A 56,665-nucleotide genomic window follows, 5' to 3' on the forward strand; every position below is an offset into this window, starting at 1 on the left:
GATCGAGCCATGGCCGCTGGTGCGGTTGCCGCCGGCGCGGACGACGTCACGGCCGCCGCCGACGAAGGCACCGCCACGGCATCCGGCGGTGGCGTTGCCGAAGACGGCGATCGAGTTGCCGCACAGGTTGATCGGCGCGGTGATCGGCGCGACGACCTGGTTGCCGCCTCCGATGCTGTGCACCCCGCTGGTGCGGTTGCCGCCCGCGCTCGCGTGCCGTCCCGAGCTCTTGACGGCCGCGCCGCCGCGGCAGCTCGCGTCCGACCGGCCGATGACCGACACCGCGTTGCCGCAGGCGTTGACCGGGACGTTGATCGGCGCTTCGACCTGGTTGCCGCCGAGTATGCTGCCCGCTCCGGAGGTTTTGTTCTGCCCGGCGCCCACGCCCTCGCCCTGCACGGCCGCGCCGCCCTGGGAGGAGGCCCGGGACTCGCCGACGACCGCCACCGCGTTGCCGCTGATGTCGATCGGCAGGGTCACCGGGATGTCGACCTGGTTGCCGCCGAGCACGGAATGGCTGCCGTCGGTGTCGGCGAAAGCCGTACCGCTGCCAAGGGCCATGACGCCGGCGGCCAGAAACGCCGCGGGGGCCGAGCCCTTCGCCCACGTTCGCATGATGAATGCTCCTAGTGGTTCTTCTAGGGGGTTACCTGACAGCTCGCGACGCATGTCCAGGCCGCATGAGCACAGCGGAGCCGTGGACGTCACGAGGATGGGAAATTCCGCGTCACCCGCGGGAGCCTGCCGCCCGGGCACCACGAGCGAGGGCAGGCGGTGGCACCGGTCGCCGTACGACGGGGACCGGCACGAAGGCGGGATCAGTCAGGAGAGAAAGACGGGTCGTCCGCCGCTGTGCGGACCACCGGGGGAACAACCGCCGCCAGTGGGGCGGGCAGCTTGGTGAAGCGCGGTTCGAACACGTCCCGCGCGACATCCCCGAACAGGATGTTTCCACCGCTCGACTGCGGGACCAGGCCCTGATCTTCGGGCGCGTGGTCCGCGGTGGAGGGTGGGGGGAGCAGAGGCTTCGACTGGCTGGTCAGCCCGTCGACCGTGCGCCCCGCCATCGCCTCGGCGTTCACCGAGACGTCGTCCGCCGCCGTGGGGAAACCGTCGGTGCTCTTCCCGTGGGACTCGACCGCGCCCGGCGAGGGCGGCAGACCGAGGTCCGAACCTGAGAAATGATCGGGAAGAACCGACCCGGCGACGTCATGTGAGGGTGTGGTCCCGGGCACGGACGTCACCGTGCCGAAGACACCGAAGAACACACCGAGCAGCCATCCGGCGGCGATCAGCCCGCCGACGACCAGCAGGCGGCCCAGACGGGAACCGGCCGCGAACCGCGCCATCCGGCCCCGCTCCGCAGAGCCGGGAGACGTGACGCGCACGCCGGGAACCGCGGCGGGCGAACTCGCCCTCCGCCGTTCCTGCGACGTGCGCGTCACGCGACCTCCCCAAACCGCTGAGTCAACAGTCCGCTGGGTCAACCCGGTGCGGATCCAACCCCCAACGGAGAGTTACTGTAGCGGCACGGCACGTGATCGCAAGAGCTTTCTCAGCAGTATTCGAGGAAACGGTCAAGGACCCGGACGCCAAACCGGAGTGAATCAACCGGAACGCGCTCGTCGACGCCATGGAACATCCCGGAGAAGTCCAAGTCTTCGGGAAGCCGCAGCGGCGCGAAGCCGTAGCCGCTGATGCCGAGACGGCTGAACGCCTTGAGGTCGGTGCCGCCGCTCAGCGTGTACGGCACGGCCCGCGAGCCCGGGTCCTCCTCCTGCAGCGCGTCGGCCATCGCCTTGACCAGCGGGCCCTTGAAGGGGGTCTCGACCGCCACGTCGTGATAGACGAACTCCCTGGTCACGTTCGGCCCGAGCAGCTCGTCCAGGGTCTGGAAGAACTCGTCCTCGTAGCCCGGCAGGAACCTGCCGTCCACGTGCGCGGTGGCGATCTGGGGGATGACGTTCGCCTTGTATCCGGACTGGAGCATGGTCGGGTTGGTCGTGTTGCGGAGAGTGGCGCCGATCATCCTGGCGAGCGGCCCGAGGGTGGCCACCGCCGCCTCCGCGTCCTCCGCCTTGACCTCCCTGCCGAAGACCTCCTCGAAGAACGCCTGCACGGTGGGCGTGAGCCTGACCGGCCACTTGTGGCGGCCGATCCTGCCGACCGCCTCGGCGAGCTCGGTCACGGCGTTGTCGTCGTTGAGCATCGAGCCGTGCCCGGCCCTGCCCCTGGCGGTCAGGCGCATCCAGGCGATGCCCTTCTCCGCCGCCTCGATCAGGTACAGCCGGCCCTTCTCGGTGGTCACGCTGAAGCCGCCGACCTCGCCGATGGCCTCGGTGCAGCCCTCGAAGACCTCCGGATGCCGCTCGGCCAGCCACTGGGCGCCGTAGTGGCCCCCGGCCTCCTCGTCCGCGGTGAAGACGAGGACGACGTCCCTGGGCGGCCTGCGCCCCTCGCTCAGCCGCCGCCGTACGACGGCGAGGATCATCGCGTCCATGTCCTTCATGTCGACCGCGCCGCGGCCCCAGACGCAGCCGTCGGCGATCTCGCCGCTCAGCGGGTGGTGGGTCCAGTCGGCCGCGTCGAACGGCACGACGTCCAGATGGCCGTGGAGAACAAGGGCGTCCCTGCTCGGGTCGGTGCCCTCGACACGGGCGACCACGTTCGCCCGCCCGGGGTCGGACTCGAGGATCCGCGGCTCCAGGCCGACCTCCGACAGCTTGCCGGCCACGTACTCCGCGGCCTCGCGTTCCCCGGGCCCCGCGTTGTCCCCCGCGTTGACCGAGTCGATGCGGATCAGGTCGCGGCACAGCTCCGCGACCTCGTCCTCCCCGTAGCGTGGGGTCATTGCGCCTCCTCCTGCCGGGCAGGCCCCAATCGGGGGCGGCCCGCCTTTCCCGTCGTACGGCTCGCGCCTCCATCCTGCCGCCGTACAGGCGTGACGTTCACCCCCGGTCTCCCGGAAGCCGCGCCGGAGCCGATTCCCGGTATGAAGCAGGGCGCAGAGAGTGCTAACCTGTATCAGCCGACGCGGGATGACGATCCCGCGTGAGGCACCACGTCCGGGTGGCGGAATAGGCAGACGCGCTAGCTTGAGGTGCTAGTGCCCAGTGATGGGCATGGGGGTTCAAGTCCCCCCTCGGACACGCACTCTGGTACATGTTGGGCCTGGCCTCAACTGCGACCACTCTCTCCAGAGGGTCGTAGACGAGGTGCAGGCCCATCTGCGTGTAGAGGTCGTTCCGGTCGGCGGGGTCCGCCTTCTTGATGATCTCGGCGATCTCGGCCAACCGTGGAATCATCTCCGCGATCTCCTTTTGACTGATCTCCCTATTCCCGGTGATGGCCCGTAGCCGGCCCTCTGCCTTTAGCCGCCCGGCTCGGGTCTCGGCCATCCACTTGCCGATCTCCTGGGGGTCTCCACCCGCGTCCAGAGTCGTCCGGTAGCGGGCCATCCGGCGGTCGCAGTCGTCGATGGTCCGCTTGGCCGTCTCGACGGCGACGCGATCGGCCTCGCTGTTCTGGGCATCGAGCAGGGTGTCAACGACGCTCGAATTCTGACCCTCCAGCGACGCATGCCAGGGCGAGGACAGGCACTCGGACACTGGCCCGAGATCACGTTTCCGGCATCAGCCGAACTCCAACCACCGTGGCCCACTCACAACATGCGCCTTTCGTCTCGCACTGCCGCCCTGCGGGATGCGGCCAGGGGGTCATGGCCTGGTCAGCGGAATGAGCACCTCATCGACGGTGGAGGCGATCTCGCCGGAGTCCACGCGACCGCCCTCCCAAGCCTGGAGGAGGATCAGGCGTGGCCCGACTGAGACAACGCGCGGGGTGAGGCTGCCGGGTGCGGCTTCGCCGCGTTCGACCGCCTGGCGCAGGACGGACAGCAGTACTTCCTGGTGCGGGCGGATCACCAGCCGGTGGACCTGCTCGAACAGTTCGGGATGGCGGTGGCGGTGGGCGATGAGCGGGAGCAGCGCGCGGCCGCGCGGCTCTTCGAGCGCCCGTACGAAGTGCTCGAGCAGGGCGATCAGGTCATCGCGCAGTGCGCCCGTGCCGGGCGGCGCCGGCGGGTCGCCGAAGCCGGTCGCGGGGTCGCTCAGCGCGGCGAGGACGAGTTCGGCCGGGGTGGACCAGCGCCGGTACAAGGCCGCTTTCCCGGTCCCGGCCGCGGAGGCGATCTTGTCGAACGTCAGCTCCTCGAAGCTGCTCCCGGCCAGTTCGCTCAGGACGGCCTGGAAGATCGCGGTGGTGAGGGCGTCTCCGCGGCGGCGGGTGGGACTCATGAGGACCGATATATCACGCACTTTGCCGTGCTAGCCTCCATTAGTGAACAAAGTTGTTCCCTATCTGGAGTGGGTGGCCTATGTCCACTGACGGCAGGACAGCCTTGCGCAATGTGCGGGTCTTCGATGGCAAACGGCTCGGCGAGCCCCGTACCGTCGTCATCGACGATGCGCTGATCGGCGACGATCCCGCAGGGGCGGAGGAGATCGACGCGGCGGGGGCGGCGCTGCTGCCCGGGCTGATCGACGCGCATGTCCACCTGCACGACCCCGGGAACCTGGCCGCCCTGGCCGCCTGGGGAGTGACGACCGGACTCGACATGGCCTGCTGGCCGGCTGAGCGGGTGGCCTCGCTGCGCGAGACCGAGGGAGCGGCCGACTTCCGTACTGCCGGACTGCCCGCGATCGGGCCGGGCGGCCACCACGCCCGCATGCCGGGAATGCCGCCGGAAGCCGTCATCCTTACGGCAGCCGATGCCCGGCGGCACGTCGAGGCGCGGGCGGCGGAGGGTGTCGACTACATCAAGGGCGTCGCCGAGGCCCCCGGCGAGGGCGGGCCGCCCGCGGACGCGCTGCGTGCGCTGGTGGAGGCGGCGCGCGAGTACGGGCTCAAGACGATCGTGCACGCCGCCACCCCGGGCGCCTACACGATGGCCGTGGAGTCGGGAGCGGAGTTCGTCACGCACACGCCGATCGTCGGCGGGGTCCGGGCGCACGACGTGGCCGCGATGAGGAGCGCCGGCCAGAGGTCCATCCCGACGATCACCATGATGGAGGCGTTGCTCACCGCCTTCATGACCTCCGGCCCGCCGCCTCGGCGGGCCGACCACCTGGGGGAGGTACTGGGCGACGTCGGCCGTCTGCACCGGGCCGGTGTTGAGATCCTCGCCGGGACGGACGCGAACGCCGGGCCGTCCGCGCCGCTGCCCGTGCCCCACGGCGAGAGCCTGCATCACGAGTTCGAGCTGATGGCGCGGGCCGGAATGACGCCGGTGGAGATCCTGCGCTCGGCGACCGTGCTGCCCGCCCGCGCCTTCGGCCTGGCCGACCGGGGCGCCGTCCGGCCGGGCATGCGGGCCGACCTGTTGCTGGTCAACGGCGACCCCACCCGGGACATCACGGCCACCCGCGACATCCGCGCTGTCTGGTGCGCCGGTCACCCCGTCACTCCGGCCACCGCTCGCGAACCCTGAAACCTGAGCGGCTGCGCGAGCGGAGGGTTCCCGTAACCACGGCGGCGTCGCCAGGGCCGCGAAGATGTGGGATCAGCCGGCCGCCGGACGTGGTGATGTCGGAGTTCTCGTCTCCCGTCAGGATCTGGGGCGGGTGTGAAGTTGCATGAGGACGGCTTGGGTCGCGGGGGTGGGTCGAGGTCGAGGCTGGCGAGGTGGGCGTTGAGGTGCTGGGCGCGTAGGCGTGCCTCGTCTCAGCGGCCAAGTCCGATGAGCAGGCGGATGACGGCCGCCGCGGCGGCCTCGTTGACGGGGTCGAGCGTCAGCGCCTGTTCCATGACTTCCAGAGCCCGCTTCGGTCTTCCGGCCTTCTCATGGATGCCTCCGAGTTGGAGGAACGCTCGTACGGAGGCGAGGGCGAGCGGGTCTCTATGGTCGAGGTCGATTCAGGGATACGGCGTGCCATCTGCGAGGTGACCTCGGCAGACCTCGGCGGCTCTGTCCAGAGCGGCGGCCTTGGCCTCTGGGACTGTGGCTTTCCGTGCTTCGGCGAGCGCGCGGTGGAACTCCCAGAGGTCGATCCAGACGTGCTGACGGTTGATCCGGCACGTTCCGCTTTCCGCCGGTCCCCGGCATCGGCTGATCGACGATCAGTGCCCGTGGTTCTTCAGGTGGTAGCTCTTGGGCAGCTCGAAGCCGCGGTCGGCCATGACCTCGCGCAGGCGGTCCGGGTAGTCGGTGATGATGCCGTCCACGCCGGCGTCGATCATCGCGTTCATCGTCGACTTCTCCTCGACGGTCCACGGGATGACCTTGATGCCCAGCTGGTGCGCCTCGTCGACCAGGGCCTTGGTCACGTAGGGCTTGTAGTCGGCGTCGCCCACCTCGGCACCCTCGGGGGTGCCGGGCAGCGGCGAGAACGCCGACGCGCCGAACGACTTGATCGCCTTCAGCGGGTCGCCGCCGAAGTCCGCGAGATCGATGCCGCCGAGCCAGATCTCGAGGCCGGGGATGCCGTCGTAGACGGGGTTGGTCAGCGCCACCAGGGGCAGCCGCGGCTCGACCTGGTGCATCCGCATAAGCGCGCCCCAGTCGAAGCTCTGGATGGTGACCTGCTTGAGCATCCCGGCCTCGCGGATCTCCTTCGCGGCCTCCTGGACGAACACCTCACGAGGCTGCGTCTCGGTCGTCCCGACCTCGTACTTGGTCTCGATGTTCATCATGACGTCCTTGGCTTTGTAGGCCTTGACCAGGTCGAAGACCTCGGTCAGCAGCGCCATGCGGGCCCCGGTGGCCGGCTTCTGGCCGGGCCAGTCCGCCAGCGTCTGGCCGCAGTCCATGGTCTTGATCTGCCTGACGGTCAGGTCCTTGATGAACTTGCCGGCGTACGGGTACTCCGGGTCGCCCTTGAAAGCCGGAGCGGTGTCCTTGCACTTGCGGCCGTCGATCTGCCGGTCGTGCGAGACGACCGCCTTGCCGTCCTCGGTGATCGCGATGTCGAGTTCCAGGGTGCTCACGCCGAGTTCAAGTGCGTTGGCGAAGGCCGGAATCGTGTTCTCCGACATCAGTGCGGCGCCGCCCCGGTGCGCCTGGAGGTCGAGCACGCGCTTCCCGTGACCGGGGCCGTTGCCAGGACCAGGGCCGGGATCGTTACCCGGGCCATTGACGGGGCCGTTGCCAGGCCCGTTGGCCGGCTTGCCGTGGGCGGCGTCGGCCGAGGCGATCCCCGGCAATGCGACCATCACGCCGCCGAGCACCGCGACGACCGCGGCCTTACGCAATGCACCCATGTGTCATCCCTCTGCGAGTAGTGCTGCTGCGGGTACGGCCGGGCAAGACGGGCCCGACCATGCACAAAGATCACGGAGCAGCGCAACAAAAGGGGATACAGCAGTTGTAATCGGGACGAAAGTTGTATGAGCGTCCTAAGTGGCCGTATCACCCCCGAGGAGGCGTACATCGTCCGACTGTGGCGATCTCGCCGGTGGCCGTGGTCATGCGACGGAGTGGGTGACGACGCCGGTGTAGGTGCCGGCGGTCACACCGGAGAAAGGGATCGACAGCACCAGGGTGGGGTTCCAGCTGGCGTTGTTGATCCCCGCCACGGCGGTGTGGGAGAACGCCGTCCGCGGGGCGGCGAGGGTCACCCTGCTCGCGGCGGTCGGCTGGCCGGGGACGAAGGTCCCGCCACCCTGGGTTGCGCTCGCCGGGCCGGACCAGTAGCTCATGTTGGCCCGGCCGATGGTGACCACCGGCGCGGCGGTGCGGGTGTAGTTGGTCGAGGAGACCGTGGCCGTCCATGCGCCCGAGTTGGGACTACGGCCATCGGTCACCGTCACCGTGCCCATCTGCGCGCTGCGCTGGCTTCCGGGCGGCCCGCTGCCCAGCGACACCGCGACGGGAGCGGTGATGGTCAGCTCTCCCGCCCTTGCCAGGACGTAGGTGGCCGGTGCGACAGTCGCGGACGCCGAGGGGGCGGGCAGGGCGGCGGCCAGGACGGTCGCGGTGGCGAGGGGGTTGATGCGTCTGCGCATTTATGCCCTTCGGGGTTCGGGATGGGGTCTGGCCCTGCGGCGGCGCCAGGTCAGGACACCGGCGGCCACGAGACCCAGTGCGGCGACGGTCGAGGGGAGGATCAGCCGCGACGCGCCGGACGGGGTGACGGGCCGGCCGATACCGACCTTGGGGAAGACGACGGTCGCGGAGACCTCGCGTTTGATCAGGCCGCTCTGCACGACCATGTCCACCTTCCAGGGGCCCTCGGGCAGCCGTGCGTCCATGACGACGGCCAGCCGCCCGGTCTCGCCCGGGCGCAGTGCGACGCCCAGCTGCGCCGGGTAGGGTCCGGCGCGCAGCCCGCCCGGCCCGTCGGACAGCGACAGCGAGCCGGACAGGTCCAGGGCCCGGCCGCCGGTGTTGTGCACCTGAGCGGCCAGGACCGGGCGACCGGTGGCGTCCCGCTCCGGGGTGAGCTGATCGATGCTCATGTCGGACGGCGGCTCGCCGCCCGGGCCGACGTCGAGGTACATCCGGATGCCGACGCGGCTGGCCAGACCGATGTTGTGCGCCTGGTCCGGCTCCGCGGTGGTCTGCGCCCAGAGCACCCCGTACCGCTCGCCCTTCCACGCGTCGGACGGCACGCGGGTGGTGAACCAGGCCCGGCGGGCCTGCCCGGGGGCCAGGTCGATCTCCGCCGGCGCGATGGTGGTCCAGCTCGTCAGTTCGTTCGGGGTGCGGTCGGGGGCGAAGACGAACGCGTGGCCGCGGATGTCGGCCGCCGCCGGATACAGGGAGACGCGCATCCGGTGACCGCTGGTGTTGGACACCTCGATCCGCCGCTTGATGGTGGTGCCGGGATCGAGGTGATCGACCACGCCCTTGAGCGCGCGGGGGTCGGCGCGGCGGGCGACGGGTGCGTCGACCAGCCGGATGCCCAGCCCCTGCCCGGGGTCCCCCCGATCGGTGGTCGCCGCCGCGGCGGCCACGGAGGCTGGGCCGGGGCCTGGGACGCGGACGGCCGCGAGCGCCGCGCCTGCCGTGCCCGTACCCGGCACGGCAAGCAGGACGCCCGCGGCCCAGCCGATGAGTCGATCAGGCAACAGAGTGCGTCACCGTGCCCGAGTAGGTGCCGAGACCCACCGACAGCGGGATGGTCACCGAGATGGTCGGATTCCAGGTCGCCTGGCTGTTGCCCGTGCCGCCGGTGTAGGTCATCGCGACCCGCTGCACGTCCAGGGTCCCGCCAGGGCCGGGCGTCAGCGTCCCGTTGCCGACGATCAGCGTGCCAGGACCCGGCGTGTAGGTCGCCGCGGAGGCCGGGACCGTGTCACTCGGGCCCGAGAAGGCCGAGGACGACACCCGCGCCGTCCAGTCCGAGGTGGGCACACCGCCTCGGGCGTCGGTCACCGTGACCGTTCCGATCGGCCCGCTGACCGTGCCGCCCGCTTGGGCGCTGCCCAGACTCACCGGACCGGCGGGCGCCGTGATCGTCAACGCACCCGACGTGACCGTGAAGGTCACCGTCGTGTCCGCGGCCGTGGCGGCCGGACCGGTCAGCACCGCCAACCCGAGCGCGATACCCGACACCAACGCGAGCGGCCTGAGTCGCATGCTCGTCCCCCGAATATGTCAACGCCCAGAGCATGGGCGGCAGCACCAGAGATCACTTCAGGGCACACGATAGAAAGCGGAGGGCGTCTCCGCCGGGCAGGACGCACCCGTGGATACGGGTCACCGACCCCATCGCGACCGAAGCTTGAACGCGCCCGGACGGCGTCGACGTCATCCGGCGAAACGGTGCCGGTGATCGGCGGCTCGAAGGTCAGGCGCCGGTCCGCCGAGCTCGATGTTCTGACACACTGCCTGGCCAGGACCCGATAACTCCCTTCGTGAATGGAAATCCGACCTGATGACGCAGCATGCGAACTTCCTGTGGGGCACGGCGACCTCGTCGTACCAGATCGAGGGCGCCGTGGCCGAGGACGGGCGCACCCCGTCCATCTGGGACACCTTCTGCGCGACTCCTGGCACGGTGACGGACGGCGACACCGGAGCCGTCGCGTGCGATCACTACCACCGCATGCCCGAGGACGTGGCGATCATGGCCGAACTCGGGATGGACGTGTATCGCTTCTCCCTCGCCTGGCCGCGCGTGCAGCCGGACGGAACCGGCGGAGGCAACCCCGCGGGGATCGCCTTCTACGACCGTCTCGTCGACGAGTTGCTGGCCAAGGGCATCCGCCCGTGGGTGACGCTCTATCACTGGGATCTTCCCCAGGCGCTGGAGGACGCGGGGGGCTGGCCGAACCGCGACACCGCGTACCGTTTCGCCGACTACGCGGCCATCGCCTACGACGCGCTGGGCGACCGGGTGGACCAGTGGACGACCCTGAACGAGCCGTGGTGCTCGGCCTTCCTCGGCTATGTGACCGGCCAGCACGCCCCGGGGCGCCAGGACGCCCGCGCGGGGATGGCCGCCCTCCACCACCTGCTGCTGGGACACGGGCTGGCGACCCGGGCGATCCGCGACAGGGCGGAGACGAGCGGCCGCTCCGACCGGCTGGAGGTGGGCATCACGCTCAACCTCGCCCCCAAGATCCCCGCGAGCGACTCCCCGGCCGACGTCGCCGCCGCCCGCTGGGCGGACGGGTTCGACAACCGGCTGTACCTCGACCCGCTGCTGCGGGGTGAGTATCCGGCCGACATCGCGGACAAGCTCGACGAGCTGGGATGCCCGCTCCCGGTCGGGGACGGCGACCTCGCGCTGATCGCGCAGCCGCTGGACGTGCTCGGCGTCAACTACTACTCCTCGCAGGCCGTCCAGGCCGGGCGGGTGGGTCAGAACGGCTGGCCGTCGCCGGTGGCTCTGCGCCGCGACGTCCCGCGCACCGCGATGGACTGGGAGGTCACCCCCGCCGCGCTGACGGATCTGCTGCTCCGCCTCGAACGGGAGTATCCCGGTCCGGCCTGGTACATCACCGAGAACGGCGCCGCGTACGCCGACGTGCCCGACGAGAACGGTTACGTGGACGACGTCGAGCGGGCGGAGTATCTGCGGTCGCACATCGACGCGACGCTGGAGGCCCGCGCACGCGGCGCCAACGTCCGCGGCTACTTCGCCTGGTCGCTGCTCGACAACTTCGAGTGGGCATTCGGCTACGACCGCAGGTTCGGCATCGTCCGGGTCGACTACGACACGCTCCGCAGGACCCCGAAGCGCTCCGCGCGCTACTACGCCGAGCGCGTCGCCGCGGAGAAGGATAAGGCCGGGAGGGAGCGGGCGTGATCACCGTTCTCACCCGCCACCTCGGCCACGGCAGCGGGAGCACGAAGACCGGATCCGCTCCGGAGCGGGGAAAACGGCGATGCTAACGTAAGTCAGTCGCTTGATTTAGGCGCGCACCACCCCGATCGCGCAACGGAGAATCCCGCGCATGTCCCCTGCCTCCGTCGCCCACGCGGCGCGCCGGTTCAGAAGCGCCGCCGCGGTCGGCGTGGCCGGGGTGGCGCTGTTCGCCCTCAGGGACAGCATTCCCGACCCGGACGCGGTCTGGGCTTCGGTCCGCAAGGTGAACCTCGGCTGGCTGGCCGTCGCCGTGGTCGCCGAGGGCCTCTCGATGCGGCTGTTCGCGGGGCTGCTGCGCCGCCTGCTCAGGAGCGGCGGCGTCAGGCTCACCGGGCCGCGCTCGGTGGCCGTCACCTACGCGCGCAACGCCGTGTCCGGCTCCCTGCCCGCCGGACCGGTGCTCTCGGTCGCCTTCACCATCCGCGAGCTCGGCCGGCTCGGCGCGTCAAAACCGCTGTCGGTCGCGACGCTCGTGCTCAGCGCCGTGTATTCGACCACCACCTTCGCCGTGCTGGGACTGGTCGCGCTGCTGGGCGGCGACGCGACCCGGATCCCCGCCTTGATCGCGCTGGCCGCCGTCGCGGCGGCCGTCATCGCGCTGGTGCGGCTGCGCCGGCGGCCCGGCGTACGCCGTTCCGGCGCCTCCCGGATCCTCGCGGCCAGGGACGCGATCAGGCCGACCGGCAGGGACCGGCTGGTCCTCGTCGTCCTGGCGCTGGCCAACTGGCTTCTCGACGTGGCCTGCCTTGCCGCCGTGTGCGCGGCGGCAGGGGTCGGGCTTGGACCGCACACCGTGCTGCTCGGCTACGTCGCGGGCAAGATCGCGGCGACGGTGGCGGTGATCCCCGGCGGGCTCGGCGTCACCGAGCTCGGCATGGCCGCCACGTTCGTCGGAGCGGGCGTCACCGGCAGCATGGCGGCGGCCGTCGTCGCGCTCTACCGGCTGATCTCCTACTGGGCCGTGCTCGCCGTCGGCTGGGTCGCCTGGCTGCTGCTCCGCGACGGGGTCAGGGACCGGCTGGCCACGGCCGGGCGGTGGCTGCTCGGCGTCGTCTGCCGCGGTCACAACGGGGCGGGCGTGCGCCCGGCGGGGTGAGGCTCACGACTCCCCGGAAACGGGCGCCAGCCACAGCCCGACGAGCGCGTCGATCAGCCCGGTCGCCGTGCCGTGCCAGCTCGACCTGGGCGTGGGGGCGCCTTCGGCGAGGGCGCGCTCGCGTTCGGCGCACACGTGCGTGATCAGCTGCCGCGCCATGTCGCTGCGCTCCGCCCGGACTTCGGCGGGCAGCTCGGGCAGGCAGCGGACGAACCCGTCCATCGCCCGCCGCAGCGAGGCGTGCGTCTCCTCGGTGATGATCGCGCACAGCGAGGGATCGGTCACCACTTGGGCGATGAAGCGGGCATACCAGGTCGGATTGCCCTGGGCGGCCAGATGCTCGGTGACCGGGCGGACCAGGCAGGCCGCCCAGTCGCGTACGTCGGCGGAGTCGCCGAGGCCGGCCAGCATCCGCTCGCGTATCCGATCGACCGGCTCGGCGTGTCTGCGGACGATCGCGCGCACGAGATCCGCCTTGGTGCCGAAGTGGTAGCCGACCGCGGCGTTGTTGCCCTGCCCCGCGGCCTCGCTGACCTGGCGGTTGGACACGGCGGACACGCCGTGTTCCGCGAACAGCCGCTCCGCGGCCGACAGGATCCGCTCACGGGTCACACCGGCCCGCTCGGCTCGCGACTTCCCGGTCATCCTCACCACCGCACCGGAACCGCTCCGCGGTTCACCGACCGACAAGGCCCCCTCGGCCCGGTGCAAGTCCATCGATCCCGGTGAGGTAAGTCAAGCGATTGATTTACGTCGTCTCCCGGCGCTCGCGGGCGCGGGTCGCCAGGGTCACGGGTACGGCATGGCCCAGCACTCCGACGCCCCAGCCCAGGACGGGCCAGATCGGCCACGGATACCAGGAGCCCGTCGCCCGGCCGACGGCGAGCCAGACGACCACCATGAGGAGCGACATGCCGGCATAGACACCGGCGTGGATACGCACCCCGAGCCTCGCCGCCCTGGCCTTCCGGGCCCGGCGCAGCGCCCGGTCCCTCGACGTGCGCAGCTTGACCGGCAGGTCGGCGAGGAGAGCGTCGAGCTCGGCGCGGTGCCGAGCGCGCGTGGCGATGTCCAGGCGCTCGTCGAACTCCTCCTTGGTCAGGTAGCCGGCGCCGTACGCGTCGGCGAGCAGCTCGACGGCGCGGTCGCGCTCGGCGGCGCCGGCCCGGGGAGCGGTGGCCGGAGCGGTGGCCGGGGCGGCGGGTCTGGAGCGCAGCGCTGTGCCGGAGTCGGTGGTCAAGGGAGCCTCCAGGAGCCGGGCGGGCGATTCCCCGCGAACGTTGGTAACCTCAGCGTCGCATAAACGCACTAGCTACTGCAAGATGCTAGAGTTAACATGTGTAAACACAAGAAGGGAGACAGGCCGATGAAGGGGTCCTCGACGACCGGTCCTTCACGACGCCAGAGGGTGCGTGACGCCACACTGCGTGAGCTGGTCTCGGTGAGCCGCGAGATCCTGACGACCCAGGGCGTCGAAGCGCTGACGATCCGGGCGGTCGCCCGGGAGATGGGGATGACCCCGCCCGGGGTCTACCGCTACTTCGACAGCCACCGCGCCCTCCTCGACGCGGTCATCGTGGCGATCCTGGACGAGCTCACCGAGTTCGTCGTCACCAGGGTCGGCGAGGTGGACGAGGCGGACGCGGCGGGCCGGCTCGTGGTCGCCAGCAGGGCGTTGCGGCGGTGGGGGGTCGAGCACCCCCGGGAGTTCCACCTCTCCCTGGTCGTGTCCCCGCCGGAGGAGGAGGACCAGGCGGTCGGCCGCGCGCGACGCCAGGTGGGCAAGCTGTTCGGGGAGATCTTCGCCGGAGCCTGGCGGGACTACGGCAGCGCCTCCCCCGCTCCCTGGCCTCGCGAGCCCCGGATCGAGCCGCTGGCCGAGCGGCTCGTCCGGATCCTGGAGGTCACGATGCCCTCCACGGCCGCCGCGGCCGCCTTCACCCGCTGCTGGATGCGGCTCTACGGGATGGTCTGCCTGGAGTCGCTCGGCCTTCCGCGAGTCGTCGGCGACGAGGAGGGCGATCTGTTCGAGGCGGAGCTGGCCGAGCTCGCGCGGACACTCGGCCTTCCCGAGGCCGCCCTGGACACCGGCCGCTGACGTTCCCCCACCGCCGTCCCCGTACGGCCCCACCATGTTCGGACAGGAGATCCCATGACCCCCCTGCAGCTCAGCCAGCCGACCCAGGTGATCGCCGCCGTCGTCCTGCTGACCATCGTGACCATCGAGTTCGGCGGGTGGTTTCTCACCCGGATCGTCCGCGGCGCGGTGCCGATGACACCCTTCCAGCAGGCGTTCGCGCGCGCCGGCCACGCGCACGCGGGGGTGCTGGTCACCCTGGGGCTGGTGTGCCTCCTCTTCGTCGACGCCACCGGCCTCGACGGAGCCGCCCTGTGGACCGCCCGGCTCGGCGTGCCAGCCGCCGCCGTGCTGATGTCCGCGGGGTTCTTCCTGTCGTCCATCGGACGGGACGTGACCCGGCCGAACCGTCTGATCATCCTGCTCTGGCTCGGCGCGCTCTGCCTGGCGGCGGGCGTGCTGACCCTCGGCATCGGCCTGCTGACGAGCTGACGGGGCCACCGGGACGACCGGTGGAAAAGAGCCGCGCATGACACCCGATTCCCGGGGTAAGCGAGAGCGGGAGAGTGCGCTACGGGGCCCGCGCGGGACGGCGGCGGACAGACCGCCCGTCACGTCCCGCGCGGGCCCCGCTCACGTGTCGTGGCGGGTGATCCGGCTCGCCGTGAGGAGAACGCCGGGGCCATGCGCCGTCCGCCCTGTGCCCATCCGCCCTGTGCCCGTCCGCCCTGTGCCCGTCCGCCCTTGGGTTTGCCTACTCTGACGTCAGAGTAGGGTGAGGCTGGTCACGTGGTTCTCCCGGCCGACGCGCTGCCGTCCCGCGACGTCCAGTCCCCGCGCCCCGCGTCGTCACCGCCGGAAGACCAGGCGTCCGGGCGGCCCCGCCGCCCACCGGGGCCCGCCCGCGCGGGAGCCTCCTCCGCGGCGGGTCCGGCCACACGAGAGACCGCACGTGGAGAGGAGGACGATGTCCGTCTACCGCGTCAGGATGTACAGCGGGTTCCAGCGCACCCTCACCGCCGACCGCGTCGTCGTCAACGGCGACAACATCTGTTTCGAGCGGAGCAGGAACGGGTCCTGGGTGGCGGCGCTCCAACTGCCGACGCAACTGGTCACCCGGGTCCGCCGGCGATGCATTCAGTCGGACGGCACGGTCACGTGGAACGTCGAGGAGCCGGAGCCCAGCACCTACTGATCGCGGCGCTCGCTCTCGACGGTTATTGCTCTATAACCTTCCGTGAGAGTAGAGTCTGCCCCGCTTGCGGTGGGACTCCGCTTCGCCGCGTGCTCACCCATCGCAGGCGTCAACGCCACCGCACGGCCCGCCTGGCCCTTCCCCCTCGCCGGGCGCGCCGTCGCGGTGGGAGCAGGCACTGCCGCAGGGCCCCACCAGGGCGGCCCCGGCCTTATGCTTGTCCTCCCCGCCAGCCGGACTCCCGGGCGAGAGGTATCGTCACCGACGGGTTCCAGGGAGCTGTTCCGCGAAACCCTACCCATACGTGAGGGTAGGCCGTGATTGGCGACGGTACCCGCGCGGGAGCGGTGACCACGGGGGTAGGAAAGGTGAGCGGAGCGATGCCTGAAGGTCTGGTGCAGATCGGCGAGGTCGCCGAGCGGCTCGGGCTGTCCCTGCGCACGATCCGCCACTACGAAGAGGTCGGCCTGGTCGTGCCCGCCCGCACCCAGGGGGGTTTCCGGCTCTACAGCGAGGAGGACGTGCAGCGCCTGGCGCTGATCAGGCGGATGAAGCCGCTGGGGTTCACGCTGGAGGAGATGCGCGGCCTGCTGGAGATCACCGACCGGCTCGCCCACGGCGACGACGACCCCGGCCTGATCACCCGGCTGCAGCTGTTCGAGCGGGCCGTCGCGGAACGCGCCGACAAGCTGCGCGAGCAGCTCGCGATGGCCAGGGAGTTCGCCGAGCAGCTCCGGCGTCAGCGGTTGAACGCCCCGAAGACCACGTCCGCCTGCTGATCTTCTGCGCCCCGCGGGCGCCCAAGTCCGTCCCAAGTGCCGTCTAAGCCCTGCCGCCTACGTTCACCGGCGTAAGGAATTCCGCGGACCGCCTGCGGAGTTCTCCGGCTTTCCGCAGCGAGGGAGCATGGGATGTCCCTGTCGCCCGCACGGCACGGCCGGGCGCACGAACTGGCCCGCCGAGATCCTGCCGGTGCTCGAACACACACTGACGTGCGAGTACGCCTCGCTCACCCGCACCGGCGCGCCGATCACCTGGCCGGTGGCGCCCTACGTCGCCGAGGACGGTCGCACGGTCGACGTCTCGACGGGCCTGACCTATCCGTCCAAGGCCGAGCGGGCCAGACGCGACCCCCGGGTCGCGCTGCTGTTCTCCGACCCCACGGGATCGCCCGTCTCCGGCCCTCCCACCGTGCTCGTTCAGGGCCTGGCGACCGTACGCGACGCGGATCTGCAGGCCAACACCGATCTCTATCTGCGGCGGACGCTGGCGAAATATCCGCAGTCCCTCGCCCGGCAGCCGTGGTTCCTCGTACGGCGGCAGGTTTGGTATTGGGCCCGGATATGGATCGAGGTCACTCCGCTGCGCGTGCTGTGGTGGCCGGACGGGCGGCTCGACGCGCCTCCCCTGCGATGGGAGGCGGCGCCGGAGGTGACCGCGCCGCCGTCGGACCCCGTTCCCGCGGGAGCCGGCGCTCCGAAATGGCTGGAGCCGCCCGCCGACTGGCGCCCGCGCGCCGACCACGCCGCAGGCCTCGGCGACCCCGTGCTGACCGTGGTCGGCGAGGACGGCTGGCCCCTGCCGCTGCGTTCGTCCGGCGCGACCCGCGTGGACGACGGCTTCCTCGTACGGATCGGCCCGCCCGGCGTCCCGGCGCGTGGACGGGCCTGCCTGACCTTCCACACCCACGACGCCGACATGAGCGGCCAGGAGAACGTCGTGCTGGTCGGCGAGGCCACGCCCCTGTCCGACGGGGTCCACGTGCGGGTCGAGCGCGCCCTCGCGGACTTCAGCCTCAGCGGGAGCCGTGCCGGGCAGGTGCGGAAGATGGTGCGGACCGCTCGCGCTCTGGCACCGCGACTCGAACGGGAGGCCGCACGACGCGGGCAGCCCGTCCCCGTGCTCCGGCGGCCTCGCTGATCACAGGCCCGCGAGCGCGTCACGGGCCGACTTCTCCCAGTGGGGAGAGCCGACCTGCCGGGCCACCTCCACCGCCCGCGCGTAGTGTCCCTCCGCGGCCTCGGGTTCGCCCAGGAAGACGGCGAGGTCGCCGAGTGAGTGGGCCACCGGACCGAAGGTGACCGACGCGGTGCTCAGCCCGGCCATCTCCCCTTCCTCGGAGAGGAGCAGGCGGTAGCACGCCTCGGCCGTCTCGCGGTCCTCCAGCGCGATGGCGGTCGCCGATCGCGCCGCCATCATGCCGGTCCAGGTGAAGTCACGGCGCGGGAGGGCCGCCGGCCACACGGCCCTGGCCTCCTCCAGACGGCCGGCCGCCACGAGGGCACGGGCGTACAACTCCGCGACCTCCTCGGGGATGCGCACCCACACCGGGGCGAGCGCCTCCACGCACTCGTCGAAGCGGCCCGCCGCCAGACGGACCGCGAAGCGCCCCACGGCGCCCATGAGGGCCGAGATCGAGGCTCCCGTCTCCATCAGCCGCTCGCCCAGCGTCGTGTACGCCCTCTCGGCCTCGTCGAACTCTCCCCGCACGAGCAGGTGCAGGGCGTCGAGGAACGCGAGGATGCCGAGGGCATGGCCGAGCTGGCCGCTCGTCGAGTGCTCCGCCGCCTGGTCGGCGTGGCGCCGGGCGGCGGCCCAGTCGTTGCGGCCCAGCGCGACCATGCACAGCGCCGCGTGACCGAGTGTCCGGTAGCCGAGCAGCCCGGCCGCCGTGGAGACCCGCAGCAGCTCGTGCCCCAGCTCTTCCAGCTCCTGGCGCCTGTCGGGGGCGTGGCAGGCCCAGTATCGGGCGTTCAGCGCCATGCACAGCAGCTGCGGGTCGCCGACGGCGCGGGCGATGTCCACCGCCTCGGTGCTCGCCGACTCCACCCGGGCGGCGTCGTGCCCCTCGACGGCATGGCACAGCGTGACCAGCAGAAGACAGCGCAGCTCGCCCGTCTCCCGGGGAATCGCGTCCTCGACGGCGTGCACCAGATCGCGATCGAGCCTCCGCTCCGGCTGGACGGTCCAGATGACGGGCGCATCGAAGGACACGGCCGCCCGGGCGACGGCCTTCGGATCGGTGGTTCTCCGGGCGGCGGTCAGCGCCTTCGCCCGGACGTCGAACGCCCTTTCCACCTCACCCGCGTGTGCGAACGCGGACACCAGGCGGCACATCAGGTCGAGTCGCAGCGCCTCCGGCGGGTCGGACGCCAGGTCGAGCGCGCCCAGCCCGCCGTCCAGGAAGGCCGCCGCGTCCCTGTGGGCGTAGAGCGCGGACGCCTGGGCCGCCGCGCGCGACGCGTACTCGGCCGCAGCCGTCGCGGTGGCGGTGGTCGCGGCGGCGAGCGCGTGGTGCCCCAGCGCCCCGACGTCCCCGGGCCGCACCGCCTCCAGGGCCGTCACGACCTTGCGGTGCATCCGGGCGCGCCGCAGCCGGGGGATGTCCTCGTAGAGGGTCTCGCGGACCAGCACGTGGGCGAAGCGGACCCGCCCCGGCCGGGGTTCCTCGAGCAGCCCGGCCAGCACCCCCGCCTCCAGCCCGTCGAGCACGGTCTCCTCGTCGGCTCCCGGCATCGCGATGAGCACGTCGGCGTCGACCTCCCTGCCGAGCACCGCGGCGTTGCGCAACGTCGCCTGGACCGCGCCGGGGAGGCGGGCCACCCGCCGCCGGATCAGGTCCCGCACCCCGGGCGGCAGCACGTTCACCGCCGAGGGGCCGTCGATCGCGAGCAGCCGCGCCGTCTCGCTCACGAACAGCGGGTTGCCGCCGGTGCGCTCGCTGACCTTCCGCACCGTCGCCTGATCCACGTCCAGGCCGGACCGCTCGGTGAGCATCCGGGCGACCTCGTCCGGTGCGAGACCGCTCAGCTCCATGTTCTCCACCGTCTGCACGGCAAGGGCGGCGGCGGTCGCCATCAGGCCGGCTCCCGACTCCCCGGGCCGGTGCGTGAGCAGGACGAGCACGGGTGTCGCGGCCAGCCGTACGGCCAGGTGGCGCAGCAGCTGAAGGGTCTCCTCGTCGGCCCTGTGGACGTCCTCCAGCACGATCAGCAGCGGCCCCGGCACGCCGTCCAGATAGTCGCCCACGGCCCTGGCCAGCCAGAACTGGCCGACCGGCACGGCGTCGTCGGTCAGCAGCGGCGCCAGCCGCGCGGCGGTCTCCGGCGGGGGCGGCGTGGTCGCCGCGAGATCGCGCAGCACCTCGCTCCACGCCCACGCGGGCGGCACGCCGCCCGTCGTCTCCGGGCATCGGCCGACGATCGTCCGCCAGCCCCGCGACGACAGGTGCCCCACCAGGGCGTCGGCCAGGGTGCTCTTGCCCAGCCCGGCCTCGCCGCCGAGCCACGCGACCCGGAACCCGTCCCCGGCCTGCTCCGCGGCGGCGGCCAGGCGGGCCAGCTCCCTCGTACGGCCGACCATCCTGCCGGGGGACGGCGGGCGCGGCCGGTCGGGCGGCACGACCGGCGGCGCGGGCGCGGGCTCCCGGACGATCAGGTCGAGAGAGGGGGCCTGGGCGAGGATGTCCGCCTCCAGGCTCCGCAGCGCGGGCCCGGGGTCCACGCCGAGCTCGTCCGAGAGCAGGGCGCGCGTGCGGCGCAGGGCCGCGAGGGCGTCCCCCTGACGGCCGGCCCGGTAGTAGGAGAGCGCGAGCAACCTGACGGCGTTCTCCCGGAGCGGGTGGGCGGCGACATGGCGTTCCAGCTCGGGGACCAGTTCGGCGTGGCGGCCGAGCGCCAGTCCCGCCTCGGCGCGGTATTCGGTCGCGACCGCCCGCAGTTCGAGCAGGTGGCCCACCTCGGGCACGGCCCACTCCTGGTCGGCGAACTCCTCATACGCCTGGCCCGTCCACAGCGACAGCGCCTCGCTGATCGTGTCGAAGGCGGCGGCGGGTTCGCGCCGCGAGAGGAGTCCGGCCGCGGTGTCGACCAGCTTGGGGAAAAGCCAGGCGTCCACGTCCTCGGTGCCGAGCGCGAGGCGATATCCGGGCGGCGCGCTCACCAGCACGCGGGCCGGGGTCCGCGGCGCCCGCTCGGGCTCCAGGACGCGGCGCAGGTTCGACACGTACACCTGCAGGGCGCCGAGCGCCTTCGGCGGCGGCTGGCCCTTCCACAGGTCGTCGACGAACCGGTCGGTGGACACGATGTGCCCCTGTGCGCAGACCAGCCGGGCCATCACAGCCCGGTGGAGTGACGTGCCGAGCTCGACAGGGCGGCCCGCCACCTCCGCGCCGATGTGGCCCAATACCAGAACGCGCACCATAGCGGGTAAAGCTTAGATCTGTTTCCTCTTATGGAGACGGCTCGTTAGGGTGACGCATGATTCTTGATCGATTCCCTCCTCGATTCCTGGATGAGTCCGCGCGTCACTATCGGTGGGGTGTTCCCGCGCTGATCGCCGCCGCCGCATATGGCGCGGTGATCGTGGTCGCGGCCGCGGTCGCGACGGCCCGCGGCGACATCGGAGTCCTTTGGCGGTTGACGCTCTTCTTCGAGGCGGACGAGGACGCCACGGCGCGGGAGCTCGCGAACGTGGATGTCACGGCCGTATGGCCGAACGTGCTCGTTCTCCTCGCGGCGGGCGGGCTGTGGGGCTGGGCGCTGTGGCAGGGCCTGCGAGGCCCGGTCGCGGGGCGCCCGCCGGCGACGGACCGCGGTGTGCTGCGACTGCGCGTGGCGTTCTACGCGGCGGCGGGGTCCTGGCTGGTGTCCGCGGTCGCACCGGCCTGGCCGTGGTGGGCGGTGGTGATCGACTCGCTGGTCATGTCGGCGGTCGTGGTGCTGTTCCACCCGGTGCTGCGCCGCGCCGTGGGGTTCCCCGGGCTCGCCCTGGCCGCGGGCCTGCTGACCAACACGAGTGTGGCCGCCGTCGAGGTGTTCGACGTGCTCGGCTGGCGCGAGGCGCGGCGAGTGGCCGACATGCCCGATATCAGCGCTCTGGCGAGCCTGATCTGGACGGCACTGGTGTTTCTGACCCAGTGGCGGGACGGCCGCTGGCGGCGGGCGACCGTCTGGTATGGCATCGCCTCCCTGGTGGTGCCGGTCGCGCTCCTGCCGCTGGCCGTACTGGAGATCGCCGGGATCTCCGGGGACGTATACGGCTGCGCGATCACGGCCACCAACGCTCTGACGGTGATCTGGCTCGCCCGTTCCGCCCACGAAGTCACCGACCCACCCGTCCCGTCCGGCCGGCCGGTCCTGCCGCCCGCGCGGGCGTCCGGGTAATGGTTCGTTAAGCGGATACCCGCCCTCGCCTTGGGGATAGCGAGCCTTCATACGGCCCGCCTAATCTGCGATAAGTGACGCTCTTTCCAACAGTTTGACGCACCGCGCATTGGAGGGCGGGGGCGCTTCGCCACGGAAGGTGCCCGCTGGTGACCAAGGAGCACGACACGATGAAATCGCAGACCATGGACCGCGCCGGCGTATGCACGGCCGAGGCGGTCGTCGACGAATACGCGTGTCCGGTGCCGCACTCTCCTCAGGAGGTCGGCGCCGTACGACGCCGCGCGCTCGGCGTTCTGGCAGCCTGGGGAACGCCCGGGAACGCCGCGCAGGAGGCCGCGCTGGTGATCTCCGAGATGGTGACCAACGCCGTGCTCCACGCCCTGCCGCCGGCCGAGTTCCGGCTCCTCCTCTACGCGGAGGGCGATCACGACATCATCCGGGTCGAGGTCACCGACGCGGGAGCGGCTCCGGTGTGGCCGGGGGCCGGAGCGCCGGCGGCCGAGAGCGGGCGCGGCGCCGTTGTCGTCGACGCCCTCGCCATCCGGCACGGCTGCATGAGCGGACCCTCCGGCATGATTACGTGGTGGGCCGATCTGCCGGCCCGCTGAGCGGCCCTGCCCGCCCGTTCAGCGGCGCAGTGTCTCCGACGGGGACTCCCCGAAACGCCGGCGGTAGGCGAGCGAGAACCGCCCCAGATGGACGAACCCCCAGCGACAGGCGACGTCGGTGACCGTGGTGGCGCTCGCGTCCTGGACCGTGAGCTCGGCACGCACCCGATCGAGGCGCACCTCCCGCAGGTAGCTCATCGGCGTCGTCTCCAGCTGACGCCGGAACCCCTCCTGAAGCGCCCGCGCGCCGACGCCCACCGCCTCGGCGATCTCCTCCACCGTGAGCGGTTCCGCCGCCCGCGCCTCGATCAGGTCCACGGCCCGTTCCACCGCCGTCGGCGCGACCCGGGGAAGGCCGCCCGACAGCGCCTCGCTGTAGTTGCTGGGCTGGGCCAGTAGCAACTGCGTCATCAGCAGCCCCTCCAGCTGCCTGAGTGCGACGGGTTGCTCCAGCATGGCGCCGCCGGTCTCCGCCTCCCCCCTGAGCAGCTCGACGACCGCGAGCCACGATCGGGCGGGAGGCCAGGTCAGGTCCATGCCGAGGGAGAAGCTGAGCGGCCTGCGCGGCGTGCGCCCCATGAGCTTGCCGAGGTGAGCTTCGAGCGCGGCGCGGTCGAAGCGGACGATCAGCGACTCCTGCCCGGCGGTCCACCGCATGGACATGGGCCGAGTCAGCGACAGCACGGAGGCGAACTCGGGCGTCGCCACGATCCTCTCGCGGCCCTGGGACACCTCCGCGACACCGGTCAGCGGGATCTCGACGAGCAGATAGCTCTCCACCGGCTGCGGCGTGATCAGCACCTCCGTGCCGTAGCCGAGCGAATACAGCGCGACTCCGTCGAACGTCACCCCGTTCATGCGGGCGTCGAACGCGACCTCCGAACTCACCGGGCGCAGTCCGTGGACGCCGAGGTCGTTCCCGACCCGTCTACGGGCCTCGTCGACATCGTGTGTGTGCAGCCGCAGGTGTGCGGCGAGCGGTAGCGACTGTTCGGCCATTTTCGCCTCCCCGCGCGGGCAGGCCCCCCGTTCCCGCAGGTCGCGGGCACGACACAAGCCTATGCGCGCGGACCGCTCGGGCGGGACACGGTCGCGGCGAGGACCGGCAGGACGCTCAGATCACGCGGCGGGAGACGATGCCGGTGCCGACGTCGTGGCCGCACCACAGGCGGAAGCGCCCCCCGGGGCGCAGATAATCGACCGCGTCGTCGTCGGTCGTCGCGATGGTCACCACGTGCAGGCGGTCACCCGGGATCAGCGGCTCCTCGTCGTCGGAGGTGATCGCCGCCTGGAAGGGCCGGCTGGGCCCGCTGCCGTACTCCCCCGCGCAGGCGCAGATCACCAGCGACTGCGTGCGGAAGGGCAGTTCGTGCGGCAGGCCGCCCTGGTCGGAGGCCAGGAGCGTGATGAGTGCCTTTGCCCGGACGGTCATCGAGACCACCAACTTTCACGCGACTATTGCATTATGCAACGTTCGCGCCGGCCGATTACTTCCCCCTGGGGGACCTCACCCTCCAGTGTGCGCCGCGGGGGCGGTCGAGCCGCGCACCACCAGCTCCGTCGCGAGCTCGACGTGATGCGACTCGACCTGCTCCCCGGCCGCCAGGCGCAGCGCCGTACGCACCGCGACGGCGCCCATCTCCCGCAGCGGCTGCCGCACGGTGGTCAGGGGCGGCGAGGCCATCCGGGCGATCTGCGTGTCGTCGAAGCCCACGATGCTGAGGTCCTCGGGCACGCGCAGCCCCCGGGCCCTGGCCGCCTCCAGCACGCCGAGGGCGATGTCGTCGCAGCCCGCGAAGATCGCCGTAGGCGCCTCCGGCAGGTCCAGCAGGGCCGCCCCGCCCGTCACGCCGTCGTAGTAGTGGAAAGTCGCGGTCCGCACGTACCCGGGCGGGACGGGCGCGCCCGCGGCCTCCATGGCGGCCCGGTAGCCGTGCAGCCGGGCCTGGTTGCACGCCGCGGTCGCCGGGCCGCCGAGATAGGCGACGCGCCGGTGGCCGAGCGCGAGCAGGTGCTGCGTCGCGGCCATGCCACCGGCGAAGTTCGTCGAGCCGACGCTGGTCACCCGGGCCCTCGGCAGGTTCAGCGGGTCGATCACGACCAGGGGCAGCCGTGCTCTGGCCAGGGCGGTGAGCTGCCCGGCGGTCAGCTCACCGGTGACGGCGACCAGCGCCCGGCGTCCGGCCGCGACCAGGTCGCGCGCCCACCCTCCCGTGCGGTCGGCGTTGCGCCGGATGCTCACCACCACGGCCACGTCGAGATCGGCGCCGGCCTGCACCGCGCCCTGGACGATCTCGGTGGAGTACGCGTTGAGGTCCGCGTCGAACTCCACCTCGATCGTGTCGGGCGCCGCCTCACCCCGGCGCTGCGGCGGCGCGACGTAGTCGTGCTGCTCCAGCAGCGACAGCACCAGCGAACGGGTCTCCGGCGCGACGTCGCTGCGGCCGTTGAGCACCTTCGACACGGTCGCGACCGACACCCCTGCCGAGGCCGCGACCGTCGCGAGAGTGGCCCGCCTACGACTGGGCGGCATCTGTTCCTCCCTGATCGGGACTTACGGCCGGTCGCACGTCCGCGGGGGTGACGAGCCGCCGGTCGTGGCCGACGTGGCGCAGCGGGCCGGTCAGCCGCACCCGGCCCTGACACGGCAGGTCCGACGCGGAGGTGCCGACGTAGACGTCGATGTCGCCGGGCTCGACGATCCGCCGCAGGTCGCGACCGGTGAAGGCGGTCCTGTCCGCGTGCACGGTGAAGGTCGTCCGCGCGCTCTCTCCGGGCTCGAGCCGCACCCGGGCGAACCCGGTGAGCTGCCGCGTCGGCCTGGTCACCTGCGCCAGCACGTCGTGCAGGTAGAGCTGGACGACCTCCTCACCCGCGCGGCCGCCGGTGTTGCGCACGCGCACCGACACGGTGAACTCCCCGTCCGTGGAGACCTCGGAGTCGCTGATCTCCAGGTCGCCGACCTCGAAGGTGGTGTAGGAGGCGCCGTAGCCGAACGGGAACAGCGGGGTCGGGTCGAGGTTGCTGATGCCGTGGCTGTCGGAGCCCAGCGGCGGCTGCAGGTAGGTGCCCGGCTGCCCGCCCGGGGTCCGCGGGATCTGCACCGGCAGCTTCCCGCTGGGCTGCACCCGGCCGGACAGGACGCCGGCGATGGCCGCCCCGCCCTCCTCGCCCGGCATGAACGCCTGGACGAGCGCGGCCGCCCCCTCGCGGACCCGCCCCAGCGCGTACGGCCGGCCCGACACCACGACCACCACGAGCGGCGTGCCGGCGGCGGCCAGCTCGACCAGCAGGTCCTCCTGGACCCCCGGCAGCCTCAGGTCCTCGGCGTCGCAGCCCTCGCCCGAGGTGCCCTGCCCGAACAGCCCCGCGAGGTCGCCGACGACGGCCACGCACAGGTCGGACTCGCGGGCGGCCGCGACCGCGGCGGCGAAACCGGAGCGGTCCTGCTCCCGCCAGTCGCAGCCCCGCTCGTGGACGATCTCGGCGTCGGGCAGCTCGGCCCGCAGCGCGTCGAGCAGGCTGGGCGCCTCCAGGCCGAGCCCGAGGTTCGGATAACGGGGCAGCACGTGGTTGGGGAAGGCGTAGCAGCCCATGAACGTGCGCGGGTCGTCGGCGCAGGGCCCGACCACGGCCACCCGGCGCGGCCCCTGGCGTCCCTCCCCGAGCAGCGGCAGCGCGTCGCCGGCGTCGAGCAGCACGATCGACCGCTCGGCCAGCTCGCGGGCCAGCGCCCGGTTGGCCGGCGAGTCGAGGTCCACGGCGTCCGCGCCGGCCACCGACCCCTCCGGGGTCCAGTCCGGGTCGAGCAGCCCGAGCTGCACCTTCTGGGTGAGCAGGCGGCGCGCGGCCCGGTCCACCAGTTCCTCGGGCAGCTCGCCCCGCCGCACCAGCTCGGCCAGGTGCCCGCCGAAGCCGAGCGTGTCGGGCAGCTCGACGTCGATGCCCGCGGTCAGCGCGAGCACCCCGGCCTCCTCGTGGTCCGCGGCGACCTGGTGCATCTTCGCGAGGAACGCGATCGCCCAGTAGTCCGACACGACGGTGCCCGTGAACCCCCACTCGTCGCGCAGCACCTCGGTCAGCAGCCACGGGTCGGCGGCGGCGGGCACGCCGTCCACGTCCGAGTAGGAGTTCATGACCGAGCGCGCGCCGCCCTCGGCGATGGCGGTCTCGAACGTCGGCAGGATCATGTCCATCAGCTCGCGCCGGCCCATCGGGACCGGGCCGTGGTTGCGGGCCGCGCGGGAGGCGGAGTAACCGGCGAAGTGCTTGAGCGTGGCGACGACCCCGGCCTTCTCCAGACCGCGCACGTAGGCGGAGCCGAGCGTCGCGACGAGGTACGGATCCTCGCCCATGGTCTCCTCGACCCGGCCCCAGCGGTAGTCGCGCACCACGTCCAGCACCGGCGACAGGCCCTGGTGGGCGCCCACGGCCCGCATGTCCCCGCCGATGGCGGCGGCCATCCGCTCCACCAGCTCGGGGTCGAAGGTCGCGCCCCAGGCGATGGCCGCCGGGTAGACGGTCGCACCATAGGTGGTGAAACCGGTCAGGCACTCCTCGTGCACCAGTGCCGGGATGCCGAGCCTGGATTGCTTCACCACCTCGCGCTGCAGCCGCACCACCTCCGCCGCGCCCTCAACCGCCGTCAACGGAGCGCTGCCGAACACCCGGGTCAGGTGGCCGAGCCCGTGGCGTGCGGCCTCCTCGATGGGCACCGTGCCCGAGGCGGCGAAGACGTCCTGCATCGGGGCCACATTGTGCGCGTTGTCGGGCTCCACCTCCTCCGGGGACTGCATGTCGTTGCCGATCCACCGGCTGCCGAGCTGGCCGATCTTCTCCTCAAGCGTCATCTCGGCGAGGAGGGCCTCGACCCGGTCGGCCACGGGAAGTGCCGGGTCCTGCCACACCCGGAGCGTCCCGTCCGCCGCGTGCGTCCGATCTGGGGCCGTCATCTGCTCTCCTCAAAAAGGTTTCGAAACATTTCGGCGTCATGAGCGGTTCTATCGCTAATCTTTCGGTCGACCGTGATCTCCGAGGTGACGCCTGTTCGTCGGTACTTTACACACGCCTCACGTTGACCTGGGGGGGTCGTGAGAGCGCTCTTGACAGTGAGGTATCGCAAATCTAGATTGGCGTGCCACGCGGCTTGTGTCGAAATGTTTCGAACGAGCTGACTTCAAGAAGGAGTGGACAGTGGCACCGGGGTGCCGATCCACGTCGCCCCCCGCCGCGTCCGAGTATTTTTCAACGAGCCGCGGCCAGCCTCGGCGTTCGACGTACGGAGATCAGCGTGGAGTCCAGGACACCATCCCGCCGCACTTTCCTCAGCCTTTCCATGGGCCTCCCCCTCGGTGCCGCCTTGGCGGCCTGCGGCACGTCCGGCCCGGCCCCGTCCGGCGGAGGCGCCGGTGGCGGTGCCGCCGGCGGCAGCGGTGGTGGCGCGGGCAAGGCCACCTACTGGTTCCTCCAGGGCCCGCCCGGTGAGGCCCCCCGCACCGCGTCGGTGGAGCGGTTCAACAAGGCCAACCCCAGCGGCCAGATCGCGATCACCACGATCCAGAACGACGCTTACAAGACGAAGATCAAGACGGCGATCGGCGCGAACCAGGCGCCCACCATCATCTGGGGCTGGGGCGGCGGCGGTCTGCGCAGCTACGTGCAGGCCGGCCAGGTCGAGGACCTCACCTCGTGGTTCGGGGAGAACGCCGCCGTGAAGGACCGGCTGTTCCCCGGCGCCTTCGGCGCCGCGACGATCGACGGCAAGATCTACGCGATGCCGTGCGAGACCGTGCAGCCGATCGTCCTGTTCTACAACAAGAAGGTCTTCGAGAAGGTCGGGGCGCAGCCGCCGCAGTCGTACGGCGACATCCTCGACCTGGTGAAGAAGTTCAACGACGCGGGCGTCGCGCCGTTCTCCCTGGCCGGCCAGTCGCGCTGGACGAACATGATGTGGCTGGAGTTCCTCTTCGACCGCATCGGCGGTCCCGAGGTGTTCCAGGCCGTCTTCGACGGCGAGAAGGACGCCTGGAACAACCCCGCCTCCATCGAGGCCCTGACCAAGATGCAGGAGCTCATCAAGGCCAACGCCTTCATCAAGGGCTTCTCCTCGGTCACCGCCGACTCCAACGCCGACCAGGCGCTGCTGTACACCGGCAAGGCCGCGATGATGCTGCACGGCAGCTGGTCGTACGGCATCCAGCAGGAGCAGGGCGGCGACATCGTCTCCAGCGGCGGCCTCGGCTGGATGAACTTCCCGGGGGTCGACGGCGGCAAGGGCGACCCGACCAACACCGTCGGCAACCCCGGCCAGTACCTGTCGATCTCCTCCAAGGCGACGCCCGAGCAGAAGGAGATCGCCAAGAAGTTCTTCGCCACCGGCGTGCTCGACGACCAGGAGCAGAAGGACTGGGTCGGCACCGGCGGCGTCCCGATCGTCAAGGGCTCCGACAAGCTGTTCGCCGGCTCCAAGGACGCCGAGTTCCTGAACTTCATCTACGGCGTCTCCAGCAACGCCAAGGTGTTCGCCCAGTCGTGGGACCAGGCGCTCAGCCCGACCGCGGCCGAGGTGCTGCTCGACAACATCGCCAAGCTGTTCCAGCTGTCGATCTCGCCGCAGCAGTTCGCCTCGAACATGAACGCGGTCATCGGTAAGTAAGCATGTCTGCTATCTCCGCTCGAAGGACGTCGTCCGCCGCCGCCACGCGCGGCGGCGGCGTCCTGCCATGGCTGGCCCTGCCGGCCCTGGTGGCCTTCGCCGTCTTCGCGCTGATTCCGCTCGTCGGGGTCCTGCTGCTCAGCTTCACGTCCTGGGACACGCTGGGCGAGATCCAGCTGACCGGGCTCGAAAGCTGGCGGCAGGTGCTCACCGACCCCGGCCTGCCCCACGCGCTGTGGGTGACGTTCCTGATCATGCTGCTCTCCTGGGCCTTCCAGACCCCGGCCAGCATCCTGATCGGGGTGTTCCTGGCGGGCCGCCAGCGCTACCGCGAGCTGCTCGCGGTGCTGTACTTCATCCCGCTGCTGCTCAGCTCCGCGGCCATCGCGATCACCTTCAAGGCGCTGCTCGACCCGAACTTCGGGCTCGGCGCCGGGCTGGGCCTCGACTTCCTCACCCAGGACTGGCTCGGCGAACCCGGCCTCGCCTTCGGCGTCGTGATCTTCGTGGTGTCGTGGCAGTACATCCCGTTCCACTCGCTCCTCTACCAGGGCGGCGTTCGGCAGATTCCGCGTTCGCTCTACGAGGCCGCGGAGCTGGACGGGGCGGGGCGCATCCGCATGTTCTTCAGCATCACGCTGCCGCAGCTCAAGTACACGATCATCACGTCCTCGACGCTGATGCTCGTCGGCTCCCTGACCTTCTTCGACCTGATCTTCGTGCTGACCGAGGGCGGCCCCGGTGACGCCACCCGCGCGCTCGCCCTGGACATGTACAAGCGCGGCTTCCAGGCCAACCTCATGGGAGCGGCCTGTGTGATCGGTGTCATCCTCGTCCTCGTGGGCCTCGCTCTGGCGCTGCTGCTACGCCGTATCGGCGGCCGCGACCCCTACGCCAGTCAGTTGGAAGGGGCCTGACCGTGACCGTGACCCACACATCGAGGGCGGCCAAGCGCCCCGCCACGTCCGGGGCGCACGGACGCCGTCCGGCGAAGAGCCGGCAGCGCCCGAACTGGCTGGGTGGGCTGGTGAGCTGGCTGTGGCTGGCCGTGGTGCTCATCCCGATCTACTGGATCGTGGTCACCAGTCTGAAGACGCAGTCCAACTACTACTTGACCAACCCGTTCGCGCCGCCCGGTGATCCGACGCTGGACAACTACCGGCTCGTGATCGAGATGGACTTCCCGCTGTACTTCCTGAACAGCATCATCGTCGCCATCGGCACGGTGATCCCGTCGGTGCTGTTCTCGTTCATGGCGGCGTACGCGATCGTCCGGAGCAGCGGCGCCAGCCGCTTCCTGCGCGGGGTCAACTCGCTGTTCCTCATGGGCCTGGCCATCCCCCTGCAGGCGACGGTGATCCCCGTCTACCTGCTGATCATCAAGATGCAGCTCTACGACTCGCTGACGGCGCTGATCCTGCCGTCGATCGCCTTCGCGATCCCGCTGTCGGTGCTGGTGCTGTCCAACTTCATCAGGGACGTGCCGAAGGAACTGTTCGAGTCGATGCGGCTGGACGGCGCGACCGAGTGGAAGACGCTGTGGGGCCTGGCCTTTCCCCTCACGCGGCCCGCCGTGGTGACGGTGTCGATCTACAACGCGCTGCAGGTCTGGAACGGGTTCCTGCTGCCGCTGATCCTCACCCAGAGCCCCGACAAGCGCACGCTGCCGCTGGCGCTGGCGGCGTTCCAGGGCGGACCGTACGGCGTGAACGTGCCCGCCGTGCTGGCCTCCGTCGTGCTGACCATCCTGCCGATGCTGATCCTCTACACGGTCGGCCGCCGTCAGCTGCTCAGCGGCCTGACCGCCGGTTTCGGCAAGTAGCCGCAGGGTCTCACGCTCCGCCGTACAGACGGCCCAGGTCGACGAGTTCGACGTCGGGCCGTCTGTCGGCGAGGCGGGCCAGCGCGGAGGAGAACCCCGAGCGCCCGAACAGGAGCAGCTTGGGCAGAGCGCCCACCTTGCCGCTGGGCAGCAGCCCGCGCAGGTGCTCCAGCCGTTCCAGCTGAGCGACGTCGACAGGGGCCTCGGTGCCCTTGGCCTCCCCGATCGCGGGGATCCGGTCGGCGGCGAACGAGACGGACTCCGTGACGACGACGTCGAGCTCGTGCCTCCGGCGGTGCTCCCGGCACGGCAGTTCCGTCGGACGCACCGTGCTCGCCACCCCGCCGAGGGTGTCCGGTGAGGCGTGCTCGAAACACCACTGCCGCGCGAGGTCCTCGAAGTGCGCGCCGTAGATCTGCGAGGCGACGGTGTCCGCGTTGGCCTTCCAGACGCGCTCGGCCCGACCGGCGACCAGCTCGGCCTCGTGGCGTTGGCCCCTGGTCACAGGGATACGGTGCGGAACCCGGCGTTGGCCATTGAGGAGTCGGGGGTGTTCGACGACCGCGCCGAGTTGCGGTAGCGGTTGCAGTAGGAGTCGTGGCACAGGAACGAGCCCCCGCGCAGCACCCGGGCCCTGCCGCGCAGCGGACCGCGCGGGTCGTCCGAGGGTGAGTAGACGTAGTAGTCGGGCGCGTACCAGTCCGCGCACCACTCCCAGACGTTCCCCACCGTCTGCCACAGCCCGTACGCGTTGGGCGCGAACGTGCGCACCGGGGCGGTCGTGAGGTAGCCGTCGTCCAGGGTGTTCTCCGTGGGGAAGACGCCCTGCCAGATGTTGACCCGCCACTCGTCCTGAGGCAGGTCGTCTCCCCAGGGATAGCGGGCGCCGTCGAGGCCGCCCCGGGAGGCGTACTCCCACTCGGCCTCCGTGGGCAGCCGCCGGCCCGCCCACGAGCAGTACGCCATGGCGTCGTTCCAGCTCACATGGACCACCGGATGGTCGGGCTCGGCCTGCGACAGCCGCCCGGCGGGGTGCCGCCAGTCGGCGCCGCGCACGCCCACCCACCAGGGGGTGCCGGGCACCGGTCCCATCACGTCGTCGGGGTGGGCACGCATCGCCAGGTGGAAGACGGCGGAGAAGCCGTACTCCTCCGCCTCGGTGCGGTAGCCGGTCGCGTCGGCGAAGGCGGCGAAGTCTGCGACCGTCACGGTCGTGGCGTCGATCGAGAACGGCGCCACGGTGACCGCGTGCACGGGCCCCTCGCCGTCGCCGGGGTTGCCGTCGCCGGTGGCGTCGCCCATCCGGAACCCGCCGCCGGGCAGGCGCACCTGCTCGATCCCGTGGAACCCGTGCGCCGTGAAACGGACGGGCTCCAACGGCTGCCCGGGCGTGGCGGGCGTGCAGCAGGACATCAGATTCCCGTGCTTTCCAGTGATTGGGGCACCGGCTGGCTGGGATGCGGCTCGTCGCCGAGAGCCGCCTGCGCGTGCCACATGCGGACCTTCATCTCCTCGCGCACCTCGCGGTAGGCCGGGTCGTCGTAGACGTTGCGCAGCTCCTCCGGGTCGGCCTCCAGGTCGTAGAGCTCCCACTCACCCGGGTAGGTGAACGCGCCCGTGCCGGGGATGCCCATGCCGTCGTTGTAGAAATAGATGATCTTGTAGCGGGACGTCCGGTAGCCGTAGTGGGCCGGCGCCTTGTGGAAGACGTCGTCGTGCTCCCAGTAGCGGTAGTACATGCCCTCCGCGGGAGGCGGGCCCGGCTCGCCGGTCAGGTCGGCGAGGAAGCTGCGGCCCTGCATCCGGGGATGGTGCGGCACCCCGGCGGCGTCCAGCACGGTCTGCGCGAAGTCGACGTTCGTGACGATCCCGGTGTGGACCTGGCCGGCCGGGATGCGCCTCGGGTAGCTCAGCACGAGCGGCATCCGCAGCGACTCCTCGTACATGAACCGCTTGTCGAACCATCCGTGGTCGCCCAGGAAGAAGCCCTGGTCGGAGCAGTACATCAGCAGCGTGTCGTCGAAGTCGCCGCGCTCGCGCAGCCAGTCGACCACCCGGCCGACGTTGTCGTCCACCGACGCGACGACGGCCAGGTAGTCCTCCATGTAGCGCTGGTACTTCCACAGCGCCAGTTCCTCGTACGACAGCCCCTCGGGCGGGTCCTGCTTGAGGTCCTCGGCGTTGAGGTGCTCGGCGATCCGCATGGCGGCCCGCCGCGCCGACGACGAGCGCGTGGCGTAGTCGTCCTCGAACGTCGCGGGCACCGGGATGGGGTCGGTGTACATCCCCGCGTGCTTGTCGTCCGGCTCCCAGGGGCGGTGCGGCGCCTTGTGGTAGATCAGCAGGCAGTAGGGATCGTCGCCGTCGAGCGAGCCGGCCCAGCTCAGCGCCATGTCCGTGATGAGGTCCGTGGCGTAGCCGGGGACGGTCCGCAGGCCCTCCTCGGACAGGAACGACGGGTCGAAGTACTCCCCCTGCTCGATCAGCACGTCCCAGTAGTCGAACCCCTGCGGGTTGTGCCCCGGGCCGTCCCCCATGTGCCACTTGCCGACGATCGCGGTGCGATATCCGGCCGCCTTCAACTGGCTCACGAACGTCGGCTGCGCCGCGTCGATCGGCGTGACCAGCGTCGAGACGCCGTTGACGTGCGAATACGTGCCGGTCAGGATGCTGGCCCGGCTCGGCGAGCACAGCGCGTTCGTGGCGAAGCAGTTGTCGAACCGGACGCCGAGGCCGGCGATCTCGTCGATCCGCGGCGTCCGGTTCACGACCGAGCCGTACGCGCCGACCGCGTGCGACGCGTGGTCGTCGGTCAGGATCATGACGATGTTCGGACGCCCGCTCACCGGTAGGTCGCCTCGTCCAGCCCGCTCAGCGTCGGGTCGTAGGAGACGTCGCCGACGTCGTACATCGAGGTCATCCAGTGGTAGAAGTTGTCCCCCCGGTCGCGCAGCACCTGGTAGAGCCGCCGCATGAGCCGTCCGCGCACCTCCGCCATCTCGGGGTGGCCGTAGACGTTGAGCAGCTCGTCCGGGTCGGTGAACAGGTCGTACAGCTCGTTGGTCGAGTCGGGGTTGACGACCAGCTTGTAGCGGTCGGTCCTGATCATCCGCTGCGGGTACGGGAAGTGGTGACCGTGGAACTCGCAGACGATGTCCTGCTCCCACGGCACCTCGCCGGTGGAGGCGAGCGGCACGAGGCTGCGCGAGTCGACCGCCGGGGCGGGGTCGATCCCGGCCAGCTCCAGGATCGTCGCCGTGCAGTCGAGCAGGCTGACGAACTCGGTGCGGACGACCCCGGGCTCCTGGCCGGGGATCCGCAGCAGGCCGGGCGTGCGGTAGATGTCCTCGTACATGGCCGGGCCCTTGTCGTGCAGCCGGTGGGCGCCGGTGAACTCGCCGTGGTCGCAGGTGAAGAACACGGCCGTGTCGTCGTTCAGGCCGAGGCGCCGCATGGCGTCCATGACCCGCCCGATCTCCATGTCGATGAGCGCGACGTAGCCCCAGTAGACCGCGATGAGCTTGCGCGTCACCTCCAGCGGCATGGTGTCGAACGTCCAGTGCGCGCTGTAGTTGGCCTGCACCGGCGGCTTGCCGGCGAAGGTCTCGGCGATCGACGTCGGCAGCTCGACCAGCTCCGGGTCGAACATGTCGAAATACTCGTCCGGCACGATGTACGGCAGGTGCGGGCCGAAGAAGTTGAGCTGCAGGAAGAACGGCTTCGGCTCTGCGGCGTACCGCTCCAGCATCTCGATCGCCCGGGTGGCGAGGTAGTGCTCGAACGTCGCCTCGACCGGCTGGCGCAGCCGCGCGGCGAGGAGGTTGCCCGGCCCGCCGTTCGGCAGCGTCCCGCGGATGCGGTCGTGGATCTCGTACGGCGGAAGGTCGTTCGCCTTGAGATAGTCCAGGTAGTCGGGATGGTCCACGGGGTTGTGCCACCCCGGCAGGTCCGGCCCGTCGAACCCGAAGTCGGCCGCCCGCCGGTGGTGCCCGACGTGCCACTTGCCGATGAGCCCGCAGTTGTACCCGGCGTCGCGCAGGGCCGTGGAGAAGGCCCACTGGTCGTCGGGCAGGTCCTCGATGTAGCCGACGTTCCTCTCGTGGTTGGCGAGCAGCTTGTGCCGGAACGGCGCCTGCCCGGTGAGCAGGCTCGCCCGCGCCGGCGTGCAGATCGCGGTGGGGGTGTACCAGCGGTCGAATCGCGTCCCGGTCCGGGCCAGCTCGTCCAGCACCGGGGTGGCGGCGAGGCGGTTGCCGTACGCGCCCAGGGTGTCGGCCCGGTGCTGGTCGGTCATCAGGAACAGAACGTTCACTTGGCGGCGCCCGTGAACAGATCGCCGGTGTAGTACGTCTTCGGGTCCACGGCCGAGGGCAGCTTGCCCGCGCCGACGAAGTAGTCACCCATCCCGCTCAGCCACTTCTCGATCGTGCCGTCCTTGGTGTAGCCGTCGAGGTCGGCGAGCGACAGCACCTTCGAGTTGGCGGCGTCGGCCTTGACCTGGTCGGCCGGCAGCTTCAGCATCTCGGCGGTCGCGGCCACGGTCTCGTCGAGGTGCTCGCTGCGGTACTGGATGGCGTCGCGCAGCACCCCGATGACCTTCTCGGTCTTGTCCTTCTCGTTCGCGACGACGTCGTTGCCGCCGACGAACGCGGTCGGGAACGACACGGTGTCGGCGAAGTCCTCGTTCTTGGCCAGCTCGACCAGGTCGGGGACGGTCTTCTTGATCGTCGAGATGGCCGGGTACCAGAAGCCGGCCGCGTCGATCTGCTTGGAGGTGAACGCCGACACGATCGTGGACGCGTCCATCGGGACGATCTTCACGTCGTCCCTGGTCAGCCCGGCCTTCTTCAGCGCGAGCGTGAGGATCATGTCGCCGGAGGTGCCCTCGGGCACGCCGATCGTCTTGCCCTTCAACTGGTCCATGGACGTGATGCCGGCCTGGGCGATGACGCGGTCGGCGTTGCCGAGCGTGTTCAGCGCGACGACCTTGGCCTTGCCGGAGGCGGGCAGCCACATGGCGCCGGGGCCGATGTAGCCGAAGTCGAGGTCGCCGGTGCCCAGCGCCTGGATCTGCAGCGGGCCGTTGGTGAACACGCTGACCTTGGCGTCGAGGCCGTGCTTCTTCCACAGACCCTGCTTGTCGGCGACGGCGAGCAGGCTCGCGCCGTTGAAGTCGGCGATGTAGCCGAAGTCCACGTGGGTGGTGCCGCCGCCCGAGGCGCTCGAGTCGCCGGAGTCGTCCGACCCGCAGGCCGCCGCCGACAGTGCCACGACGACCGCCGCGGCGGCCAGGAGTGTCTTCTTCATTTCGCGGGCTCCTTGATCTGCCGCTGGTGGTACACCGCGTGCCAGACGCGGTTGCGCAGGGCCCCGAACTCGGGGCTCAGCCTCATGTCCTCGTCGCGCGGATAGGGGAGATCGACGTCGATGACCTCGGCGATGCGGCCCGGCCTGGCGGCCATGACGACCACCCGGTTGGCGAGGAACACCGCCTCGTCGACGTCGTGGGTGATGAACATGACCGTCCGCCGCTCCTTGCTCCAGGTCTCCAGGAGCTGCTCCTGGAGCCGCACCCGGGTCAGCGCGTCCAGGGCGCCGAAGGGCTCGTCCATGAGCAGGATCGACGGGTTCACCGCGTACGCGCGGGCGATCGCGCACCGCTGCTTCATGCCGCCCGACAACGTCTTGGGCAGCGCGTCGGCGAACTGCTCCAGGCCGACAAGGCGGATGAAGTGCTCTGCCCGCTCCCGCCGCTCCCCCTTGGGGACCTTCGCGGTGCGCATGCCGAACTCGACGTTCTCGCGGACGGTCAGCCACGGGAACAACGCGTACTGCTGGAAGATGACGCCGCGCTCGGGGCCGGGGCCGGTGACCGGCTTCCCGTCCACCAGCGCGGCGCCGCCGGTGGGCTGCTCCAGCCCGGCGAGGATGTTGAGCAGCGTGCTCTTGCCGCAGCCGGAGGGGCCGACCACGGTCACGAACTCGTTGTCGGCGATGTCCAGCGAGACTCCGCCGAGCGCGACGAACGGCTCCTTCCCCACCGGGAAGACCTTCTGCACGTCGCGTACGGAGATCTTGGGAGTGCTCATCGGTTCTCCTGCCAGGCCGTCAGCTTGTTGCCGGCGATCATGAGCAGCCGGTCCATGATCAGGCCGAGGACCCCGATCGCGATGATGCCGACGAAGATCGTCGGAAGGTCGTAGTAGAGCTGCGCGCTCTGCATCCGATGGCCGAGCCCGGCCTGCGCGGCCAGGAGCTCCGCGGCCACCAGCGTGCCCCAGGCCGAGCCGAGCCCGACCCGCATGCCCACGAGGATGAACGGCGTCGAGGCCGGCACCACGACGCGGCCGAAGATGGTCCCGTCGCCCGCGCCGAGCACCCGCGCCGCGTTGATGAGCGTCCTGTCCACGTTCACCACGCCCTGGTAGGTGGAGATGACGCAGGACAGGAACGCCGCCAGGAAGATGACGAAGATCTTGGGGCTCTCCCCGATGCCCATCAGGACGAGCACCAGGGGCAGCATCGCCAGCGGCGGGATCGTGCGGAAGAACTGGATCCACGGCTCGAAGAGGCCGCGGGCCACCGTGTACCAGCCCATGACGAAGCCGACGATCACCGCCGCGAGCGAGCCGAGGGCGAACCCGGCGAGCACGCGCCCGAGTGAGGCGCCGACGTCGGTGGCGAGCGTGCCGTCCTGGATCATCTTCCAGGCGGCCGAGACGACCTCGGCCGGCGTGGGGAACTGGAGACCGGCCAGAGACAACCCCCACCAGATCGCGATTCCGGCCACGATCGAGATGATGTTGAGGACCAGGAAGGTCCGGTTCTTGCGCGGCCGGGCGGGGGCGTTGCCGTCCCTCGTGGCGCCCGCACTGGTCACGGCCACTATCGGCCTCCGTCCGTCGTGACGTTCGCTTCGTATCCGGCGAGCAGGGGGGACTCGTGGAACAGGGCCGCGATGGCCCCGCGCGCCCCGCCGTCGTCCGAGAGCAGGGCGGGGCGGATCACGGGCGCCGCGTCGGTGCGCCACGACAGCTCGTAGGTGACCGTGTCCGCGACCTGGCGCAGCAGGGCAGGAGCGACCTGGATGATCTCGCCGCCGAGCACGATCTCGTCGGGGTTGAGTGTCATGGCCGCCGTGCCGAGCACCCGGCCGACCGCCGTGCCGGCCTCGCGGAGCACCTGGTCCACGACCGGGTGAGCGATCTCCACCGCCGCCTTCAGGTCGTCCAGCGTGTCCACGGGCACGCCGAGCTCGCGGCACCGCCCGAGGATCGCGGGGACCGAGGCGACGGTCTCCACGCACCCGTTCTTGCCGCAGCGGCACCGCGCGCCGCCGGGGACGGCGGTCACGTGGCCGAGCTCCCCCGCGTACCCGTTGGCGCCCTTCACGAGCTGCCCGCCCACCACGAGGCCTCCGCCGACGCCGTCGGACAGGCGCAGGTAGATGAGGTCGCGTACGGAGTCGGACTGGGCGTGCAGGGCCTCGGCCAGTCCGGCGAAGCGCACGTTGTTGTCGACGATCACGCCGGCGTGGAAGCGGGTGGCGAACACCTCCGCCACGCCGTCGGCGCTCGATCGGTCGCCCCAGCCCGGCACGCCGACGGCGATCGCCTGAAGCGCCCCGTAGTGGACGCCGGTCTCCGCGCTCAGCCGGTCGATCAGCGCGAGCCCGGCGTCGAGGCGCTCGGGCCACTGCGCCGACTCCTCGTAGCGGGCGGTCCCCGACGCGATGATGTCGTGCGCGGCGTCGGCCACCAGGACGTTCACGCGGCGATGGCCGAAGTCGACGCCCATGTACTGGCCCGAGGCCGGGTCCAGCGCGAGCCGCTCGGCCGGCCGGCCGCTGCCCACGCGTTCCACGGCGTCGGTGTCGACGACGCGGATGGCGCCGCGGCCGAGGAGATCGCTGGTGATCTCGGAGACCGTGGTGCGTGACAGGCCGACCCGGGCCGCGATCTCGTTACGGCTCTGCGCGCCGTTCTGACGGAGCACGCGCAACACCCGCTCCTCATGGGAGCGGCGCACGAGGGCATGCACGCCGTTGGAGGTCGTTGACACGCTGGAAACCTAAGGTTCGTCTGTTTTTTACGTCAACCATCCGACAAAAAGAATCGGTGAATCTGTTCGGGAGCTTGACGAAAACCTCTGACCAGCGCGGACGCTTCCTCGACAAGCTCCCAGGCATCCTGCCGCACCGGCCGGAGGCCGCTGAGGCGGGTGGGACACGGGATTCTGACGACGTCTCGACGGAAAAATTTCGCCTGTCTACGGTGCTCGCCGTGAGACAACTGGTGATCGGAGCCTTACTCCTCGCGTCCTCCGTGGCCGTGACGCCCCCCACTCAGGCAGCAACAGCGCAGGCGGCGTCCGGCCCCACCTACACCAACCCGGTGAGCGCCGGGGCGGTGCAGACCTTCCCCGACCCCACGATGATCCGCGGCAAAGACGGCCTCTGGTACGCCTACGGCACCACGAACCCCATCGACGGCAAGAACGAGCACATCCTGCCGATGCTCACGTCCCCCGACATGGTGCACTGGACGTACGCGGGAGACGTCTACACCGGAGACGACCACCCCTCGTGGTGGCCGAACGGCACGCGCCCCTGGGCGCCGGACATCCGGTATGTGAACGGGGCCTACCACCTGACGTACGCGCTCTCCACGGGCGGCGTCGGGCTCGCGACCAGCCCGCGCCCGACCGGGCCCTGGACCGACCACGGCATGATCGTCCCCGCGGGCGGCAGCGGCTGCCCGACGGGCAACATCGACCAGGCCATGTTCACCGACGTCAACGGTGACAACTACCTCTACTGGGGCAGCTACGACACCATCTGCGGCGCGAAGATGAACGCCGAGGCGACCGAGGTCACCGGCCCGGTCACGCAGATCGCCCGCGGGCGGCGCATGGAGGGCGGCTTCGTCGTCCGGCGCGACGACAAGTACTACCTGTTCTACTCCGACGCCGGGTGCTGCGACGGCGCGTTCAGCGGCTACACGGTCAAGGTCGGCCGCTCCGGCAGCCCGCTCGGGCCGTTCACCACGCCGACCGGCGTCGACCTGATGGATCTGACCAGCAAGGACGGCATCGTCCTCGCGGCCAACGGCAACGGCTGGGCCGGCCCGGGCCACAACGCCGTCCAGACCGACCTCAGCGGGCAGGACTGGCTGGTCTACCACGCGATCCCCTCGTCGGCCCCCGAGTTCGGGCCGGTCACGACGACCTGGGGCACGACGCTCGGCAACCTGAGCCGGCGTCCCCTCATGATCGACCGGCTCGACTGGATCGACGGCTGGCCGGTCGTACGGGCCGGGGCCGGGCCGTCCACCGGCGCGCAGCCGGCGCCGGTCACCACCTGGACCGTGGGCGGCACGTTCAACGAGGGCAAGGACGGGTGGACCGGGCCGTGGAAGGTCGCCTCCGACCCCGACTCGCTCGGCCACCTCACCGGCAAGGGCTCGACCAGCGAGCTCAGCGACGACCGGGTCCAAGGCGACGTCCGCGTGGAGGCCGACCTGCGGCTGGGCGAGGGCGGCACCGCCGCCGGGCTCGTCGTGACCCGCGAGAACGGCTCGAAGGACATCACCGCGTGGCTCGACCGCGAGCGCGGCGAGCTCGTCGTCACGGCCAAGGCCCGCGGCAGGACGACGACGGCGAGCAGCCCGCTGCCGTCCTCGTTCGACTACGGCTCCTGGCACAACGTCGCCGCCGAGCGGCGCGGGAACGCCCTGACCGCTTCGGTGTCGGCCGACCGGCTCGGGGACCCCGTGGCGAGCGTCTCCATGACGCTGCCCGACGGCGCGCCCACCTCGGGTGCCATCGGCGTGACCACGCGCGGCGCCGCCGACGCCGACAACGTGGGCGCCGCGCCGCTGTACCGGCCGGTGACCGAGCGGGTGCCCGACCCCGTCCTGGGCACGCTGCTCCCGGCGTACTCCGACGAGTTCGACGGCGCCGGCTCGCCCACCGGCTGGACGAAGGTCCGCAACCCGTCGGCCACCCTGTCGAACGGCTCCCTGGTCTGGCCGACCCAGAACGCCGAGCTGTACCTGGGCAACAACAGCGCGTCGATCCTGCTCCGCGACGCGCCGCAGGGCGACTTCGCCGTGGAGACGAAGCTCACCTTCGACGGCACGAAGGGCAACCAGCAGGCCGGTCTGCTGCTGTACGAGAACGACGACCGGTGGCTGAAGCTGACCCACTCGATCCTGCCGCTCAACCAGGGCAACGGCGCGGTGCTGCATCAGACCGAGTTCGGCAAGGAGGGCCCGCGCCCCGGCACCACCCCGCCCACCGCGGTCGCCAACGCGCCCATGTTCGGCGGCCCGGTCGCGGAGACCACCTGGCTGCGGCTCGTTTACCACTACGACCAGGAGAACGGCGAGCACGACGTCCGGATGGCGTCGAGCACCGACGGCGCCCACTGGACCTGGGGCGGCACCTGGTCGCTCCCGCGCACCGGGCCGGTGAGGATCGGCCTGATCTCGATGAACGCGGCGGGCGCCACCGCGACGTTCGACTACCTGCGGACGTACGAGGTGACCAGCCGATAACCGGCGACCGGCCGCCCCTTCACCCAGGGGGCGGCCGCTCAATGGGCGGGGAATGATCCGCTGCGGTTTCCGCCGGAGCCGGGACACGGGCCCGCGAGCGGGGTAGGAGGCACGTCGATGCCGATCATCCATGCCCTCACGCGATCCCCCGGCCGTCCGCCGCGACGGCACGCGCCGGTCGCGGTCACGCTCGCCGTCGTGCTGGCCCTCGCACCGGTGGACGCGTACGCCGCGGTGGCCGGTGACGGCAACGGGAACCGCTCGGCCGTACGCGTGGGCAACGGCTCGGGCAACCGGAATTTGGTGGCGATGGGCAGCACGCACCTGCGCGGCGCCCTCCACCAGTTCTCGGCGGACGTGGGCGGGCTCAGCAGCGTGCAGGGCGGCCTGTGCCGACCGCGCGGCCGGCTCTGCGCGCTGTCGCAGAACATCGGCGCACGCGGCCCGTCGGACGACGCTCCCCGGCGTGGGCGGTGAACCGCTGATGCGCGGCGGCATCGCCCTGGCGGCGGCCGTGGCGACGGCGCTCGCCGCGTTGCCGCCCACCTCCGCCGCGCAGGCGGCTGTCGCCCACGCGGCGGTCGCCCGTGCGGCCGGGAGCGGCGACCGCAACGGCAACACCTCCACCGTCCGCCTCGGCAACGGGATTCGCAACGTCAGCCAGCTGACGGTGGGCAGCGCGCGAAGCGGGACCGGCATCCACCAGAGGGCGGTCGGGGTCGGCGGCCTGGCGAACGCGCAGAGCATCATGTGCCGCCGGCGGTCGCGCCTCTGCGAGCTGACGCAGCGGGTGCGGGCGTCCGACCGGCAGAGCGACGTGGTCCGTCTTTCTCGGGTGCGAGCCCGGCGGGACACCGCGCCGTCGGAAGATCCTTCCGTTGGGAGGTCCTAATCCTCGTTCAGCGACCGTGATCGGCGCGTCCTGCGGGGGTAGATGCCCGGCAGGTCCGAGCTGACGGATCACGGACGACGGGGAAGGCGCAGGAGAAACATGGCTCGTCACAGGGCTCGTCACAGTGCTCGTCACAGGGCTCACGACAGGGGGCGGCACGCGCTCACCCGCCCGGCGGCGCGACTGCTGGCGCTGACCGCGCTCGCGGTCACGAGCGCGGGCCTCGTGCTCGTCCCCACGACCGCCGGCGCGGCCACGGGCCGGGGACCGGGTGGTGGCGGCGGCGGGAACGGCTCCAATTCCAGGTTCGTGATCAACAACGGTCAGAACAACCTGAACTCCCTGCTCGCCGGCAGCCAGTGGAACATGTCGGGAACACAGCAGCTCATCACCGGCGTGGACGCGTCGGTGAACGCGCAGGCCTCCAACTGCATGCGCCGGCCAGGCTGCAGGGGCTCCCAGAATCTGCGGGGCCGCAACCAGAGCTCCCCGAGGACGAGCGGCACCGTGATCAACGGCCGCTGACGCACGGCGAACCGGCCGGGAACTTGGCGGGACACGCACGCCGGAGAACGCCGGCCGGGCCCGGGCGGAGGCTACGGTGTGACGAGATTCCGGGCCGACGGACGGGCGGTGGCGATGCTTCATTCACGCGGCGCATCTGGGCGTGTCCCGCTGTTCGCCGTCGTCCTCGTCGCGGCCGCCGCCGCGCAGGTCCTGCTCACCGCTCCCGCGTTCGCGCGGGCCGGGCGGGAAGACGGGGACGGCCCGGCCTCCGTCGGCAACGGCACGCGCAACCGGAACATCGTCTACCTGGACAGCCCCACCCGCAATCGCGGCCACCAGCACACGGCGGCCAGCACCGCGGGCGGGGCGACCAGCGTGGCGGACGGTTTCTGCCGCCGGACCAGGAACTGCGACATCCAGCAGAACATCGCCGTCGTCGTCGCCGCGCCCCTGTAGCCGCGCGGCCCGCCCCTGCTCACTTGCTCAGCGCGCGTACGGCCTCTTCCGGGCTGTCGTAGAAGCGGAGCAGCTGGTCCAGGCCCATGATCTGGAAGACGCGGGCGATGTCGGAGTTCAGGCCGGCCAGGAGCAGGGCGGCGGCCGCGTCGGCGGCGCGCTGGTGGGCCGCGACCAGCGTGGCGATGCCGGTCGAGTCGCAGAAGGTCAGACCGGACAGGTCGACGACCAGATCGGCGCCGGGGCCGAACTCGACCTCATCAAGGGCCGCGCGTAGGCGTGGGGTGGTGTGATGGTCCAGGTCACCGGCCACGACCAGCAGGCGCGGCCCGGAGCTGGGCGACTGGAGGCTGACGGTCAGACCGTTGTCATGCTGCACCGAGACTCCCGGAGGACGGCGTTCGAGTTGCGGGCGGTACGGAGAGGGCGAGGACCGCGGTGTCGTCCGACACCCCCTTGCCCAGGGCCGTGATCAGGTCGTGCACGGTGGTCAGGAGGTCGTCCGCGCTCGTGGGCCCGGCGGCGGCGAGATAGGCGGTCAGCCCGTCCTCGTCGAGCATTGAGCCGGACGGCGTCCGCGCCTCGGTGAGGCCGTCGGTGTAGAGCAGCAGCGCGTCACCGGCGTTCAGTCGCGCGCTTACCTGGGCGAAGTGGGGATTGCGCAGGATGCCGATCAGCTGCCCCCCGGCCGGGTGGATGGGCTCGACGGCGCCGTTCGCCCGCACCGCCAGCGCCGGGGGATGCCCCCCGGTGGCGAGCGTGACCCCGAACCCGTCGCCGTCGGGCTGCAGGACGCCGAAGACCGCCGTGCAGTACGGCGCCGGGGCCTCGCCGCCCGCGTGCTCCTGTTGCAGGACCGCGTCGAGATTGGCCAGCACCGCGTGCGGATCGGCGTCGTAGACGGCCGCGGCGCGCAGGGTGTAGCGGACCAGTGACGTCAGCGCGGCCGCGCCGGCGCCCTTGCCGCAGACGTCGCCGAGGAAGAACCCCCACCGGTCGCCGTCGAGGGGGAACAGGTCGTAGAAGTCGCCGCCCACCTCGTCGGCCGAGACGGGGTGATAGGCGGCGGCCGCGCGCAGTCCGGGCACCCGGGGCAGCGCCGGCGGGAGCAGGGTGCGCTGGAGGGTGCGGGCCAGCCGCTCCGCGCCCGCCCGCAACTCCCTTTCGACCTCGACCGTGCGGTGCGTGGCCAGCCGCACCTCGAACTCGTCCATGACGAGGCCGGCCAGGTCCCGCAGGCAGGCGAGCTCCTCGTCCCCGGCCTCACGGGGGCGTACGTCCATGACGTTGACGCTGCCCAGCGCCTCGCCGTCGGGCGTCGTGATCAGCGCGGCGGCGTAGAAGCGGATGCCCGGCTCACCGCGCACCGCCGGGTCTCCGGCCGCGTGGGGGTGCAGCCGCGCGTCCTGGACGACGTACGGGCCGCCGTGCCGTACGGCCGCTTCGCACAGGCTCTCGACGAGCCCGCGGCGCGGTGGCAGCCCGTGCGCGGCGATGACGCGGACCGTGTCGTCGCCGGCGATGGTCACGGTGGCGAAGGGAGCGCGGAAGATCCGCGCAGCCAGGGCGGCCACCCGGTCGAACGCGGCGCCGGAGGCGGTCTCCAGGGCCGCGTAGCGGCGCACGGCCGCGAGACGGCTCGCCTCGGCGCTGGAGGCGAGCGGCATCGGCCTGCCGGACGCTTCGTCGACGGTGCTGACGTCGAACTCCTTCCGTCACACCGGGCCGGGGTCTCGGGCCGGGGGCCTCGTGGGGTCCGCTTTGCCGGTGGATGATTTGCCCCATCCTACGAAACGGCCGAACTGGTGCTTCCCCGGCCGCCCGGACTCACTCGGGAGGACGCGGCTGATCGGCGGGCGGCGGCCAGGCGTCGCCCCAGACGGCGTCGCGCGCCTCGCGGTAGGTCTCGCCCTGCCGTTTGGAGACCGCGCGGTCGGCCAGCCCGTCCTCCGTCGTGCACAGGCGCAGCGTCACCAGCCCCTTGCGCTTGAGGGGGTGGCGGAGGATCCGGCTCTCCGCTCGCGGCCACGGCCGGGCCGACGCCGCGACGTAGGAGAACTTCTCGTCTTCGAAGCTCAGCGTGCCGTCCTTGACCCGCCGGTGCAGGGCGGTGCGGTTGAGGCGGACCGCGAAGTGACACCAGTCCTGGTCCGGGCGGATCGGGCACTCGCCGTCGTGCGGGCAGGGGGCGACCACGTGCAGGCCCGACGCGGCCAGCAGCCGCCGGGCCGCCGCGATCCGGGCGTACCCGGCGGGCGTGCCGGGCTCGACGATCACCAGCATGGCCGCGCCGCGGGCCGCTCCCCGTGCCAGGGACCCGACCACGTCCTCCTGGACGGCGGGCGACAGCTCGCCGAGCACGTAGGACATCGTGACCAGGTCGGCCGTCGGGGCGGGCGCGCTCCGGTCGACGAACGCCTGCTGCCAGCGCGCCTCGCGTACGGCCGCGGCGGGCGCGCGACCGGCCAGCCGGCGCCCGAAGGCGATGGCGGAGGGCGACTGCTCCAGGACGGTGACCGTGCGCAGCGTCGGCCAGACCGCGTTCGCGGCCCACAGCGCGCTGCCCGTGCCGCCGCCCACGTCCACCTGCGTCTCCGGCGCGAAGCCGGGGGCCCGCAGGGCGACCTGACGCAGCGCGGAGCGCACGGCGCTGTAGGTCGCCGGCATGCGATAGCCGGCGTACGCCGCGACCGCGACCTCCGAGCCCAGCGCGGGCACGCTCCGGTCGAAGCCCTCCCGATACTGCCGGATGAGCGTCTGGACGCTCCGCGTCAGGTCGGCGATCGGGAAGCGTCCGAGCGACGCTTCCAGCGCGTCGTCCAGGTCGTCAGGCAGGGTGGGCACGGCGTTCATGATGACACGCGCTCACGCCGCCGCAGCGCCCAGCCGTACGGTCACCGTGCAGGAGGCGCCCTCGTGGCCGGCCGTCCCCGCGAACGTGAGCGTGAGGCGGGCGCCGGTCTCCGCGCGGTCCAGGAGCGGGTGCCCGCGTGTGACCGCCGCCACCGGCCGGTCCCACGTCACCGTCAGCCCGTCGAGAGCGCACCGGGGGTCGGCCACCGTCACCGTGGCCGTGCCGTCGCCGAGGTCGCGCACGAGGACCGCGCACGCGTCGGAGGCCGTCAGGCCGCCCACGCCTCCCCCGGCCCGCCCGCCCGTCCAGAAGTTGACCGCGGTGACGCCCAGCGACCGGACCTCGACCCCCTGCTGTGCAGGAGTGTTGGCGAGCACCCGGGCCCAGCCGGGATCGGCGGCGCGGGCGGCGGTCTCGGCCGGGCCCGCCCCCGGCATGAGGAGGTAGACGTAACCGGCCCCGCTGGGACGCACCCCGTGGTCGAGCCACAGCGTCGCGTAGGCCCGGGTGACCCCCGCGGCCGTGCGGTCCTCGCGCAGCGTGCGCAGCGCCTGACCGGCGGGCACGACGTAACCGCCGTGGCCGTCCAGGTGCGCCCATCCGGTCGCCACGGTGAGCCGGGCGCCGGTCCTGCGGTTGTCCACGACGGTCTCGACCGGCACGCCGTCGCGGCAGGTGATGCCGGCGCCGAGGCAGACCACGGCGTCGTCGAGGAAGAACCAGGACTTGAACGCCTCCAGCGTGCTCTCCACGCCGAACAGGTGCTGGCCCACGGCGGCGTACACCCCGTCGGTCGCGCCGCCCACCCATTCGGCCGGAGGACGGGTGTCGCCCCACGCGCCGCCCGCGCCGTCGGGCAGCCTCCGGGTGGAGACCGTCGTCCCCGGCAGCCGGTAGGGGTCCACGGTGGGCCAGAAGGCGTCGGAGTAGTGGTCGCCGTGTCCGCGCGCCCACCAGTAGAGCATCCCGGAGCCGGTGTGCCAGCCGCGCAGGTTCTCGCCGTTGCCGTGCTCGTAGTGCGCGACGCGGGAGGAGGCCATGCTGACCGCCGCGCACCAGCCGGGCCTGCGGTGGACGGCACGCGCGCTCATGGGGAACAGGCGGTGTCCGACGGGCTCGGCGGCGGCCGGGACGGTCGCGTCGTCGAGCACCGCCGACAGACGCGCGTGGAACGCGAGGTCGCCCTGTGCCGCCACCCCGGGCATGGGTTTGGCGGTGTCGCGCACGGCCCAGCCCTTGACCATGGCCCGCCAGCGGGCCCGCTCGGCGTCCGGGGCGGTCTCGGCCAGCAGCAGGACCGCCGCGGCGATCTCCCTGCCCCTCCGGTGGTCGCCGTACGACTGCCTGCCGACGCCCCGGCCGCGTACGAGGTCCATGCAGGCGCCGTCGTGGACGAAGGGCGCGAACGCCCGGTCCACGGCGTCGAGGACGGTGCGCGCCGCCGGGTCGGTGATCTCCCACGGTGTGCCGCGCAGCACGGCGAACAGCGTCGCGAGGCCGGTCAGCAGCACCGCGCCGTACCCGCCCTGGTAAGGCACGGACCCGTGCTGGATGAACGAGCCGTCGCGGTGGAAGCCGTCGCCCTCGGTGACGTAGGGGAACACCGGGGAGAGCGCGGAGGCCGCGAGCGCGGCACGATCGGGGTCGGCCCCGGCGATCGCCCGAAGCAGCGTCACCGTACACAGATCGACCCGGTTCGCCCCGGTGCTGTTGCCCTCGTAGTCGTCCAGGCGGCTTTCCGGGACGAAGGCGTCCACCGCCGCGCACAGCGCGGAGACCTGGGTGTCCGTCAGGTGCGGAGCCGCCAGCACGGCCGCGTCGAGCAGCGCCCTGGGCGTCCCGATCTGCCAGTCCCACCAGTTGCCCGTCTGCTCGGCGTCCGCGGCGTACACGTGCCTCACGTAGTGCTCGATGCCCTCGGCGACCGCCGTGCCGAGGCCCGGCTCCGCCGTCAGCCCGGTGCCCGGCAGCGCGTACGCGCGGGCCATCGCCCGCAACCGGGCCGGTGTGGCGTCGAGCGAGGGGAAGGGCAGGTCGGGCCAGAGCGACCCGCGCGCGGGCGTCATCGCGTCGCGGTGCCGGGCGGCCTCCGCGCCCAGCCGCGCCAGCCGGGTCCGGTACGGCTCCCGCTCCGGGTCGAACGTCCCCGGGTAGCCGAGCGTGACCTGCCGCCAGCGGCGGCGCAGCGGGGTGAAGGTCCCGGTGTCGTCCGGACGGCGGGGGGCACAGGCCGCGGCCACCGAGGCGAGCCCGCCGAGCTGGAGAAATAATCGCCGGGAAGGTCCGTTCACGCGTAGATTATCCGCGCGATTCCTCCCTTTCATCGATCTTCCACGCACCCCTATGGGAGCGCTCCCAATTGGCGTACCTTACTTCTGCCGTTGTCACCGGGAAAAGGAGCGTGTCGTGCGACGACTGTTATCCGTGGTGTCGTCCGGTCTGGTCCTGCTGCTGCCGCTGACGGCCGCACCGGCCGCCTCCGCCTCGGCGCCCCCGCCCCCGCCGCACGGGCCGGACACCTGCGCGAAGGGCGGCACGCTGTTCTGCGAGGACTTCCAGTCGCTGCCGGTCGGCGGCGCGGCGAGCCTCAAGTGGGGCGTCGACACCAAGCACGGCACGCTCACGGTGGAGCGCGGCGCCCGCGGCCAGAAGATGCTGCACGTCCACACCGAGGGCAACGGCCGGGCGTTCCTCAAGGTGGACGACTTCGCCCCGCCCGGCAACGGCTTCTACGGCCGGCTGCGGCTGCGCGTGAAGGCGTTCCCCACCGCCCCCGACTGGGCCCACTACACGCTGGTCGAGGCCACCGGCGCGGGCCCGGAGATCGTCCGGCCGCTCGGCGGCCAGTGGGTCCCCACGCTGGGCAAGGACCTGTGGGGCGTCGGCGCGGACGGCGGACCGACGGGCGACTGGACGAACTGGCGCGAGTCGGCCCCGTCGCAGGCGGACGTGTGGCAGTGCGTCGAATGGCGGATGGACCCCGCCGACAACGCGATCTCGCTCTGGTTCGACGGCGTGCCCAAGCCCGACCTCACCGTGTCGACCCGCAGCCACGGCGGCAACGACACCGACTTCGTCTTCCCCCGCTTCGACACCGTGAAGATCGGCTGGCAGCTCTACCAGCCGAACCCGTCCCCCGCGGCGTACGACCTCTGGGTGGACGACATCGCCCTCAGCACCCGGCGCGTCGGCTGCGCCTGACGTCTCACGCGGCCCCTCACACGGCTTCGGCACGGCCGTCCCGCGGTCCGGTCAGCAGGCGCAGCGAGCCTGCGGCCAGGCCCGCCACGAGCACCACGTGGACGACCAGGTGAACGGCCATGAAGTAGACGGCGAAGACCGGCCCCCGCTGGCGCCGTACGAACCCGACCAGCTCCGGATCGGCGAGGACGAACCCGGCGACGAACACGGCGGGGACGGCGAGCAGCGGGAGGTGGAACAGCCCGAACGGCAGGCTCAGCAGCACCAGCCCCAGCGCGGCCAGGGCGAGCCCGCACGACAGGATGCCCGCCGGGCTGTTGGCGTGCTCCGGCTTGGCCGCGCCGCGCCGGGTGGTGGTCAGCGCGAGCGGGATCAGCGGCAGGGCCCGCCGCCACTGCTCGCCGAGGATCGGCAGCAGGCGGCTGCCGTCGTCGTGGCGGCCCACGACCGTGTCGGTCAGCACGATTCGGCTGCGTACGGCGAGCCTGCTGCTGTATTCGACGTCCTCGCAGTCGCGCAGCCGCTCGTCGAGCCGGCCCACGGCGAGCAGCACGTCGCGGCGGACGGCCGCGAGGGCGAACACGACGCTGCTGACCTCTCCGAGGTGGCGGCGGCGCCAGTGCACCGCGTGGAGGATGCGATACCACTCGACCGGCCCGTCGTCGATCAGCGGCACGGTGTCGTAGACCCCGTGGACGCAGCCGACCTCGGGATCGTGCTCCAGGATCTCCATGGCGTTCGCGACGGCGTCGGGCCGCAGCGCCACATCGGAGTCGAGGAAGAAGATCACATCGCCCGTGGTGGCGTCGATCCCGGCGTTCCTGGCGGCGGACACGCCCCGGTTCTCCGGCAGGCGCACGACCCGGCAGCCCAGCTCCTCGGCGATCTCCGCCGATCCGTCGGTGCTCGCGTCGTCCACCACGACGATCTCGCCGGGCACGCGGGTCTGCGCCAACGCCGACTCCAGGCACAACCGCAGCGTCCTGGCCGCGTTGTAGCACGGCACGACCAGCGAGATCATCGCCTCGTCCCCTCTGCGGAGAGCACGGTGGAGAGCACCCGCGCGTAGACGGCGAGCGTCTCCTCGGCGGCGCGGCTCCAGCTCAGCGTCTCCCGCACCAGCCGCTCGCCCCGCTCGGCCAGGGCGCGGCGCAGCGCGGGATCGGTCATGACCTCGATCACCCCGTCGGCGATGTCGCGGGGATCGGCCGCCCGCACGAACCGTACGGCGGGCCGCGCGGGGTCGCCGAGGAAGATCCGGGAGAAGCCGTCACCGAGGATCACCGGCCGGGCCAGGGCCATCGCCTCGGTCGCCACCAGCCCGAACGGCTCGAAGAGCGAGGGGAAGACGCAGGCGTCGGCCATCGCGTAATACTCCAGCAGCGCCCGCCCGTCCACGAAGCCGCCGGAGGTCAGCACCCGGCCGCCGAGCCCCGTCTCCCCGGCGATCCGCGCGACGCCCGCCTCGTCGCCCTCCCCCACGAGCACCAGGCGCAGCCCCGGCACGGCGGGCGCGATGTCGCGCATGGCGTCGAGCAGCGGATAGATCCCCTTCTGCCGTTCGAGGCGGCCGACGAACAGCAGCACCGGATCCTCCTCGGCGATGCCGAGCCGGGCGCGCAGGTCCGCCGCGCCGAGACGCAGCGTGCCGCGGTCGAACGCGGGGTCGGCGACGACCCGCTCGTACGTGCCGCCGAGGCGGACGACGTCGATGGGCGAGCGGTCCCAGCCCGCCTCCAGCAGTTGCCCGCGCACCTCCGGCGTGGCGACCACGACCCGCCGGGAGATCCCCGCCAGCCACCGCTCCAGCGCGGCGAACAGGTTGAGCGGGTCGGTGATGCTGCGCTGCGGGGCGACGCCGTATTCGGTGGTGTGGACGTGGAACACGACCGGGAGCCGCAGTACGTAGTGGCACAGCAGGCCGCACAGGAAGTTCGTCGAGTCGTGCACGGCGACGAGATCGGGCCGCCGGCCGGGGCGCAGCCGGCGCAGGAGCAGGAAGTAACGCCAGTTGCTCACCACGACGGTCAGCGCGAGCAGGAGGAACTCCACCCCCCGCGTCCGGTTGAGCCGCCGGCGGCGGGCGATCGCGCCGAGCACCCGCCCGCGCGGCCGGTACACGCCGATGCCGCCGATCCGCTCCCACACGGGCAGGCGGCCGTCGTTCAGCGTGAAGACCGCCATCTCGTGGTCGCGTGCCAGATGCGGCGCGATCAGCTCGGCATACCGGCCGAGCCCCGCCGTGATGTTGGGCGGGAACTGGTTGATGACGTGGGCGATCCTCACCCGCGCACCTCCAATGCGCCGGCCGGCCGGTAGAGCCGGGCGGAGACGGCCGTCACGACGGCCACGAGGACGAGATTGCTCAGGGCGAAGGCCACCAGCCCGCCGGCCAGTCCCTGCCAGGCGATGAGCGCCGCCTGACAGGCGAGCGCGAGCGGCGTCCCGGCCAGCAGGCAGCCGATGAGCACCTTCGCCCCCCGCACTCCGTCCATGGTCAGGGCGACCTGCTGGAGGTTGAAGACCGTGTGCGCGCCGATCCCGAGCGCCGACAGCGCCATCAGGCCCAGCGAGTACGGATACTCGCCCCCCATGAGCAGGAAGAACACCGTGCTCGCCGCGAACGAGAACACGGCGGTCGCCGCGAACACCACCGGGGCGAGCCGGGCGATCCGCCGCATCACGGCGGGCTTGTCCGACGTGGCCAGCGTGGGCAGCAGCACCAGGCCGACCCCGTCGGTGAACACCACGCCGAGCAGCCGCTTGGGGAAGCCGTTGTAGACGGAGTAGACGCCGACGTCGGCCCGGGGCGCCCAGTGGTTGAGGAAGATGACGTCCACCCCGAACACCACCGCCGTGAGCGCCGCGATCGCGGTGACGTACGCGCCGTGCCGGTAGAGCGAGCGGGCCAGCGCCCACGACCAGGACCGGGGCACGACCTCGAACCCGGCGACGGAGACCAGGGCGAAGACCAGGTTGGTGCCGATCAGCGCGACCAGGTAGGGCTCGGCGTCCCGCACGCCGAAGACCAGCAGGCAGCATGCGGCGGCCCCCAGGTAGACGACGGCCACGGCGAGCTTGAGCCCGGCGACGAGGCGGAAGCGCTTCAGCCCGCGCAGGAAGCTCTCGGTGAGCTGGTTGAGCGTCATCGACAGCGCCAGCGCCAGCGCGAAGACGAGCGTGCGGGTGTCCACGCCGAGCGCGGCGGTCAGCAGCGGGGCGGCCGCGAGACCCGCGGCGAACACCGCCGTGCCCAGCACGAGTGTGGCCAGCAGCGCCGTCGTCACCAGGGCGGGCCGCGCCCCCGGCTCGGCCCGAGGCAACTCCTGGAACATGACGTAGTTGAGGCTCGTCAGCATGCCGACGGTGACGATCAGCGCGATCGACAGGACGACGGTGAAGTGGCCGAACGCGGCGGCGCCGACCCCTCGCGCGATCACGAGCGTGGTCGCGGCGGCCGTGCCGCTGGCCACGGTGCTCACCAGCGTGGGCCCGGCGGCCCAGCGGTGGGCGGCCAGGAGCCCGGCCGCCCGGTCCGTCAGCGCGCCCACCCCGTCACGCCCACCGCAGGTGTGCCCGCCGGGCGAACTCGAGGTCGTCGGCCGTGTTGACGCCGCGCGCCTCGTCGGGGTCGGTCACCGGCACCACCGTCAGCGGCCAGTTCCGCTCCCGCGACAGGTAGGGCAGGAACGGCAGGAAGTTGACCTCCCCGGTGCGGGCGCCCACGGCCGCCTCGCCCAGGTAGCGGGTCCACTCCTCCCGGAGCCCCTCGGTGCTGAGGCCCGTGCTGAGGCCCGTGCTGAGGCAGAAGACGCCCACGTCGCTGAGCCCGCCGGGGCGGCACTCGTCGCCCTCCCGCGACTGGCGCACCCGCACCAGCGTCCCGGCGTCGTCGAGTTCGTACTCCACGTACGGGTCGTCCATCGGCACCAGCGGGAGCGTGAACCCCTTCTCGTGCGCCCGGACGACGCGGCCGACCGTCTCGGGGGACAGGCCCGCCTGGTCGCCCCAGACCACGAGGATCGCGCCGTGGGCCTCCCAGTGCGGGGCGGCGCCGAAGATCGCGCCGCCCATCCCGGTGGGCCTGTCCTGCACGCTCACCGAGACCGCGCCGGCCGCGATCTGTTCCGCCGCCAGCGCGCGGAACGGCCCCTCACCGTGCGGGGACATCACGACGTGGACGTGCTCGACGTACGGCCGCAGCCGCTCGTGGAGCACGTGCCACACGGTGACGCCGTCGGCGATCTCCACCATGATCTTCGGGATGTCCAGGCCCAGGCGGGTGCCCCGCCCGGCCGCCGGGATCACCGCGCACAACCGTTCAGCCGGCACCGCCCACCTCCGCGAGCAGGAGAGACACGATCTGTTCCAGGTCGCGTACGGCCACCGCCCCGGGAGCGGGCTCCGCCGCGTGGACGTGCAGGGTCGTCAGGCCCGCGCCGACCGCCGACGCCACCCCGTGCGCGGAGTCCTCCAGCACCACGGCCGCGCCGGGGTCGAGCCCCCAGTGCGCGCACGCGTACGCGTAGAAGGCCGGGTCGGGCTTGCTCGCCGGGACGTCGTCGCTGGTGAGCACCCCCCGGAAGTACGCGCCCAGCGAGCCGGCCGCAAGCACCCGCGCGACCGACGCCCGGCTGCCGCTGGTGACGAGATAGGCGTCGCGGCCCCCGGCGACCAGACGGCCGAGCAGCCGCCGCGCGCCGGGGAACACGGCCACCGCGCCGGCTCGCTCGCGATACAGCCGCTGCTTGAGCCGGGCCAGCCGGTCCGCCTCCCCGCCGTCGCCCAGCAGGCGCACCGCCACCTCGCGGGTGCTCGCGCCCGCGTGGTCGGCGTACCGGAAGGACGCGAGCCGGTCGGGCGCGACCTCGGCGATGGCCCGCAGGAAGGCCGCCTCGTGGGCCGGGCAGGAGTCCACGAGAGTGCCGTCGAGGTCGAAGAGCCAGACGCGGCGGGCACACGCGTCCGCCAGGAACGCCGTCATCGGGCCCGCACCAAGGCCGCCTCGTTCCTGATGGCGAGCAGGGCCTCCGCCGTGCGTCCTGGGTTGTGCAGGCCGGGACGGCCGGGGTGTTTCAGATCGGCGGTGATCCAGCGGGCCCCCGCCCATTCCCCCCGGTCGAGCACGCCGTACGGCACCGCCGGGGCGTCCGGCGCGGACGCGCGATGGCTCAGCACATGGGTCACCAGCCGCCGCCCGTTACGGGGATCGCCGAGGTAGGCCAGCGTGCGGTCCACGAGGCCGGGCGCGCTCAGCCCCCGGACGTCGTGGTCGCTCCGGATGTTGACGACGAACACCTTGGCCGCCGCCCGGCTCCGCGCGACGGCGTCGGCCACGCCCGGCGTGAGATAGCTGGGCAGGAGCGAGGAGTGCGGGGTGCCGGGGCCGTAGACGATGAGGTCGGCGTCGCGGATCGCCTCAAGCGCCCGCGGGTTCGGCGTCACCTCGGCGCGCTCGCGGCCCAGGACCTCCCTGGTCCACGCGGGCGGCAGCGCCTCCAACTCGGCCCGCCGCCGCGCGCCGAGCGGCTCGCGCAGCAGGAACAGGTCGGTGATCACTCCGGGGCCCTGCGGCGCGACGATGTCGGCCTCGTCGGCCAGCAGGCTGCCGTCGCCCCGGAGCGCGGCCAGGAAGGCGTTCTCCCCGTTGGTCACGTTGAGCAGCCGCACGGTGGAGCCGAACGTGCGGGCACAGGCGTCGGCGGCGGCGTTGAAGTCCCGGCCGAGCCGCAGGTAGGCCCCCGCGAACACGAGGTTGCCGAGCGCGCAGTCGGCGAGGTCGAGCCCGTGCGGATACGCGGCGAGCCGCCGGGCGAACACACGCAGGTCGGCCGTGACGGCCTCGCGGGCCGCCTCCGGCAGCGCGGCGAACGGATCGCGGCGCGCGGCGATCGACTCGATGACGGCGGTGAGCCCCGCGGGGGTCGTCCCGCCCGGCAGCCGGTGTTCGAGCACGGTCGCCAGCGCGGCCTGCGCGGGATCGGCGGGGTCGAGGTGGAGCAGGAGGTTCTTGCGGAAGTCCGACGGCCCGAGCATCCCGGGCAGATAGCGCCGCAGCGCGCCGGTGGAAAGGCCGTTGTCGTAGCCGTTCACGATCAGCGACAGGCCGACGCCCGGAGTGCCCAGCATGCCCCTCGCGATGCCGGCCGCCCCTCTGCCGCCGCTGAACATCGTCACCGCGACGTTCATCGGGTCTCCTCACGCGCGGACGGCCGGCGCAGGACCCCCCGGCGCAGCAACCAGTGGCGGTAGCCGAGATAGGCGACGAACAGGGCCCGGTCGCGGGCGCCGCGCCAGTATCGCCAGCCGCGCGCGCCGCCGCCGCGCTCCCGGTGCTCGATCGGGACCTCCACCCACTCGTGGCCCATCTCGGCGACCCGCGCGGTGATCTCGGTCGAGCAGTTCATCCCGGCCGACTCCAGCGGCAGCGATCGGAAGAGCGGGCCGTGCACCACCTTGAAGATCGAGTTGAAGTCGCGGTAGCGCGTGCGGTGCAGCAGGTTGCTGACCGCGCCGCTGGCCGCCGACCCCCATCGGTAGGCCACGCCGTCGGCCTTCCTGATCCGGGCGCCGGAGAACGCCAGGGCCTCCCCGGCCTGGACGCGCGGCAGGACGCGGTCGAGGTTGGCGATCGGGAACTGGCCGTCGGAGTCGAGCAGCACCACCCAGTCGAGCCGGGTGTGGGCGATCGCGGCGGCGATGGCCGCGCCCGCGCCGCGGTTGCGCTCGAACGTGACGACGACGAGCCGCGGGCACCGGTCCCGCAGGCCGGCCAGGATCTCGCCGGTCGCGTCCACGCTCCCGTCGTCGCAGACGACGATCTCCCAGTCGCCCACGGCCGGGGCGTTCTCCAGGTAGTCCTGCCATTCGCCCACCACCGCCGCGATGGTGTCCGCCTCGTTGTACGCGGGCGCGGCCACGGAGATGCTCACGGAGATGTCGACGGCGACGCTCACGGGTCACCCGCCCCGAGCAGGCGGCCGATCCAGCGGTCGAGGGGAAGCAGGTTGACCCCGACGATGATCGGGACGTGCACCAGCGCGAACACGATCGTCGCGCCGAAGGAGATCGGCCCCCCGGTGAAGAGGTTGATGTGCGGTGCGTCGATGACCTCGGGAATGGCGACCGGGTTGACGACGAACCACATGAGGTCGAGGAAGCCCGAGAACACGATGAGGACCCCGGTCAGCATGATCTTCAGGCAGCGGCCCGGGGTGCCCCCGCCGATGCGGTAGGCGGCGGCGACCGTGAGCACGATGCCCGGATA

Annotated in this window: 55 protein-coding genes and 1 tRNA gene (1 of these 56 cut by a window edge); 20 read left to right on the forward strand and 36 right to left on the reverse strand. The window is 71.9% G+C overall.

Annotated features, from left to right (window positions below; translation table 11 throughout):
• The 3 genes from BXA11_RS27645 to BXA11_RS27655 form a co-directional block, all read right to left on the reverse strand.
• The coding region (locus BXA11_RS27645; RefSeq protein WP_159454848.1) for a chaplin family protein at positions 1-615 on the reverse strand (615 nt) is incomplete at its 3' end.
• A gap of 203 nt (positions 616-818) precedes the next feature.
• Positions 819-1,445, reverse strand: a complete 627-nt coding sequence (locus BXA11_RS27650) for a hypothetical protein (RefSeq protein ID WP_076439200.1) — start codon at positions 1,443-1,445, stop codon at positions 819-821.
• 110 nt (positions 1,446-1,555) lie between these two features.
• Complete coding sequence (locus BXA11_RS27655; RefSeq protein ID WP_076439202.1) at positions 1,556-2,851, reverse strand: M20/M25/M40 family metallo-hydrolase; 1,296 nt, start codon at positions 2,849-2,851, stop codon at positions 1,556-1,558.
• 212 nt (positions 2,852-3,063) lie between these two features.
• On the opposite strand from BXA11_RS27655, the gene BXA11_RS27660 reads away from it, so the two are divergent.
• Positions 3,064-3,149, forward strand: a tRNA-Leu gene (locus BXA11_RS27660).
• Between the two features lie 567 nt (positions 3,150-3,716).
• Here the strand turns inward: BXA11_RS27660 and BXA11_RS27665 are convergent.
• Positions 3,717-4,295: a TetR/AcrR family transcriptional regulator gene (locus BXA11_RS27665; protein WP_076439204.1), complete on the reverse strand. Its 579-nt coding sequence runs from the start codon at positions 4,293-4,295 to the stop codon at positions 3,717-3,719.
• A gap of 113 nt (positions 4,296-4,408) precedes the next feature.
• Between BXA11_RS27665 and BXA11_RS27670 the strand changes: the two genes are divergently transcribed.
• On the forward strand, positions 4,409-5,488 hold the full coding sequence (locus BXA11_RS27670; protein ID WP_204053868.1) for an amidohydrolase family protein: 1,080 nt from the start codon (positions 4,409-4,411) through the stop codon (positions 5,486-5,488).
• Positions 5,489-5,721: 233 nt separating this feature from the next.
• Here the strand turns inward: BXA11_RS27670 and BXA11_RS45825 are convergent, their stop codons facing one another.
• The 5 genes from BXA11_RS45825 to BXA11_RS27690 form a co-directional block, all read right to left on the reverse strand.
• Positions 5,722-5,913, reverse strand: a complete 192-nt coding sequence (locus BXA11_RS45825; protein ID WP_143734556.1) for a tetratricopeptide repeat protein — start codon at positions 5,911-5,913, stop codon at positions 5,722-5,724.
• A gap of 204 nt (positions 5,914-6,117) precedes the next feature.
• On the reverse strand, positions 6,118-7,257 hold the full coding sequence (locus BXA11_RS27675; protein WP_076439208.1) for a glycerophosphodiester phosphodiesterase family protein: 1,140 nt from the start codon (positions 7,255-7,257) through the stop codon (positions 6,118-6,120).
• A 204-nt stretch (positions 7,258-7,461) separates the two neighbouring features.
• Positions 7,462-8,001, reverse strand: a complete 540-nt coding sequence (locus BXA11_RS27680) for a hypothetical protein (protein ID WP_076439210.1) — start codon at positions 7,999-8,001, stop codon at positions 7,462-7,464.
• The gene (locus BXA11_RS27685) at positions 8,002-9,066 is read right to left on the reverse strand and encodes a hypothetical protein (RefSeq protein WP_143734547.1); all 1,065 of its coding nucleotides are present in this window, start codon (positions 9,064-9,066) and stop codon (positions 8,002-8,004) included.
• Complete coding sequence (locus BXA11_RS27690; protein WP_076439214.1) at positions 9,059-9,577, reverse strand: hypothetical protein; 519 nt, start codon at positions 9,575-9,577, stop codon at positions 9,059-9,061. The genes BXA11_RS27685 and BXA11_RS27690 overlap by 8 nt, the downstream gene beginning before the upstream one ends.
• A gap of 298 nt (positions 9,578-9,875) precedes the next feature.
• Here BXA11_RS27690 and BXA11_RS27695 point away from each other — a divergent pair, with 298 nt between their 5' ends.
• Both BXA11_RS27695 and BXA11_RS27700 read left to right on the forward strand, forming a co-directional pair.
• Positions 9,876-11,252: a GH1 family beta-glucosidase gene (locus BXA11_RS27695; RefSeq protein ID WP_076439216.1), complete on the forward strand. Its 1,377-nt coding sequence runs from the start codon at positions 9,876-9,878 to the stop codon at positions 11,250-11,252.
• A gap of 148 nt (positions 11,253-11,400) precedes the next feature.
• Positions 11,401-12,408, forward strand: a complete 1,008-nt coding sequence (locus tag BXA11_RS27700; RefSeq protein ID WP_076439218.1) for a lysylphosphatidylglycerol synthase transmembrane domain-containing protein — start codon at positions 11,401-11,403, stop codon at positions 12,406-12,408.
• A 3-nt stretch (positions 12,409-12,411) separates the two neighbouring features.
• Here the strand turns inward: BXA11_RS27700 and BXA11_RS27705 are convergent, their stop codons facing one another.
• A complete protein-coding gene (locus tag BXA11_RS27705; protein ID WP_030507881.1) occupies positions 12,412-13,053 on the reverse strand; it encodes a TetR/AcrR family transcriptional regulator in 642 nt (213 codons plus the stop codon).
• Between the two features lie 103 nt (positions 13,054-13,156).
• The gene (locus BXA11_RS27710) at positions 13,157-13,648 is read right to left on the reverse strand and encodes a DUF1707 domain-containing protein (protein WP_204053869.1); all 492 of its coding nucleotides are present in this window, start codon (positions 13,646-13,648) and stop codon (positions 13,157-13,159) included.
• Positions 13,649-13,816: 168 nt separating this feature from the next.
• On the opposite strand from BXA11_RS27710, the gene BXA11_RS27715 reads away from it, so the two are divergent.
• From BXA11_RS27715 to BXA11_RS27735, 5 genes are all read left to right on the forward strand, one after another.
• Positions 13,817-14,506: a TetR/AcrR family transcriptional regulator gene (locus BXA11_RS27715; protein WP_051761680.1), complete on the forward strand. Its 690-nt coding sequence runs from the start codon at positions 13,817-13,819 to the stop codon at positions 14,504-14,506.
• A 54-nt stretch (positions 14,507-14,560) separates the two neighbouring features.
• Positions 14,561-14,977, forward strand: coding sequence for a hypothetical protein (locus BXA11_RS27720; RefSeq protein WP_076439220.1), 417 nt, complete (start codon positions 14,561-14,563; stop codon positions 14,975-14,977).
• A gap of 475 nt (positions 14,978-15,452) precedes the next feature.
• Positions 15,453-15,680, forward strand: a complete 228-nt coding sequence (locus tag BXA11_RS27725; protein ID WP_030507877.1) for a hypothetical protein — start codon at positions 15,453-15,455, stop codon at positions 15,678-15,680.
• Between the two features lie 380 nt (positions 15,681-16,060).
• Positions 16,061-16,459, forward strand: a complete 399-nt coding sequence (locus BXA11_RS27730) for a MerR family transcriptional regulator (protein WP_076439223.1) — start codon at positions 16,061-16,063, stop codon at positions 16,457-16,459.
• A 127-nt stretch (positions 16,460-16,586) separates the two neighbouring features.
• Complete coding sequence (locus BXA11_RS27735; protein WP_076439225.1) at positions 16,587-17,600, forward strand: pyridoxamine 5'-phosphate oxidase family protein; 1,014 nt, start codon at positions 16,587-16,589, stop codon at positions 17,598-17,600.
• Here the strand turns inward: BXA11_RS27735 and BXA11_RS27740 are convergent, their stop codons facing one another.
• The gene (locus tag BXA11_RS27740) at positions 17,601-20,882 is read right to left on the reverse strand and encodes an ATP-binding protein (protein WP_076439228.1); all 3,282 of its coding nucleotides are present in this window, start codon (positions 20,880-20,882) and stop codon (positions 17,601-17,603) included.
• A 56-nt stretch (positions 20,883-20,938) separates the two neighbouring features.
• Here BXA11_RS27740 and BXA11_RS27745 point away from each other — a divergent pair, with 56 nt between their 5' ends.
• Positions 20,939-21,844 carry a hypothetical protein gene (locus tag BXA11_RS27745; protein WP_143734548.1) on the forward strand — a complete coding sequence of 302 codons (906 nt, stop codon included), beginning with the start codon at positions 20,939-20,941 and terminating at the stop codon, positions 21,842-21,844.
• Positions 21,845-21,993: 149 nt separating this feature from the next.
• A complete protein-coding gene (locus BXA11_RS27750; protein ID WP_204053870.1) occupies positions 21,994-22,455 on the forward strand; it encodes an ATP-binding protein in 462 nt (153 codons plus the stop codon).
• An 18-nt stretch (positions 22,456-22,473) separates the two neighbouring features.
• Here BXA11_RS27750 and BXA11_RS27755 read toward each other — a convergent pair whose 3' ends face one another.
• The 4 genes from BXA11_RS27755 to BXA11_RS27770 all read right to left on the reverse strand — a co-directional run bounded on the left by BXA11_RS27755 (position 22,474) and on the right by BXA11_RS27770 (position 27,407).
• The gene (locus BXA11_RS27755) at positions 22,474-23,454 is read right to left on the reverse strand and encodes an AraC family transcriptional regulator (RefSeq protein ID WP_076439232.1); all 981 of its coding nucleotides are present in this window, start codon (positions 23,452-23,454) and stop codon (positions 22,474-22,476) included.
• A 115-nt stretch (positions 23,455-23,569) separates the two neighbouring features.
• Positions 23,570-23,887: a hypothetical protein gene (locus tag BXA11_RS27760; RefSeq protein WP_143734549.1), complete on the reverse strand. Its 318-nt coding sequence runs from the start codon at positions 23,885-23,887 to the stop codon at positions 23,570-23,572.
• A 75-nt stretch (positions 23,888-23,962) separates the two neighbouring features.
• Positions 23,963-24,988: a LacI family DNA-binding transcriptional regulator gene (locus BXA11_RS27765; protein ID WP_076439235.1), complete on the reverse strand. Its 1,026-nt coding sequence runs from the start codon at positions 24,986-24,988 to the stop codon at positions 23,963-23,965.
• Positions 24,972-27,407, reverse strand: a complete 2,436-nt coding sequence (locus BXA11_RS27770) for a beta-xylosidase/alpha-l-arabinosidase (protein ID WP_076439238.1) — start codon at positions 27,405-27,407, stop codon at positions 24,972-24,974. Before BXA11_RS27770 ends, BXA11_RS27765 begins: the two co-directional genes overlap by 17 nt.
• A 383-nt stretch (positions 27,408-27,790) precedes the next feature.
• On the opposite strand from BXA11_RS27770, the gene BXA11_RS27775 reads away from it, so the two are divergent.
• From BXA11_RS27775 to BXA11_RS27785, 3 genes are read left to right on the forward strand one after another with little or no spacing between them, the layout of a single operon-like run.
• A complete protein-coding gene (locus tag BXA11_RS27775) occupies positions 27,791-29,110 on the forward strand; it encodes an extracellular solute-binding protein (RefSeq protein ID WP_051761677.1) in 1,320 nt (439 codons plus the stop codon).
• Positions 29,111-29,112: 2 nt separating this feature from the next.
• Entirely contained in the window at positions 29,113-30,027 is a 915-nt protein-coding gene (locus BXA11_RS27780) for a carbohydrate ABC transporter permease (RefSeq protein WP_076439241.1), read from the forward strand.
• Positions 30,028-30,029: 2 nt separating this feature from the next.
• On the forward strand, positions 30,030-30,932 hold the full coding sequence (locus BXA11_RS27785) for a carbohydrate ABC transporter permease (protein ID WP_081903513.1): 903 nt from the start codon (positions 30,030-30,032) through the stop codon (positions 30,930-30,932).
• Between the two features lie 10 nt (positions 30,933-30,942).
• On the opposite strand, the gene BXA11_RS27790 is transcribed toward BXA11_RS27785, so the two are convergent.
• The 8 genes from BXA11_RS27790 to BXA11_RS27825 are packed head-to-tail and all read right to left on the reverse strand — an operon-like array spanning position 30,943 to position 38,993.
• Positions 30,943-31,437, reverse strand: coding sequence for a hypothetical protein (locus BXA11_RS27790; protein ID WP_076439243.1), 495 nt, complete (start codon positions 31,435-31,437; stop codon positions 30,943-30,945).
• On the reverse strand, positions 31,434-32,345 hold the full coding sequence (locus BXA11_RS27795) for a formylglycine-generating enzyme family protein (RefSeq protein WP_076439246.1): 912 nt from the start codon (positions 32,343-32,345) through the stop codon (positions 31,434-31,436). Before BXA11_RS27795 ends, BXA11_RS27790 begins: the two co-directional genes overlap by 4 nt.
• Positions 32,345-33,778 (reverse strand): sulfatase family protein, encoded by a 1,434-nt coding sequence (locus tag BXA11_RS27800; protein WP_204053871.1) that lies wholly within the window; start codon positions 33,776-33,778, stop codon positions 32,345-32,347. Before BXA11_RS27800 ends, BXA11_RS27795 begins: the two co-directional genes overlap by 1 nt.
• Complete coding sequence (locus BXA11_RS27805; RefSeq protein WP_231513872.1) at positions 33,775-35,244, reverse strand: sulfatase family protein; 1,470 nt, start codon at positions 35,242-35,244, stop codon at positions 33,775-33,777. The genes BXA11_RS27800 and BXA11_RS27805 overlap by 4 nt, the downstream gene beginning before the upstream one ends.
• Entirely contained in the window at positions 35,241-36,239 is a 999-nt protein-coding gene (locus BXA11_RS27810) for an aliphatic sulfonate ABC transporter substrate-binding protein (RefSeq protein WP_076439248.1), read from the reverse strand. The genes BXA11_RS27805 and BXA11_RS27810 overlap by 4 nt, the downstream gene beginning before the upstream one ends.
• Positions 36,236-37,021 (reverse strand): ABC transporter ATP-binding protein, encoded by a 786-nt coding sequence (locus BXA11_RS27815; protein ID WP_030507859.1) that lies wholly within the window; start codon positions 37,019-37,021, stop codon positions 36,236-36,238. The genes BXA11_RS27810 and BXA11_RS27815 overlap by 4 nt, the downstream gene beginning before the upstream one ends.
• A complete protein-coding gene (locus BXA11_RS27820; RefSeq protein WP_204053872.1) occupies positions 37,018-37,818 on the reverse strand; it encodes an ABC transporter permease in 801 nt (266 codons plus the stop codon). The genes BXA11_RS27815 and BXA11_RS27820 overlap by 4 nt, the downstream gene beginning before the upstream one ends.
• On the reverse strand, positions 37,818-38,993 hold the full coding sequence (locus BXA11_RS27825; RefSeq protein ID WP_030507857.1) for an ROK family transcriptional regulator: 1,176 nt from the start codon (positions 38,991-38,993) through the stop codon (positions 37,818-37,820). The genes BXA11_RS27820 and BXA11_RS27825 overlap by 1 nt, the downstream gene beginning before the upstream one ends.
• Positions 38,994-39,214: 221 nt before the next feature.
• On the opposite strand from BXA11_RS27825, the gene BXA11_RS27830 reads away from it, so the two are divergent.
• From BXA11_RS27830 to BXA11_RS27850, 5 genes are all read left to right on the forward strand, one after another.
• The gene (locus tag BXA11_RS27830) at positions 39,215-41,488 is read left to right on the forward strand and encodes a glycoside hydrolase family 43 protein (RefSeq protein WP_204053873.1); all 2,274 of its coding nucleotides are present in this window, start codon (positions 39,215-39,217) and stop codon (positions 41,486-41,488) included.
• Positions 41,489-41,605: 117 nt separating this feature from the next.
• The gene (locus BXA11_RS27835; RefSeq protein ID WP_076439251.1) at positions 41,606-41,965 is read left to right on the forward strand and encodes a hypothetical protein; all 360 of its coding nucleotides are present in this window, start codon (positions 41,606-41,608) and stop codon (positions 41,963-41,965) included.
• Entirely contained in the window at positions 41,955-42,380 is a 426-nt protein-coding gene (locus BXA11_RS27840; protein ID WP_076439254.1) for a hypothetical protein, read from the forward strand. Before BXA11_RS27835 ends, BXA11_RS27840 begins: the two co-directional genes overlap by 11 nt.
• Positions 42,381-42,479: 99 nt before the next feature.
• Complete coding sequence (locus BXA11_RS27845; RefSeq protein ID WP_143734550.1) at positions 42,480-42,905, forward strand: hypothetical protein; 426 nt, start codon at positions 42,480-42,482, stop codon at positions 42,903-42,905.
• A gap of 78 nt (positions 42,906-42,983) precedes the next feature.
• Positions 42,984-43,343, forward strand: coding sequence for a hypothetical protein (locus BXA11_RS27850; RefSeq protein ID WP_076439259.1), 360 nt, complete (start codon positions 42,984-42,986; stop codon positions 43,341-43,343).
• Between the two features lie 19 nt (positions 43,344-43,362).
• On the opposite strand, the gene BXA11_RS27855 is transcribed toward BXA11_RS27850, so the two are convergent.
• From BXA11_RS27855 to BXA11_RS27870, 4 genes are all read right to left on the reverse strand, one after another.
• Positions 43,363-43,722, reverse strand: a complete 360-nt coding sequence (locus BXA11_RS27855; protein ID WP_076439261.1) for an STAS domain-containing protein — start codon at positions 43,720-43,722, stop codon at positions 43,363-43,365.
• Positions 43,712-45,010, reverse strand: coding sequence for a PP2C family protein-serine/threonine phosphatase (locus BXA11_RS27860; RefSeq protein WP_076439263.1), 1,299 nt, complete (start codon positions 45,008-45,010; stop codon positions 43,712-43,714). Before BXA11_RS27860 ends, BXA11_RS27855 begins: the two co-directional genes overlap by 11 nt.
• A 160-nt stretch (positions 45,011-45,170) precedes the next feature.
• The gene (locus BXA11_RS27865; RefSeq protein WP_239105150.1) at positions 45,171-46,187 is read right to left on the reverse strand and encodes a small ribosomal subunit Rsm22 family protein; all 1,017 of its coding nucleotides are present in this window, start codon (positions 46,185-46,187) and stop codon (positions 45,171-45,173) included.
• 21 nt (positions 46,188-46,208) lie between these two features.
• Entirely contained in the window at positions 46,209-48,488 is a 2,280-nt protein-coding gene (locus tag BXA11_RS27870; protein ID WP_143734551.1) for a polysaccharide lyase 8 family protein, read from the reverse strand.
• Positions 48,489-48,603: 115 nt separating this feature from the next.
• On the opposite strand from BXA11_RS27870, the gene BXA11_RS27875 reads away from it, so the two are divergent.
• Positions 48,604-49,398, forward strand: a complete 795-nt coding sequence (locus tag BXA11_RS27875; protein ID WP_204053874.1) for a hypothetical protein — start codon at positions 48,604-48,606, stop codon at positions 49,396-49,398.
• Between the two features lie 16 nt (positions 49,399-49,414).
• Here the strand turns inward: BXA11_RS27875 and BXA11_RS27880 are convergent, their stop codons facing one another.
• The 8 genes in view from BXA11_RS27880 to BXA11_RS27915 are tightly spaced (at most 4 nt apart) and all read right to left on the reverse strand, a layout consistent with a single transcriptional unit that may run on beyond the window.
• Complete coding sequence (locus BXA11_RS27880) at positions 49,415-50,419, reverse strand: glycosyltransferase family 2 protein (RefSeq protein WP_239105151.1); 1,005 nt, start codon at positions 50,417-50,419, stop codon at positions 49,415-49,417.
• Positions 50,416-51,684, reverse strand: coding sequence for a glycosyltransferase family 4 protein (locus BXA11_RS27885; protein ID WP_076439271.1), 1,269 nt, complete (start codon positions 51,682-51,684; stop codon positions 50,416-50,418). Before BXA11_RS27885 ends, BXA11_RS27880 begins: the two co-directional genes overlap by 4 nt.
• Complete coding sequence (locus BXA11_RS27890) at positions 51,681-52,949, reverse strand: lipopolysaccharide biosynthesis protein (protein WP_076439273.1); 1,269 nt, start codon at positions 52,947-52,949, stop codon at positions 51,681-51,683. Before BXA11_RS27890 ends, BXA11_RS27885 begins: the two co-directional genes overlap by 4 nt.
• 4 nt (positions 52,950-52,953) lie before the next feature.
• Positions 52,954-53,730, reverse strand: a complete 777-nt coding sequence (locus BXA11_RS27895) for a nucleotidyltransferase family protein (RefSeq protein WP_239105152.1) — start codon at positions 53,728-53,730, stop codon at positions 52,954-52,956.
• Positions 53,720-54,382 carry an HAD family hydrolase gene (locus BXA11_RS27900; protein ID WP_076439275.1) on the reverse strand — a complete coding sequence of 221 codons (663 nt, stop codon included), beginning with the start codon at positions 54,380-54,382 and terminating at the stop codon, positions 53,720-53,722. The genes BXA11_RS27895 and BXA11_RS27900 overlap by 11 nt, the downstream gene beginning before the upstream one ends.
• Positions 54,379-55,587, reverse strand: coding sequence for a 2-phospho-L-lactate transferase CofD family protein (locus BXA11_RS27905; RefSeq protein WP_076439279.1), 1,209 nt, complete (start codon positions 55,585-55,587; stop codon positions 54,379-54,381). Before BXA11_RS27905 ends, BXA11_RS27900 begins: the two co-directional genes overlap by 4 nt.
• Complete coding sequence (locus BXA11_RS27910; RefSeq protein ID WP_030507839.1) at positions 55,584-56,354, reverse strand: glycosyltransferase family 2 protein; 771 nt, start codon at positions 56,352-56,354, stop codon at positions 55,584-55,586. Before BXA11_RS27910 ends, BXA11_RS27905 begins: the two co-directional genes overlap by 4 nt.
• Positions 56,351-56,665, reverse strand: partial view of a hypothetical protein gene (locus BXA11_RS27915; RefSeq protein ID WP_239105153.1) — the final stretch only. The gene runs 396 nt beyond the window's last position; the window shows 315 of its 711 coding nt (coding positions 397-711); its start codon lies beyond the right edge, outside the window; the stop codon is at positions 56,351-56,353. Before BXA11_RS27915 ends, BXA11_RS27910 begins: the two co-directional genes overlap by 4 nt.

The sequence above is a fragment of the Microbispora rosea genome (genome assembly GCF_900156315.1).
Taxonomy (GTDB): domain Bacteria; phylum Actinomycetota; class Actinomycetes; order Streptosporangiales; family Streptosporangiaceae; genus Microbispora; species Microbispora rosea.

Coding starts and splice junctions, on each gene's coding strand:
- BXA11_RS27655 (WP_076439202.1), bottom strand. CDS start 2,851: ATGACCCCACGCTACGGGGAGGACGAGGTCGCGGAGCTGTGCCGCGAC.
- BXA11_RS27665 (WP_076439204.1), bottom strand. CDS start 4,295: ATGAGTCCCACCCGCCGCCGCGGAGACGCCCTCACCACCGCGATCTTC.
- BXA11_RS27675 (WP_076439208.1), bottom strand. CDS start 7,257: ATGGGTGCATTGCGTAAGGCCGCGGTCGTCGCGGTGCTCGGCGGCGTG.
- BXA11_RS27680 (WP_076439210.1), bottom strand. CDS start 8,001: ATGCGCAGACGCATCAACCCCCTCGCCACCGCGACCGTCCTGGCCGCC.
- BXA11_RS27690 (WP_076439214.1), bottom strand. CDS start 9,577: ATGCGACTCAGGCCGCTCGCGTTGGTGTCGGGTATCGCGCTCGGGTTG.
- BXA11_RS27695 (WP_076439216.1), top strand. CDS start 9,876: ATGACGCAGCATGCGAACTTCCTGTGGGGCACGGCGACCTCGTCGTAC.
- BXA11_RS27700 (WP_076439218.1), top strand. CDS start 11,401: ATGTCCCCTGCCTCCGTCGCCCACGCGGCGCGCCGGTTCAGAAGCGCC.
- BXA11_RS27705 (WP_030507881.1), bottom strand. CDS start 13,053: ATGACCGGGAAGTCGCGAGCCGAGCGGGCCGGTGTGACCCGTGAGCGG.
- BXA11_RS27720 (WP_076439220.1), top strand. CDS start 14,561: ATGACCCCCCTGCAGCTCAGCCAGCCGACCCAGGTGATCGCCGCCGTC.
- BXA11_RS27725 (WP_030507877.1), top strand. CDS start 15,453: ATGTCCGTCTACCGCGTCAGGATGTACAGCGGGTTCCAGCGCACCCTC.
- BXA11_RS27730 (WP_076439223.1), top strand. CDS start 16,061: ATGCCTGAAGGTCTGGTGCAGATCGGCGAGGTCGCCGAGCGGCTCGGG.
- BXA11_RS27735 (WP_076439225.1), top strand. CDS start 16,587: ATGGGATGTCCCTGTCGCCCGCACGGCACGGCCGGGCGCACGAACTGG.
- BXA11_RS27740 (WP_076439228.1), bottom strand. CDS start 20,882: ATGGTGCGCGTTCTGGTATTGGGCCACATCGGCGCGGAGGTGGCGGGC.
- BXA11_RS27745 (WP_143734548.1), top strand. CDS start 20,939: ATGATTCTTGATCGATTCCCTCCTCGATTCCTGGATGAGTCCGCGCGT.
- BXA11_RS27755 (WP_076439232.1), bottom strand. CDS start 23,454: ATGGCCGAACAGTCGCTACCGCTCGCCGCACACCTGCGGCTGCACACA.
- BXA11_RS27760 (WP_143734549.1), bottom strand. CDS start 23,887: ATGACCGTCCGGGCAAAGGCACTCATCACGCTCCTGGCCTCCGACCAG.
- BXA11_RS27765 (WP_076439235.1), bottom strand. CDS start 24,988: ATGCCGCCCAGTCGTAGGCGGGCCACTCTCGCGACGGTCGCGGCCTCG.
- BXA11_RS27770 (WP_076439238.1), bottom strand. CDS start 27,407: ATGACGGCCCCAGATCGGACGCACGCGGCGGACGGGACGCTCCGGGTG.
- BXA11_RS27775 (WP_051761677.1), top strand. CDS start 27,791: ATGGGCCTCCCCCTCGGTGCCGCCTTGGCGGCCTGCGGCACGTCCGGC.
- BXA11_RS27780 (WP_076439241.1), top strand. CDS start 29,113: ATGTCTGCTATCTCCGCTCGAAGGACGTCGTCCGCCGCCGCCACGCGC.
- BXA11_RS27795 (WP_076439246.1), bottom strand. CDS start 32,345: ATGTCCTGCTGCACGCCCGCCACGCCCGGGCAGCCGTTGGAGCCCGTC.
- BXA11_RS27810 (WP_076439248.1), bottom strand. CDS start 36,239: ATGAAGAAGACACTCCTGGCCGCCGCGGCGGTCGTCGTGGCACTGTCG.
- BXA11_RS27815 (WP_030507859.1), bottom strand. CDS start 37,021: ATGAGCACTCCCAAGATCTCCGTACGCGACGTGCAGAAGGTCTTCCCG.
- BXA11_RS27835 (WP_076439251.1), top strand. CDS start 41,606: ATGCCGATCATCCATGCCCTCACGCGATCCCCCGGCCGTCCGCCGCGA.
- BXA11_RS27845 (WP_143734550.1), top strand. CDS start 42,480: ATGGCTCGTCACAGGGCTCGTCACAGTGCTCGTCACAGGGCTCACGAC.
- BXA11_RS27860 (WP_076439263.1), bottom strand. CDS start 45,010: ATGCCGCTCGCCTCCAGCGCCGAGGCGAGCCGTCTCGCGGCCGTGCGC.
- BXA11_RS27880 (WP_239105151.1), bottom strand. CDS start 50,419: ATGATCTCGCTGGTCGTGCCGTGCTACAACGCGGCCAGGACGCTGCGG.
- BXA11_RS27900 (WP_076439275.1), bottom strand. CDS start 54,382: ATGACGGCGTTCCTGGCGGACGCGTGTGCCCGCCGCGTCTGGCTCTTC.
- BXA11_RS27905 (WP_076439279.1), bottom strand. CDS start 55,587: ATGAACGTCGCGGTGACGATGTTCAGCGGCGGCAGAGGGGCGGCCGGC.